The organism is Microbacterium sp. MYb62 (genome assembly GCF_002979475.1).
In the GTDB taxonomy this organism is placed as follows: Bacteria; Actinomycetota; Actinomycetes; order Actinomycetales; family Microbacteriaceae; genus Microbacterium.
On sequence record NZ_PCOY01000008.1, the window covers coordinates 111,752 to 167,020 of the forward strand.

The 55,269-nt window shown below is 69.6% G+C and carries 56 protein-coding genes (2 of these 56 only partly in view); 32 read left to right on the forward strand and 24 right to left on the reverse strand.

Annotated elements, in window-relative coordinates:
* The 3 genes in view from CQ042_RS10495 to CQ042_RS10505 are tightly spaced (each overlapping or abutting the next) and all read left to right on the forward strand, a layout consistent with a single transcriptional unit that may run on beyond the window.
* Positions 1 to 327, forward strand: partial view of an ABC transporter substrate-binding protein gene (locus CQ042_RS10495; RefSeq protein WP_105670424.1) — the 3' portion only. Its footprint begins 993 nt before the window's first position; the window shows 327 of its 1,320 coding nt (coding positions 994-1,320); its start codon lies beyond the left edge, outside the window; its stop codon occupies positions 325 to 327.
* Positions 324 to 1,217, forward strand: coding sequence for a carbohydrate ABC transporter permease (locus CQ042_RS10500; protein WP_105670425.1), 894 nt, complete (start codon positions 324 to 326; stop codon positions 1,215 to 1,217). Before CQ042_RS10495 ends, CQ042_RS10500 begins: the two co-directional genes overlap by 4 nt.
* Positions 1,214 to 2,110, forward strand: a complete 897-nt coding sequence (locus CQ042_RS10505; protein WP_105670426.1) for a carbohydrate ABC transporter permease — start codon at positions 1,214 to 1,216, stop codon at positions 2,108 to 2,110. Before CQ042_RS10500 ends, CQ042_RS10505 begins: the two co-directional genes overlap by 4 nt.
* A 39-nt stretch (positions 2,111 to 2,149) precedes the next feature.
* Here the strand turns inward: CQ042_RS10505 and CQ042_RS10510 are convergent, their stop codons facing one another.
* From CQ042_RS10510 to CQ042_RS10530, 5 genes are all read right to left on the reverse strand, one after another.
* Positions 2,150 to 2,422, reverse strand: a complete 273-nt coding sequence (locus CQ042_RS10510; protein WP_105670427.1) for a DUF6510 family protein — start codon at positions 2,420 to 2,422, stop codon at positions 2,150 to 2,152.
* On the reverse strand, positions 2,422 to 3,117 hold the full coding sequence (locus CQ042_RS10515; protein ID WP_258132222.1) for a ferredoxin reductase: 696 nt from the start codon (positions 3,115 to 3,117) through the stop codon (positions 2,422 to 2,424). Before CQ042_RS10515 ends, CQ042_RS10510 begins: the two co-directional genes overlap by 1 nt.
* Positions 3,118 to 3,143: 26 nt before the next feature.
* On the reverse strand, positions 3,144 to 3,737 hold the full coding sequence (locus CQ042_RS10520) for a sulfite oxidase-like oxidoreductase (protein WP_105670429.1): 594 nt from the start codon (positions 3,735 to 3,737) through the stop codon (positions 3,144 to 3,146).
* 35 nt (positions 3,738 to 3,772) lie between these two features.
* The gene (locus tag CQ042_RS10525) at positions 3,773 to 4,270 is read right to left on the reverse strand and encodes a carboxymuconolactone decarboxylase family protein (protein WP_105670430.1); all 498 of its coding nucleotides are present in this window, start codon (positions 4,268 to 4,270) and stop codon (positions 3,773 to 3,775) included.
* 127 nt (positions 4,271 to 4,397) lie between these two features.
* A complete protein-coding gene (locus CQ042_RS10530; RefSeq protein WP_105670431.1) occupies positions 4,398 to 5,072 on the reverse strand; it encodes a GntR family transcriptional regulator in 675 nt (224 codons plus the stop codon).
* Between the two features lie 133 nt (positions 5,073 to 5,205).
* Between CQ042_RS10530 and CQ042_RS10535 the strand changes: the two genes are divergently transcribed.
* The gene (locus tag CQ042_RS10535) at positions 5,206 to 6,294 is read left to right on the forward strand and encodes a mandelate racemase/muconate lactonizing enzyme family protein (protein WP_105670432.1); all 1,089 of its coding nucleotides are present in this window, start codon (positions 5,206 to 5,208) and stop codon (positions 6,292 to 6,294) included.
* A 71-nt stretch (positions 6,295 to 6,365) separates the two neighbouring features.
* A complete protein-coding gene (locus CQ042_RS10540; protein ID WP_105670433.1) occupies positions 6,366 to 7,739 on the forward strand; it encodes an MFS transporter in 1,374 nt (457 codons plus the stop codon).
* 69 nt (positions 7,740 to 7,808) lie between these two features.
* On the opposite strand, the gene CQ042_RS10545 is transcribed toward CQ042_RS10540, so the two are convergent.
* Together CQ042_RS10545 and CQ042_RS10550 are read right to left on the reverse strand one after the other, a co-directional pair.
* Positions 7,809 to 8,627 carry an NAD(P)H-binding protein gene (locus CQ042_RS10545; protein ID WP_105670483.1) on the reverse strand — a complete coding sequence of 273 codons (819 nt, stop codon included), beginning with the start codon at positions 8,625 to 8,627 and terminating at the stop codon, positions 7,809 to 7,811.
* Between the two features lie 236 nt (positions 8,628 to 8,863).
* Positions 8,864 to 9,520, reverse strand: coding sequence for a GntR family transcriptional regulator (locus tag CQ042_RS10550; protein WP_105670434.1), 657 nt, complete (start codon positions 9,518 to 9,520; stop codon positions 8,864 to 8,866).
* A 149-nt stretch (positions 9,521 to 9,669) separates the two neighbouring features.
* Between CQ042_RS10550 and CQ042_RS10555 the strand changes: the two genes are divergently transcribed.
* Genes CQ042_RS10555 through CQ042_RS10575 form a run of 5 tightly spaced genes read left to right on the forward strand, consistent with a single transcriptional unit; the run spans position 9,670 to position 16,959 of the window.
* Positions 9,670 to 11,769 (forward strand): beta-galactosidase, encoded by a 2,100-nt coding sequence (locus CQ042_RS10555; RefSeq protein WP_105670435.1) that lies wholly within the window; start codon positions 9,670 to 9,672, stop codon positions 11,767 to 11,769.
* Positions 11,766 to 13,193 carry an aminomethyl-transferring glycine dehydrogenase subunit GcvPA gene (gene gcvPA, locus CQ042_RS10560; protein WP_105670436.1) on the forward strand — a complete coding sequence of 476 codons (1,428 nt, stop codon included), beginning with the start codon at positions 11,766 to 11,768 and terminating at the stop codon, positions 13,191 to 13,193. Before CQ042_RS10555 ends, gcvPA begins: the two co-directional genes overlap by 4 nt.
* Positions 13,190 to 14,797 (forward strand): aminomethyl-transferring glycine dehydrogenase subunit GcvPB, encoded by a 1,608-nt coding sequence (gene gcvPB / locus CQ042_RS10565; protein ID WP_105670437.1) that lies wholly within the window; start codon positions 13,190 to 13,192, stop codon positions 14,795 to 14,797. The genes gcvPA and gcvPB overlap by 4 nt, the downstream gene beginning before the upstream one ends.
* Positions 14,794 to 16,167 (forward strand): ATP-NAD kinase family protein, encoded by a 1,374-nt coding sequence (locus CQ042_RS20450; protein ID WP_219844842.1) that lies wholly within the window; start codon positions 14,794 to 14,796, stop codon positions 16,165 to 16,167. The genes gcvPB and CQ042_RS20450 overlap by 4 nt, the downstream gene beginning before the upstream one ends.
* Before the next feature lie 33 nt (positions 16,168 to 16,200).
* On the forward strand, positions 16,201 to 16,959 hold the full coding sequence (locus CQ042_RS10575; RefSeq protein ID WP_105670438.1) for an SDR family NAD(P)-dependent oxidoreductase: 759 nt from the start codon (positions 16,201 to 16,203) through the stop codon (positions 16,957 to 16,959).
* A gap of 6 nt (positions 16,960 to 16,965) precedes the next feature.
* Here the strand turns inward: CQ042_RS10575 and CQ042_RS10580 are convergent, their stop codons facing one another.
* The gene (locus CQ042_RS10580; RefSeq protein ID WP_105670439.1) at positions 16,966 to 17,358 is read right to left on the reverse strand and encodes a VOC family protein; all 393 of its coding nucleotides are present in this window, start codon (positions 17,356 to 17,358) and stop codon (positions 16,966 to 16,968) included.
* The gene (locus CQ042_RS10585) at positions 17,355 to 17,636 is read right to left on the reverse strand and encodes a helix-turn-helix transcriptional regulator (RefSeq protein WP_181157532.1); all 282 of its coding nucleotides are present in this window, start codon (positions 17,634 to 17,636) and stop codon (positions 17,355 to 17,357) included. The genes CQ042_RS10580 and CQ042_RS10585 overlap by 4 nt, the downstream gene beginning before the upstream one ends.
* A 210-nt stretch (positions 17,637 to 17,846) precedes the next feature.
* On the opposite strand from CQ042_RS10585, the gene CQ042_RS10590 reads away from it, so the two are divergent.
* Positions 17,847 to 19,367, forward strand: coding sequence for an SDR family NAD(P)-dependent oxidoreductase (locus CQ042_RS10590; protein ID WP_105670440.1), 1,521 nt, complete (start codon positions 17,847 to 17,849; stop codon positions 19,365 to 19,367).
* A gap of 12 nt (positions 19,368 to 19,379) precedes the next feature.
* On the opposite strand, the gene CQ042_RS10595 is transcribed toward CQ042_RS10590, so the two are convergent.
* Positions 19,380 to 19,718, reverse strand: a complete 339-nt coding sequence (locus tag CQ042_RS10595) for a helix-turn-helix domain-containing protein (RefSeq protein WP_105670441.1) — start codon at positions 19,716 to 19,718, stop codon at positions 19,380 to 19,382.
* Positions 19,719 to 19,795: 77 nt separating this feature from the next.
* Here CQ042_RS10595 and CQ042_RS10600 point away from each other — a divergent pair, with 77 nt between their 5' ends.
* Positions 19,796 to 20,452 (forward strand): FMN-dependent NADH-azoreductase, encoded by a 657-nt coding sequence (locus CQ042_RS10600; protein WP_105670442.1) that lies wholly within the window; start codon positions 19,796 to 19,798, stop codon positions 20,450 to 20,452.
* 92 nt (positions 20,453 to 20,544) lie between these two features.
* On the opposite strand, the gene CQ042_RS10605 is transcribed toward CQ042_RS10600, so the two are convergent.
* Positions 20,545 to 21,612 (reverse strand): HAMP domain-containing sensor histidine kinase, encoded by a 1,068-nt coding sequence (locus CQ042_RS10605; protein ID WP_105670443.1) that lies wholly within the window; start codon positions 21,610 to 21,612, stop codon positions 20,545 to 20,547.
* A 10-nt stretch (positions 21,613 to 21,622) separates the two neighbouring features.
* A complete protein-coding gene (locus tag CQ042_RS10610; protein ID WP_105670444.1) occupies positions 21,623 to 22,294 on the reverse strand; it encodes a response regulator transcription factor in 672 nt (223 codons plus the stop codon).
* Positions 22,295 to 22,381: 87 nt separating this feature from the next.
* On the opposite strand from CQ042_RS10610, the gene CQ042_RS10615 reads away from it, so the two are divergent.
* From CQ042_RS10615 to CQ042_RS10635, 5 genes are read left to right on the forward strand one after another with little or no spacing between them, the layout of a single operon-like run.
* Positions 22,382 to 23,050 carry a M15 family metallopeptidase gene (locus tag CQ042_RS10615; RefSeq protein WP_105670445.1) on the forward strand — a complete coding sequence of 223 codons (669 nt, stop codon included), beginning with the start codon at positions 22,382 to 22,384 and terminating at the stop codon, positions 23,048 to 23,050.
* On the forward strand, positions 23,047 to 24,171 hold the full coding sequence (alr, locus tag CQ042_RS10620) for an alanine racemase (protein ID WP_105670446.1): 1,125 nt from the start codon (positions 23,047 to 23,049) through the stop codon (positions 24,169 to 24,171). The genes CQ042_RS10615 and alr overlap by 4 nt, the downstream gene beginning before the upstream one ends.
* A complete protein-coding gene (locus CQ042_RS10625; RefSeq protein ID WP_105670447.1) occupies positions 24,168 to 25,118 on the forward strand; it encodes a D-alanine--D-alanine ligase in 951 nt (316 codons plus the stop codon). Before alr ends, CQ042_RS10625 begins: the two co-directional genes overlap by 4 nt.
* Positions 25,115 to 26,158 carry an acyltransferase family protein gene (locus CQ042_RS10630; protein ID WP_105670448.1) on the forward strand — a complete coding sequence of 348 codons (1,044 nt, stop codon included), beginning with the start codon at positions 25,115 to 25,117 and terminating at the stop codon, positions 26,156 to 26,158. Before CQ042_RS10625 ends, CQ042_RS10630 begins: the two co-directional genes overlap by 4 nt.
* Before the next feature lie 40 nt (positions 26,159 to 26,198).
* On the forward strand, positions 26,199 to 26,588 hold the full coding sequence (locus CQ042_RS10635; RefSeq protein WP_105670449.1) for a VOC family protein: 390 nt from the start codon (positions 26,199 to 26,201) through the stop codon (positions 26,586 to 26,588).
* A 37-nt stretch (positions 26,589 to 26,625) separates the two neighbouring features.
* Here the strand turns inward: CQ042_RS10635 and CQ042_RS10640 are convergent, their stop codons facing one another.
* A complete protein-coding gene (locus tag CQ042_RS10640; RefSeq protein WP_219844844.1) occupies positions 26,626 to 28,263 on the reverse strand; it encodes an ABC transporter ATP-binding protein in 1,638 nt (545 codons plus the stop codon).
* 29 nt (positions 28,264 to 28,292) lie between these two features.
* Positions 28,293 to 29,939 carry an ATP-binding cassette domain-containing protein gene (locus CQ042_RS10645; protein ID WP_105670450.1) on the reverse strand — a complete coding sequence of 549 codons (1,647 nt, stop codon included), beginning with the start codon at positions 29,937 to 29,939 and terminating at the stop codon, positions 28,293 to 28,295.
* An 89-nt stretch (positions 29,940 to 30,028) separates the two neighbouring features.
* Here CQ042_RS10645 and CQ042_RS10650 point away from each other — a divergent pair, with 89 nt between their 5' ends.
* From CQ042_RS10650 to CQ042_RS10660, 3 genes are read left to right on the forward strand one after another with little or no spacing between them, the layout of a single operon-like run.
* Positions 30,029 to 31,168 (forward strand): iron ABC transporter permease, encoded by a 1,140-nt coding sequence (locus CQ042_RS10650; protein WP_105670451.1) that lies wholly within the window; start codon positions 30,029 to 30,031, stop codon positions 31,166 to 31,168.
* Positions 31,165 to 31,977 carry an ABC transporter ATP-binding protein gene (locus tag CQ042_RS10655; protein ID WP_105670452.1) on the forward strand — a complete coding sequence of 271 codons (813 nt, stop codon included), beginning with the start codon at positions 31,165 to 31,167 and terminating at the stop codon, positions 31,975 to 31,977. Before CQ042_RS10650 ends, CQ042_RS10655 begins: the two co-directional genes overlap by 4 nt.
* Positions 31,974 to 32,990, forward strand: coding sequence for an ABC transporter substrate-binding protein (locus CQ042_RS10660; RefSeq protein ID WP_105670453.1), 1,017 nt, complete (start codon positions 31,974 to 31,976; stop codon positions 32,988 to 32,990). Before CQ042_RS10655 ends, CQ042_RS10660 begins: the two co-directional genes overlap by 4 nt.
* A gap of 115 nt (positions 32,991 to 33,105) precedes the next feature.
* Here CQ042_RS10660 and CQ042_RS10665 read toward each other — a convergent pair whose 3' ends face one another.
* Positions 33,106 to 35,640 (reverse strand): RNA helicase, encoded by a 2,535-nt coding sequence (locus CQ042_RS10665; protein ID WP_105670454.1) that lies wholly within the window; start codon positions 35,638 to 35,640, stop codon positions 33,106 to 33,108.
* Between the two features lie 249 nt (positions 35,641 to 35,889).
* On the opposite strand from CQ042_RS10665, the gene putP reads away from it, so the two are divergent.
* Positions 35,890 to 37,401, forward strand: a complete 1,512-nt coding sequence (putP, locus tag CQ042_RS10670; protein ID WP_105670455.1) for a sodium/proline symporter PutP — start codon at positions 35,890 to 35,892, stop codon at positions 37,399 to 37,401.
* Between the two features lie 120 nt (positions 37,402 to 37,521).
* On the opposite strand, the gene deoD is transcribed toward putP, so the two are convergent.
* The 6 genes from deoD to CQ042_RS10700 form a co-directional block, all read right to left on the reverse strand.
* Complete coding sequence (gene deoD, locus CQ042_RS10675; RefSeq protein ID WP_105670456.1) at positions 37,522 to 38,235, reverse strand: purine-nucleoside phosphorylase; 714 nt, start codon at positions 38,233 to 38,235, stop codon at positions 37,522 to 37,524.
* A 19-nt stretch (positions 38,236 to 38,254) separates the two neighbouring features.
* A complete protein-coding gene (locus tag CQ042_RS10680) occupies positions 38,255 to 38,773 on the reverse strand; it encodes a hypothetical protein (protein WP_105670457.1) in 519 nt (172 codons plus the stop codon).
* Complete coding sequence (locus CQ042_RS10685) at positions 38,770 to 39,420, reverse strand: ATP/GTP-binding protein (RefSeq protein WP_105670458.1); 651 nt, start codon at positions 39,418 to 39,420, stop codon at positions 38,770 to 38,772. The genes CQ042_RS10680 and CQ042_RS10685 overlap by 4 nt, the downstream gene beginning before the upstream one ends.
* Positions 39,417 to 39,788, reverse strand: a complete 372-nt coding sequence (locus CQ042_RS10690; protein WP_105670459.1) for a hypothetical protein — start codon at positions 39,786 to 39,788, stop codon at positions 39,417 to 39,419. The genes CQ042_RS10685 and CQ042_RS10690 overlap by 4 nt, the downstream gene beginning before the upstream one ends.
* 262 nt (positions 39,789 to 40,050) lie before the next feature.
* Complete coding sequence (locus tag CQ042_RS10695) at positions 40,051 to 40,719, reverse strand: DNA alkylation repair protein (RefSeq protein ID WP_105670460.1); 669 nt, start codon at positions 40,717 to 40,719, stop codon at positions 40,051 to 40,053.
* A gap of 28 nt (positions 40,720 to 40,747) precedes the next feature.
* Positions 40,748 to 41,785 (reverse strand): aromatic acid exporter family protein, encoded by a 1,038-nt coding sequence (locus CQ042_RS10700; protein WP_105670461.1) that lies wholly within the window; start codon positions 41,783 to 41,785, stop codon positions 40,748 to 40,750.
* A 68-nt stretch (positions 41,786 to 41,853) separates the two neighbouring features.
* Here CQ042_RS10700 and CQ042_RS20455 point away from each other — a divergent pair, with 68 nt between their 5' ends.
* The 10 genes from CQ042_RS20455 (at position 41,854) to CQ042_RS10740 (ending at position 52,023) form a co-directional block, all read left to right on the forward strand.
* The gene (locus CQ042_RS20455) at positions 41,854 to 42,018 is read left to right on the forward strand and encodes a hypothetical protein (RefSeq protein WP_181157533.1); all 165 of its coding nucleotides are present in this window, start codon (positions 41,854 to 41,856) and stop codon (positions 42,016 to 42,018) included.
* 74 nt (positions 42,019 to 42,092) lie between these two features.
* Positions 42,093 to 43,151: a DUF998 domain-containing protein gene (locus tag CQ042_RS10705; RefSeq protein ID WP_258132224.1), complete on the forward strand. Its 1,059-nt coding sequence runs from the start codon at positions 42,093 to 42,095 to the stop codon at positions 43,149 to 43,151.
* Positions 43,152 to 43,397: 246 nt separating this feature from the next.
* Entirely contained in the window at positions 43,398 to 43,655 is a 258-nt protein-coding gene (locus tag CQ042_RS20460) for a hypothetical protein (protein WP_181157534.1), read from the forward strand.
* Positions 43,656 to 43,723: 68 nt separating this feature from the next.
* Complete coding sequence (locus CQ042_RS10710; protein ID WP_181157535.1) at positions 43,724 to 46,612, forward strand: LuxR family transcriptional regulator; 2,889 nt, start codon at positions 43,724 to 43,726, stop codon at positions 46,610 to 46,612.
* Positions 46,613 to 46,686: 74 nt separating this feature from the next.
* A complete protein-coding gene (locus tag CQ042_RS10715) occupies positions 46,687 to 46,890 on the forward strand; it encodes a cold-shock protein (RefSeq protein WP_017831237.1) in 204 nt (67 codons plus the stop codon).
* 193 nt (positions 46,891 to 47,083) lie between these two features.
* The gene (locus CQ042_RS10720) at positions 47,084 to 48,112 is read left to right on the forward strand and encodes an iron-siderophore ABC transporter substrate-binding protein (RefSeq protein ID WP_105670463.1); all 1,029 of its coding nucleotides are present in this window, start codon (positions 47,084 to 47,086) and stop codon (positions 48,110 to 48,112) included.
* A gap of 33 nt (positions 48,113 to 48,145) precedes the next feature.
* Complete coding sequence (locus CQ042_RS10725) at positions 48,146 to 49,195, forward strand: iron ABC transporter permease (RefSeq protein WP_105670464.1); 1,050 nt, start codon at positions 48,146 to 48,148, stop codon at positions 49,193 to 49,195.
* Entirely contained in the window at positions 49,192 to 50,274 is a 1,083-nt protein-coding gene (locus CQ042_RS10730; protein WP_105670465.1) for an iron chelate uptake ABC transporter family permease subunit, read from the forward strand. The genes CQ042_RS10725 and CQ042_RS10730 overlap by 4 nt, the downstream gene beginning before the upstream one ends.
* A complete protein-coding gene (locus CQ042_RS10735) occupies positions 50,271 to 51,071 on the forward strand; it encodes an ABC transporter ATP-binding protein (RefSeq protein ID WP_105670466.1) in 801 nt (266 codons plus the stop codon). The genes CQ042_RS10730 and CQ042_RS10735 overlap by 4 nt, the downstream gene beginning before the upstream one ends.
* On the forward strand, positions 51,061 to 52,023 hold the full coding sequence (locus CQ042_RS10740; protein ID WP_105670467.1) for a siderophore-interacting protein: 963 nt from the start codon (positions 51,061 to 51,063) through the stop codon (positions 52,021 to 52,023). The genes CQ042_RS10735 and CQ042_RS10740 overlap by 11 nt, the downstream gene beginning before the upstream one ends.
* A gap of 73 nt (positions 52,024 to 52,096) precedes the next feature.
* Here CQ042_RS10740 and CQ042_RS10745 read toward each other — a convergent pair whose 3' ends face one another.
* A complete protein-coding gene (locus CQ042_RS10745) occupies positions 52,097 to 52,939 on the reverse strand; it encodes an alpha/beta fold hydrolase (RefSeq protein ID WP_105670468.1) in 843 nt (280 codons plus the stop codon).
* Between the two features lie 150 nt (positions 52,940 to 53,089).
* On the opposite strand from CQ042_RS10745, the gene CQ042_RS10750 reads away from it, so the two are divergent.
* Complete coding sequence (locus tag CQ042_RS10750) at positions 53,090 to 53,893, forward strand: tryptophan-rich sensory protein (protein ID WP_105670469.1); 804 nt, start codon at positions 53,090 to 53,092, stop codon at positions 53,891 to 53,893.
* Here CQ042_RS10750 and CQ042_RS10755 read toward each other — a convergent pair.
* The gene (locus tag CQ042_RS10755) at positions 53,875 to 54,546 is read right to left on the reverse strand and encodes a response regulator (RefSeq protein WP_105670470.1); all 672 of its coding nucleotides are present in this window, start codon (positions 54,544 to 54,546) and stop codon (positions 53,875 to 53,877) included. The genes CQ042_RS10750 and CQ042_RS10755 overlap by 19 nt on opposite strands.
* Positions 54,543 to 55,269, reverse strand: the end of a protein-coding gene (locus CQ042_RS10760) for an ATP-binding protein (RefSeq protein ID WP_105670471.1). 1,832 nt of this gene lie beyond the right edge of the window; only the last 727 of its 2,559 coding nucleotides appear in the window; its start codon lies beyond the right edge, outside the window; the stop codon is at positions 54,543 to 54,545. The genes CQ042_RS10755 and CQ042_RS10760 overlap by 4 nt, the downstream gene beginning before the upstream one ends.

Consider the following 55,269-nt stretch of genomic DNA (forward strand, 5'->3'; position numbering starts at 1 on the left):
GACTTCGTGCTCGCGGATGCCGAGAACCAGGTGTCGATGATGACGAACGAGGGCCTGTTCCCCTCCTACCTGCCCGCCCTGGAGTCGGACTACTTCTCGAAGCCGGTCGAGTACTTCGGTGGTCAGCCGGTCTATGAGACCTTCGCAGAGCTCACGGGGCAGATCCCGCCGATCGTCTACACGTCCGACAGCGCGGAGGCGTCCGACATCGTCGCGAATGCCGTGTCCGCGGCCGTGCTGAACGGCGCCGACCCGGCCACCGTGCTCGCCGACGCCGCGAAGCAGCTCGCGACGTCGACCGGTCGAGAGGTCGCGACGCAGCCATGACCTCCGCCACCTCGTCCGGGTCCGGCCGACGGCGGCTGGACCCGGGCAGGGCCGGACGCTGGTTCGTGCTGCCCGCCGCCGCCCTGCTCCTGTTCTTCTTCGCCTACCCGCTGGGTGCCTCGCTCTGGCAGAGCCTGTTCCGCACCGAGGGCGGCGTCACGAGCTTCGTCGGGGTCGGGCAGTACGCGCGGCTGTTCTCCGACCCGCTGATCGCGAAGAGCCTGTTCAACGCGGGCCTCATCCTCGTCGTCCAGGTGCCACTGATGATGGTTCTCGCGGTGGGTCTCGCCTACCTGCTCAACCAGTCGTGGCTGCGGTGGCGGTCGGGATTCCGTCTGCTCACCTTCCTCCCCGCGGTCACCACGCTCGTCGCGTACGCCGTGGTGTTCCGTGTGCTGCTCGCCACGGACGGCGGCGCCGTGAACCAGATGATCGGCGTGATCGGCATCGCCCCGATCGACTGGCTGAACAACGAGTGGTGGGCGCGCGTCTCCGTGATCGCGGCGGTGACCTGGCGATGGACCGGCTACAACATGGTCATCATCCTCGCCGGCCTGCAGTCCATCCCGCCCGAGCTCTACGAGGCGGCCAAGGTCGACGGCGCCGGGCGCTGGCAGACGTTCTGGAGCGTCGTGCTGCCGCAGCTGCGACCGGTGCTGATCTTCACGGGGATCACCTCCACGATCGGCGCGCTGCAGCTGTTCGACGAGAACTTCATCCTCACCGGTGGCGGCCCCAACGACGCCACGCTCACCCCGGTGCTCTACCTCTACAAGGTCGGGTTCCGGCAGTTCGACTTCGGCTACGCATCCGCCATCGCCTGGATGCTGGTGCTGATCACCGCGATCATCGCCGTCGTGCAGTTCCGGGTCATGAGGGAGAAGCCATGACAGATCTCGCCACCCGCACCCTGGTCACCTCCGGCAGAGACACGCGCAGCCTCGGGGCGGGCGAGCGCGGTGCCCGTTCGCGGATGCTGCGGCTTCCGCTCTATCTCCTGCTCATCGTCGCCTCGGTGGTGTCGATCATCCCGTTCCTGTGGATGGTCATCGCATCGACGCATCCGAGTTCGGAACTGTTCGGCACGCCGCTGCCGGTGCTCCCCGGCGATGCGCTGTGGGAGAACCTCGCCCGCCTGGAGGAGAGCATCGGCTTCAGCCGCGTGATGCTCAACAGTCTGCTGATCGCGGTGATCTACACGGTGTTCAGCTCGATCGTCAGCATCATGTGCGGCTACGGGCTCGCCACCTACCGGTTCCGTGGGCGGGGTCTGCTGCTCGCCCTCGTGCTCGTCACGATGATGATCCCCATGCAGGTGCTGCTCGTCCCGCTGTTCCAGATCATGGCCGGCATGGGATGGATCGACACCTATCAGGCCGTCATCCTGCCGTTCCTGGCGAACGCGTTCGGGATCTTCCTCATGAGGCAGGGGTTCCTCGACTTCCCGCCGAGCCTGATCGAGGCGGCCAGGATCGACGGAGCCGGCGAGCTGCGGACGTTCTATCGGATCGTGCTGCCGGTCGCGAAGCCGCAGATCGCGGCGCTCGTGATCTACACGTTCATCAGTCAGTGGAATGCGTTCATCTGGCCGCTGCTCATGCTCAACACCGAGGCGAACTACACGGTGCCGGTCGCGCTGAACACCATGATCGGGATGAGCCGCGTGGACTACTCCGGCCTCATGCTGGGGTCGCTGCTGGCGACCCTGCCCCTGCTCCTGCTGTTCCTGATCTTCCAGAAGCAGTTCGTCGCGGGGCTGCTCGGGGGTGCGGTGAAGGGGTGACGGGCGGAGGACGAGGCGAAGGGGAGGAGAAGGCAGGGGCTAGCCGGAGGAGCGGACCGCATGCAGCAGTCCGACGCGCATCGACGTGCCGTCGGGGGACTGCAGCACGGTGAAGAGGGTGCGGGTGCAGGTGCGGCACCGCACGATCGCGGCGTGGCGATCCAGCTCGACGACGGCCTCCGCGAAGGCCGCGAGCGAGCCGCATCCACCGCAGGTGCCGACCAGTGCGGTGACGTCGGCGCCGAAGAGGTCCCAGAGCATGCCCGCGATCGCGTTTCCGTCGACGGTCTGAGCGGGGGCGGCAGCATCCATCACTTTCCTCCGAATCGTTCGGTGCGCACACGTTCCGGCGCGTGTCCGAGACCGACCAGCAGGTCGGCCACATGTTCGACGAACCCGGTGGGCCCGCACACGAAGACCAGGGGAGCGCGATCCGGCGGCCAGGTCGCATCCCGGAGCACCTCTTCGGTGACGCGTCCGACGGCCCCCGACCATCCGTCGGGAGCGGAACGGGTGAACGCCCATCGCACATCCGCTGCGGCACCTGCGGGTGCCGCATCGAGCTCGCTGCGGTAGAGGGCCTCGTGCGGGGTGCGCACCGAGTACAGCAGCCGCACCGAGTCGGTCGCCCCGGTGGACTGAGCTGCCCGCACCATCGACATCAGGGGCACGATGCCGGAACCGCCGGCGATGAGCTGCACGGGACCGGGCATCTCCGGACGCCACACGAAGAATCTCCCCAGGGGGCCTTTCACCTCGAGCTCGTCGCCGACACGGACGTCCCGCACCAGATAGGGGGAGACCTCGCCGTCGGGGATCTCGTCGACCGCGAGTTCGATCGTCTCGCTGTCCCCGAAGGAGGCGAGCGAGTAGGAGCGGACCGCCTGGTAGCCGTCTTCGGCGGTGAGCCGCACATCGACGTGCTGTCCCGGGTCGCTCCCCGGCCAGCCCGGCACGCTGAGCCGGATCGTGCGGGCCGAATCCGTCTCGGCGTGTGCGCCCGTCACCCGCGCTTCACGCCAGCCGCCCACCGTCACCAATAGCGTTCCTCCGTCCACGGATCGCCGTGCATGTTGTAGCCGTTCTGCTCCCAGAACCCCGGAGCATCCTCCTCCATCAGCGTGAGGGCCCTGAGCCACTTCGCGCTCTTCCAGAAGTAGAGGTGCGGCACGATCAGCCGCGCGGGTCCGCCGTGCTCCGGGTCGAGCGGTTCACCCTCGAACTCGAACGCGATCCACGACTGCCCGCCGAGGAGATCGTCGAGGGCGACGTTGGTGGTGTACCCGCCGTACGAGTGCGCCATCGCGAAGGAGGCGGCGGTGTCGACCCCCGCGAAGAGCGTGTCGAGAGACACCCCACGCCAGGAGGTGCCGAGCTTCGACCATCGCGTCACGCAGTGGATGTCGGTGTGCACGTCTTCGATGGGCAGCTCGTGCAGCTGATCCCACGTCCAGGAGACGACCTCGCCGACCTCGTTGCGGATGCCGAAGCTCCACTCCGACATGTGGATGTTCGGCGTCGGCCCGGCCGAGAGTACGGGGAAGTCTTCGGTGAGGTACTGCCCTGGCGGGAGTTCGGGGGTGCTCTCCCTGCGGCGAGCACCGAAACCTCGGGATATCACGGCCATGATGTTCCTCCTGTCGGTGGATGGGATCCTGCGTGTCAGGCGGTACTCCGCGGCGTGTGCCCCCGTGCGAGGAACAGCCGGGTCCAGACGTCCATGTTGATGATCACCATCGTCAGCGTCTCGATGGCGGCATCGTCGAAGTGCCGGCGAAGCTCGTCGTGCGCGGACTGGATGTCGCCCTGACGCAGGCCGGAGAGTGCCTCCGCGTACGCGAAGGCCGCCGTCTCGGTTTCGGCGAACTGCGACGATTCGCGCCAGGCCGAGATGACGTCGACCTTCACCGAAGGGATGCCGAGGCGCCGTGCCTCCTGCGCATGGAGGATCGTGCAGTATGCGCACCTGCTGTTCACGGCCACGAGGAGCCGGACGAGTTCGCCGAGCTGCGGGTCGAGGGGCAGCGATGCGCCGGCCGTTGTGCCGTACGCCGCCGCCATCGCGCGGGGGATCGCATCGAAGCCCGTCTCATCGTGGTCGATGCGGGTGTCGACGAACTCGATCCCCTCGAAGTGTCGGGCGGTGATCTCGGAGTCCATGATCCATCCCTCGCTTCGGGCCGACCGTGAAGCGGGCGGGCGCCCGTGCCCGAAACCATGAGTCCATCATGCATGCGACGGAAATGCACCCGGAAGGGCCGTGAAATATCGGTTGGTCCGCGATCGGCTATCCGCGGGTGCGTGATGCCAGCCGTTCCTGCGCTGTGCGCAGATGCTGGGCCATGGCGGCTTCGGCACCGTCGCCGTCGCCCGAGAGGATCGTCTCGACGATCCGCACGTGCTCCTCGAGCGTGGCCTCCCCGGTCTCGACGTCGTAGGCCAGTCGGAACGCATGGAGATGGAAATGCGTCCGCTCGAGCGCTCGGGCGACCGCGATGTTCCCCGACGCCCGGGCGATCAGCTGGTGCAGCAGCGCGTCGTGCTGGCTGAATCTGGCGTAGTCGGTCAGATCGGCCGATCGGGGGGCATGCGCGTACCGGTGCAGCTCGGCTGCCAGCGCTTCGCGCTCTGCAGCGGTCGCGCGTTCGGCGGCACGGCGTGCGGACACGGGTTCCAGCAGCAGGCGGAGATCGTAGAGGTCGGCCAGCTCGCGTGCGGTGAGCACCGGCGTGGTGCGATAGCCCTTGAGGTGCGTCTTGCGCACCAGCCCGGCATCTTCGAGTCGCGTCAGTGCTTCCCGGATGGGTGTCGGTGAGACGTCGAGACGCTTGCCGAGCGCATTGATGTTGACCCGGGCGTCGGCGGGCAACTCGTTGCTGAGGATGAGGGACACGAGTCCTTCGTAGACGTTCTCGGCGAGTGAGGGATCGTCGGGATCCCGCCTGTCGTCCACTCGCACCATGCCCGCAATCCTAGTGCGGAGGCCGCGCGTCGATCATGCGGGTGGGGCCGGCATTTGACAGGCGAACAGGGAAGCGCGTACGGTCGCAGAATCAAATTGAATTTGATTTTGACATCCTCGAGGAAGAGATACCGTGACCCTCATCACCGCCGCAACCGCCCGCCTGGTCGACATCGAGGTGGAGAAGGTCCGTACCGACGCCATGCAGTCCTTCCTCAAGCAGGAGACCATCGTCGTCACGATCGAGACCGCTGACGGGCTCACCGGTCGGGGCTACTCCTACACGATCGGCACGGGAGGCCGCGCGACGCTCTCGATGCTCAACGAGCACCTCCTGGCCGTGCTCGTCGGCGAGGACTCGCGCCTCGTCGAGCACCTGTGGCGGCGGCTCTACGACTCCACGCGGGCCACGTCGGTCGGCGTCATCACCGCCCTCGCCCTCGCCGCGGTCGACACCGCTCTGTGGGACATCCGGGCGCAGCGTGCCGCGCAGCCGCTGTGGATGATCGCCGGCGGGAACCGTCGCGACGTGCCGCTCTACGACACCGAAGGCGGGTGGCTGCACGTGTCCGTCGACGAGCTCGTGGAAGAGGCGCGCGCATCGGCGAGCAGGGGCTGGAAGGGCGTGAAGATCAAGGTCGGGAAACCGAGCATCGCCGAGGATGCGAGTCGCATCGCCGCCGTGCGCGACGCCGTCGGTCCGAACATCGAGATCATGGTCGACGCCAACCAGAGCATGACCTCGGCCGAGGCGGTGCGCCGGGCGCACGCGTTCGAGCCGTTCGACCTCAGCTGGTTCGAGGAGCCGCTTCCCGCCGACGACGTGACCGGCCACGTCCGCCTCGCCCAGTCGACCAGCATCCCGATCGCGGTCGGCGAGTCGATGTACTCGCTCGGTCACTTCCGCGAGTACCTGGAGCGGGGTGCGGCAGGGATCGTGCAGGTCGATGTCGCCCGGATCGGAGGCATCACCCCCTGGCTCAAGGTCGCCCACCTCGCGGAGGCGTTCAACGTGCAGGTGAGCCCGCACTTCCTCATGGAGCTGCACGTGAGCCTTGCCGCCGCGATCCCCAACGGTCGCTTCGTCGAGCACATCCCGCAACTGCGCGCCGTGACCGACAGTGAGATCAGGATCGAGGACGGGCACGCCCTCGCGCCGATGACCCCCGGACTCGGCATCGACTGGAACCTCGACGCGCTCGACGATCGCACCGTCGCCTGAACGCACGACCCGCATCACCCCACCCCGCTCATCGTTGAGCAGATGGCGCTCGCCATCACGAAAGGACGAAGATGTCATCCCCCACCCGCACACCCGCGCAGCAGCCGACGCCGTCGGGCGAGAAGAAGACCGGATCCCGCGGCGTCGCCGCCGCCGCGCTCGTCGGCTCCGCACTCGAGTGGTACGACTTCTACCTCTACGGCACGGCCGCGGCGCTGGTCTTCAACCGCATCATCTTCGTGAACGATGACCCGCTGGTGGGCACCATGGTGGCCTTCGCCGCGTTCGGGCTCGGATACATCATCCGCCCGCTCGGAGGGCTCATCTTCGGGCGCCTGGGCGATCACTTCGGGCGCAAGTACGTGCTCGTGCTGACGCTGATGATCATGGGCATCTCGACCGTGCTGATGGCGTTCATCCCCACCTATGCGCAGATCGGGCTCTGGGCGCCGGTCCTCCTGATCCTCCTGCGCCTCGTCCAGGGGATCGGCGCCGGCGCCGAGTTCGGCGGCGCGGCGATCTTCTCCGTCGAGCATGCCGACCCCCGACGTCGTGGCCTGCAGGGCGCATGGCCGGCCGTCGGTGTCTACCTCGGGCTCCTCCTCGCCTCCGGTGCTTTCGCGCTCGTCTCCTCGCTCCCCGAAGAGGACTTCCTGGCCTGGGGGTGGCGCATCCCGTTCGCCGGCAGCATCCTCGTCGTCGTCGTCGCACTGATCATCCGGCTGCGGCTGACCGAGACCCCCGCGTTCCAGCAGGCCGTCGAGCAGGACGAGGCCCCGGTGGCTCCGCTGCGCGAGGTGTTCACGAAGGAATGGCGCGGCATGCTCGTGCTCATCGGCACCCAGACGCCGCAGAACGTCATCGCCTACATCAACCTGACCTTCATCGCCGCCTACCTCACGAGCACGCTGATGCTGGCCAACAGTGTGGGGCCGATCGCGGTCACCATCGGGACCGCGGTCACGATGGTGACACTGCCCCTGTTCGGCGCGCTCTCGGATCGCATCGGGCGGAAGCCCGTCGTGCTCGCCGGCATCATCTTCTCGGCGGTGTTCGCCTACCCGTACTTCCTCATCATCGACGGCCTGCAGACGCCGTTCGCGGTCGCCGTCGCGGTGACGGCGAGCCTGAGCCTCGGGGTCGGCGCGATGTTCGGGCCTCAGGGCGCCTACTTCTCGGAGCTGTTCACGAGTCGCGCACGCTTCACGGGTCTCGCGTTCAGCCGCGAGGTCGCCGGTGCCATCTCCGGTGGATTCACACCGCTGATCGCGGTGGCGCTCGTGGCGGCGGCCGGCGGATCGTCCTGGCTGGTCGCGGTCTTCATCATCGGGGCCTGCATCATCGGCGCGGTGGCGACGTTCCTGGGGCCGGAGACGCGCGGACGCAGCCTCCGTGTCGCCACGGTCGACGAGCTCCGTGCCTCGACCGGGAGCATGCGCGACTAGGGGGACCTCCCGATCCCGGTGACGGGCCCCTCGTCGGAGAGGGGCCCGTCACTCGTGCATCCGGGATCGTCAGGCGCGGAACAGCTCGACGTTCTCACGCGCCCACTGGGCGAACGTGCGGCCGGGTCGACCCGTGAGGCGCGTCACCGTGTCCTGCACCGCCTGGCCGATCGCGGGAGGGTTCTTCGCGAGCTCGACGCCGAACTCGACGTATCCCTCGTCGTACCCGAAGGCGCGCAGTCGATCCCGCTCCTCGTCTTCGGTGAGCCGGATCCACGTGACCTGTTCGCCGAGGGCCTCGGCGATGCGCGTCGTGCGCTCGGCCGGGGTGAGCGCCTCCGGCCCGGTCAGATAGTACGTCCGACCGTCCGCGGGGGCGCCGAGCAGCACCTCCACGGCGACCGCCGCGATATCGGCCTCGTGGACCATCGCGCTCGGCCAATCCGCCAGCGTGCGCACGCGACGGTCGGACACGATCTCCGGAGCCCACTCCCGTGCGTTCGACATGAATTCGACCGGTGCCAGCAGAGCCCAATCGAGGCCACCGTCCCGCAGTGCCGGTTCGAGGGTGCTCTCGTCCCATCCGCCGAGCACGCTCACGCGCCGCACCCCTGCGGCCTGCGTCGCGGCGACGAGCTCGACACCGTTGGTGAGGGTCTCGCCGAATTCGCCGTTGAACGTGATGAAGTGCACGCCGCTGCAGCCGTCGACCGCCCGACCGAACGCCTCGACGTCGGTGAGGTCGCCGCGGACGACATCGACGCCCGCGGGGAGGTTCGCGCGCTGAGGATCGCGGGAGAGGGCGCGCACGCTCTCGCCGCGTTCCACCAGTTGGCTGACGATGTGGCGTCCGACCGTGCCCGTCGCGCCGCTGACCAGGATTGTCATGAGGAGTCCCTTCTTCGTGGTGACTCTCACCCTTCCGGGTCATGCGGACAGATTCGGTCCGCGATGCCTGACGGCGGCGAGAAAGCGCGAAGGCTCCTGGTGGAACGGCGAGCTAGGGGTGGTGAAACGGCGAGCAAGCACTGGTGAAACGGCGAGCAAGCACTGGTGAAACGGCGAGCAAGCACTGGTGAAACGGCGAGGAAGGAGTGTCTAGCCCTGCCCGAGCTCGCCGGGCACTACTCGGTGAAGTAGGAGCTCGTCGCGTTGTCGAGGATGCGCTGCATGCCGTGCATCCAGTTGAGCTTGAGGGCCTCGACGGCGGCCGGGATGTCGCCGGCGGCGAGGTGTCGGGCGATCTCGGCGTGCTCGGCGGCGACGCGCTCGACCTTGACGTCTTCGGGGACGAGCAGCGACTCGTAACGGTGGAACGAGCTGCGTACGCTGTCGATCACGGCCAGGAGTCGGGCGTTCGGGCAGGCCGACAGCATCACGCTGTGCCACTCGTCGTCCTTCGTGATGACGAGCTGATGCTCCACGAGCTCGTCGGCGAACGCGTCGGCCATCTCCTTGAGCTGGCCACCGATGCGGCGCAGCTCCTCGGGAGGGCTCAGCTCGAGCGCGAGGCTCTCGAGGGCGGCCATGACCGGCGCGAGATCGCGGAACTCCGAGGCGCTGAGCGGGACGAACCGGAAGCCCTTGCCGTTCTCGCTCTCGATCTGCCCTTCGGACTCGAGGGCGATCAGAGCTTCGCGCAGCGGTGTGCGGCTGACCCCGAGTTCGGTGGCGAGCTGCACCTCGTTGATGCCCTCGCCGGGCTGTACGAGTCCCGCTCGCATGCGGGTCAGCAGCTCTTGCCGAACCTGCGAGCGCAGGTTCTTGCGTTCGATCGCCATGCGTCCCCTCTTCTGCCGCCTGCCCGTCAGCCTATGGGTTGACGGGCCTCGGGCGACGTCCTAGTGTGTGTATACAGAATACAGCCGATCGCGGATTTGCACCAGCGCAACGCCGCGATCAGCCGGTGACGACTCAGAGAGGAGACTTCGTGCCCGCACCCGATGGCGAACAGCCCATCCGACGCGTCCGTCTCGATGCCCTCGCCTATGGTGGCGACTACAACCCCGACCAGTGGTCGGAGGAGACCTGGCACGAAGACATCCGCCTGATGCGCGAAGCCGGCGTGAACATGGTGAGCCTGCCGATCTTCAGCTGGCCGCAGCTGGAGCCCGAACCCGGCGTCTACGACTGGGCATGGCTCGACCGCATCATCGACCTGCTGTGGGAGGCGGGCATCGCGATCGACCTCGCGACCGCCACCGCGACCCCGCCGTCCTGGCTGCTGCGCGCGCACCCCGAGATGGCGCCGTGGGACGCCGACGGACACCGGCTCGAATTCGGATCCCGGCAGACCTACTGCCCCTCGTCGCCGATCTGGCGCGAGAACGTCGCCCGCATGACCCGGGCGATGGCCGAGCGCTACGGCGAGCATCCCGGGCTCGCGATGTGGCACATCTCGAACGAGTACGGCGACCACACGTCGCGCTGCTGGTGCCCCGAGTCGGCCCGGCACTTCCGACGCTGGCTGCAGGACCGTTACGGCGACCTCGACGGACTCAACGGAGCCTGGGGCGTGAACGTGTGGGGGCAGCGCTACACCTCCTGGGAGCACATCGAGACGCCGAAGAAGGCGCCGGGCCCCATCAACCCCACCAAACTGCTCGACTTCGAGCGCTTCTCCTCCGACGCACTGCTGGAGCTCTTCCAGGTGGAGATCGACGTCCTGCGCGAGGTCACCCCCGACATCGCGGTGACGACGAACTTCATGAGCATGTTCCGCGACCTGGACTACTGGGACTTCGCGGCGGTCGAAGACGTCGTGACCGACGACGCCTACCCCGAGCCCGCGGATCCGACGTCGCACGTCGGCGCCGCCCTCAACTACGGGCTCATGCGCTCGCTCAAGGGCGGACAGCCGTGGCTGCTGCTGGAGTCGTCGGCGAGTGCGACCAGCTGGCGTGACGTGAACGTGCCGAAGGCGCCGGGCAAGATCCGCATCGAGAGTCTGCAGGCCGTCGCGCACGGTTCCGACGCGGTGATGTTCTTCCAGTGGCGCCAGGCCAAGTACGGCCAGGAGAAGTTCCACTCCTCGATGCTCGGGCACCGCGGAGAGCGCTCGCGAAGCTTCCAGGAGACCAAGGCGCTGGGGTGGGAGCTGAAGAAACTCGAGCAGGTGCGCGGCACCCGCGTGCGCTCACGAGTCGCGCTGGTCGTGGACTGGGACTCGTGGTGGGGCACCAGCGCCGTCGAGTCGCTGCCCTCGCAGAGGCTGCAGTGGGCGCAGCAGGCGCGCGCCTGGCATCGAGCGCTCTACACGCTCGGCCAGCCGGTGGATACCGCTCGCGCCACCGGCCCCTTCGACGCGTACGACGTGGTCGTGGTGCCGAACCTCTACATCGTGGAGCAGCCGCAGGCCGAGGCGCTGCGTGCCTTCGTGGAGCGCGGAGGGCACCTCGTCGTCGGACCGTTCTCGGGAGTGGTGGATGCCACAGAGAAGGTGCACGACGGCGGAGCGCCCGGACTGCTGCGCGACCTGCTCGGCATCGAGGTCGACGAGCAGTGGCCGATCGCCGACGGTCTCACCGCGCGCATCGACTACGCCGGCGAGACCCTGACCGTGCCCTCGTGGAGCGAATGGCTCGAAGCCGACGACGACGTCGACGTGCGCGGGACCTATGCCGGCGGCGAGCTCGACGGACTGCCCGCGGTGACGCGTCGCACGGCGGGCGGCGGCTCGGCCTGGTATGTCAGCGCGATGGTCGACCCGGCGGGCCTGCTGCCGATCTTCCGCGACGTGCTGCGCGCCGCCGGCGTCCCCGCACGCGAACACACCGACGTCGAGGTGGAGGTCGTCACCCGCGCCGACGACACCACCGACTACACGTTCTACCTGAACCACGGGCGCACGCCCGTCGCGTTCGAGATCCCGTCCCCGGCCGTCGACCTGCTCACCGGCATCGGTCATGCGGGCCGACTGGAGCTCGACCGCTACGGCGTCGCCGTGCTCGCCGCGCCCCGCGCCGAGTCCATCCCCTTTGCCACCCTGATCGCGTCTGCGCGTGACAACGATGAGAAGGAGGACGCATGACCGCCCCGTTCGTGCATCCGTACATCCCCAACACCGCCCCGGAGTCGCGAGCGGCGATGCTCGCGGCCGTCGGTGCCGCGTCGGTCGACGAGTTCTACGCCGACATCCCGGAATCGCTTCGGCTCGGCCGGCCGCTCGACCTGCCCGCGCCGTTCCTCGCGGAGCAGGATCTCGCCCGTCATGTGCGCGGGCTGCTCGCCAAGAACCGCTCGACCGAGGAGCGGCTGAGCTTCCTCGGCGCGGGTACCTACAACCACTATGTGCCCGCGGTCGTCGACGAGGTCATCGGCCGTAGCGAGTTCCTGACCGCCTATGCCGGCGAACCCTACGAGGACCACGGCCGCTTCCAGGCGCTGTTCCAGTACCAGTCGCTGATGGCCGAGCTGCTCGAGATGGACGTCGTGAACGTGCCGACGTACGACGGCTACCAGGCGACGGCGACCGGCCTCGCGATGGCGGGGCGGCTCACCGGTCGCGGTCGCGTGCTGGTCGTCAGCGACGTGCTTCCGGCGAAGCTCGCGAAGGTGCACGACTACGTCCGCGCGCACCTGACGCTCGAGCTCCTGCCGACCGTCGGCGGCACGGCCGACGTGACCGCCGTTCGCGCGGCACTGGCCGGCGACGTGGCCGCGGTCTGGGTCGAGACGCCCAGCGCCACCGGCGCGGTCGAAGCGGCGCTGCAGGAGATCGCGGATGCCGCACACGCGGCAGGTGCCGTGCTCGTGGTCGGCACCGACCCCATCGGCTACGGCATCCTCACCCCGCCCTCGGTCTCGGGAGCCGACATCGTCACCGGCGACATCCAGTCCCTCGGCCTGCACCAGTGGTTCGGCGGCGCCCACGGCGGCTTCATCGCCGTGCATGACGACCCCGCTTTCGTGATGGAGATGCCGTCCCGGCTCTTCGGACTCGCGACCACCGACGTGCCCGGCGAGTACGGCTTCGGCGACGTGGCGTACGACCGCACCTCGTTCGCGCACCGCGAGGAGGGGAAGGAATGGGTCGGCACGGCCGCGGCCCTCTGGGGCATCGCCGCCGGGGTCTACCTCGCGCTGATGGGACCCGCCGGCATGGCCGAGCTCGGTGACGTGCTTCTCGCCCGCACCCGGTATGCCCAGCAGACGCTCGCCGCGGTGCCCGGCATCGCGCTCGACGACGACGCCGTGCACCTGCGCGAGTTCACGGTGACCTTCGCCGACGTCACGGCCGACGCGGTCGTCACGGCGCTCCGCGCCCAGGGCATCGAACCCGGCGTCGTCGTCGGAGAGCACCGCCTGCTCGTCTGCGTCACCGAACTCACCTCTCAGGCCGACATCGACACCCTGGCGGGCGCGCTCGCCGAGGTCACGGCATCCGATCTCAGCACGAAGGAGCAGAACCGATGCGACGTACTGAGCGACGACTGCAAGGAGGAGACGAAGTGAGTCTCCCCGTCGCCCCGAAGCCGGCGCTGCGCCGCTTCCAGCAGGCTCGCTGGGACGAGCCGATCATCTTCGAGCTGACCACGCCCGGCGAACGCGGCGTGCTGGTCTCGCAGGTCGAGCCCGGGGTGCGCGAAGCGGTGGGCGACGTGGTCGCCGCGCTGCCCGCCTCCCTGCGTCGTGCCGCGAAGCCGAAGCTGCCCGAGATGGGGCAGATGCGCGTGCTCAAGCACTACCTGCGCCTGTCGCAGGAGAACCTCGGCGCCGACTTCAACGTCGACATCGGCCAGGGCACCTGCACCATGAAGTACGCGCCGAAGATCAACGACCAGCTCGCGAACACCCCGCAGCTCACCGCGATGCACCCGCACCAGGATCCGGCCGATGCGCAGGGCGTGCTCGAGGTCGTCTGGCAGCTCGAGCGGATGCTCGCCGAGATCTCCGGCATGGACGAGGTCTCGCTGCACACGCAGGGCGGATCGGCGGCGATCTGGTCGAACGTCGCCATGATCCGCGCCTTCCACGAGGCCAACGGCGAGGGTGAGCAGCGCCGCGAGGTCATCACCACGATCTTCAGCCACCCCTCGAACGCGGCCGCCGCGAAGGCCGCGGGGTACGAGATCATCACGGTCTACCCCGACGTCGAGGGCTACCCGTCACTCGACGCGCTGAAGGCCGCGCTGTCGCCCCGCACCGCGGCGATCATGGTCACCAACCCCGAGGACACCGGCATCTACAACCCGGCGATCCGGGAGTGGGTGGATGCCGCGCACGCGGTGGGTGCTCTCGCCTCGTACGACCAGGCCAACGCGAACGGCATCCTCGGCGTCACGCGCGCCCGCGACGCCGGCTTCGACGTGTGCCACTTCAACCTGCACAAGACCTTCGGCACCCCGCACGGCAGCGGCGGACCGGGTTCGGGCGCGAACGCCGTGAGCGCGGCGCTGGCACCGTTCCTGCCGGGACCGCGGGTGGTGCGCGACGACGATGGGACCTTCGCGGTGGCCGAGGGTGGGGAGTTGTCGATCGGGGCGGTCGGCCCGTTCTTCGGCGTCATCCCCGCGCTCGTGAAGGCCTACTCGTGGATCATGGCGCTCGGGGCCGAGGGGCTGCTCGCCGCCGCCGAGACCGCCGTGCTGAACAACAACTATCTGATGGCGCGTGTCCTGGCGATTCCCGGAGCTTCGGCGCCGTACGCCACCGGGCGTCGCCGCATCGAGCAGGTGCGCTACTCGTGGGAGGAGCTGTACCAGGAGACCGGCATCTCGTCGGAGGAGATCGGCGTGCGCATGACCGACTTCGGCATGCACTACTGGACCAGTCACCACCCCTACGTGGTGCCGCAGCCGTTCACGCTCGAGCCGACCGAGTCGTACTCGATGGCCGAGCTCGACGAGTACGTGGCGACCCTCGCCGAAGTGGCGCGCGAGGCACGGGAGTCGCCCGAGGTGGTGCGCACCGCCCCGCACAACCAGACCGTGCACCACACGCACCACAACGATCTGGACGACCCGGACCGGTGGGCGATCACGTGGCGCGCGTATCAGCGGAAGTACCCTTCGGTGGGCTCCGTGCGCCGCTTCCCCGCGGAGTCCGTCGCGTCGTGATCGGACTCGTCGTCAACCCTGTCGCCGGTGTCGGCGGGCCCGCGGGCCTCGCCGGCTCCGACGGTGCGGACGTGCAGCGTCTCGCCCGCGCGCGCGGCGCCCGTTCGCGCGTGCAGGAGCGGGCGGCCCTCGCCCTGACGGCGCTCGCCCAGCGGCATCCCGGGCTCGTGGTGGCGACTGCCGCCGGTGCGATGGGCGCCGATGCCGTGCGCGCTGCGGGGCTGGTGCCGCGCGTGGTGTGGCCGGGGCCGCGTGTGGTGGGTGCGGGGTTGCCGAGTGCACGGCTTGCCGCCGAGTGCACCGCCTCTTCACGTCGAGATCCCGTGCACTCAGCGATAACCGGTGCACTCAGCGGGGATGAGCGGGCGCGGGCGGGGGAGCAGGCGGGGGCGACGGGTGCTGTGGACACGTCGCGTGCGGTGGCGGCGCTCGCGGCGTCCGGGGTCGAGCTGATCCTCGTGGTCGGCGGGGACGGGACATTGCGGGATGCTGTCGCGGGGCTCGGGACGGCGGAGCATCCGTCGGGCGGCGCGACGGATGTCGGAGGAAATGGCGGGGATTCCGTGGCTGCGGAGGGAACCTCCCGACAGGTGCTCCTGCACGAAGAGGATCCGGCGGCGGGGATACCGGCGGTGCTCGGAGTCCCGGCCGGAGTGAAGATGTACTCGCCCGTGTTCGCGGTCAGCCCGCGTGCAGCCGGAGCCATCGCCGCGGACTGGATCGATCACGGCGGACTGCCGACCGAGGAGCGCGAGGTGCTCGACATCGACGAGGCCGCGATGCGCCGCGCCCGCGTCGACCCGACGCTGTACGGCATGCTCCGGGTGCCCTATCGTGCCGGTCGCACCCAGGCGCGCAAGGCCCCGACACCCGCGACCGAGGCTGCGGCCGTCGAAGCCGCGGCCTGTGGTGCCGTCGCCCGCATGCTGCCGAGCGTCCGGTATCTGCTCGGGCCGGGCGGCACGACCGCCGAGATCGCCCGCCAACTGGGCATCGGAGGATCCCCGCTCGGCGTGGATGTCGTCCTCGACGGCAGCGTCATCATCCGCGGCGCGAGCGAGCAGGAACTCCTCGCCGAGATCGCTCGTGGCCCGGCGCAGGCCGTCATCACCGTGATCGGCGGGCAGGGATTCCTGCTCGGGCGCGGCAACCAGCAGCTCTCGGCATCCGTCCTGTGGGCCCTCGGCGACGACCCGCTCCTCGTGGTCGCGCCCGAGCAGAAGCTCATCGACCTGCACGGCCGTCCCCTCCTCGTCGACACCGGCGACGCGCAACTGGATGAGAGACTCGCCGGCCATGTCCGCATCGTCACCGGCGTCGGCATCACCAGCCTCTATGCCGTGAGCGCCCCCGAACTGACCACCATCTGACTCCCCCTCTGAACGAACCCGAAAGGACACCCCATGCGTCTCGAGAACAAGAAGGCCATCGTCACCGGCGGCGCCGGCGGGATCGGTCGTGCCACGTCACTCGCGCTCGCCGCGGAGGGCGCGGCGGTCGCCGTCGTCGATCTGAATGCGGATGCGGCCGACGCCGTCGCGGAGGAGATCCGCACCGCCGGCGGCACGGCCATCGCGATCGCGGCCGACGTGGCGAGCGAACCCGACATCGAACGGGTCATCGCCACCTCGCTCGCCGAGCTCGGCGGCGTGAACATCGTCTTCAACAACGCCGGCATCATCCGCCGCACCACCGCCGTCGAGACGACCGTGGAGGAGTGGGACCGCGTCTTCGGCGTGAACGTGCGCTCGATCTTCCTGATGTGCAAGCACATCGTCCCCGTGATGGAGGCGGCCGGAGGCGGCTCGATCATCAACACCGGATCGGGCTGGGGCCTCAAAGGCGGCGGCCAGGCGATCTCGTACTGCGCGTCGAAGGGCGCGGTCGTGAACATGACCCGTGCACTCGCGATCGACCATGGCCCCGCCGGTATCCGCGTGAACTCGGTCAACCCCGGAGATGTGAACACCGGGATGCTGCGTGACGAGGCCCGTCAGCTCGCGCAGGACACGAACGCCTTCCTCGCGGAGGCCGCCGACCGTCCGCTGCGCCGGATGGGGGAGCCGAGCGAGGTCGCTCAGGCCGTGGTCTGGCTGGCGAGCGACGACTCCTCGTACGTCACGGGGTCGGCGCTCGTCGTGGACGGCGGGGGCATCGCGTAGCCGCGGTCAGGTGCTCTTCATCTGGATCAGCTGGATGAGGTTGCCGCAGGTGTCGTCGAGCACAGCGACCCAGGCGTCGCCGATGTCGGTCGGCGGCTGCGTGAAGACGACGCCGAGCCCGCTCAGGCGCGTGTGCTCGGCGTCGAGGTCGTCGACCGTGAACTGCGCGAGCGGGATGCCGTCTTCGACGAGTGCGTCGCGGTAGGGCTTGACCGCCGGGTGGCCCGCGGGCTCGAGCAGGAGTTCCGGCCCCTCCGGCGCCTCGGGCGACTTCACCGTGAGCCAGGCGGCATCGCCGAGCGGGATGTCGTGGTGCTTCGTGAAGCCGAGCACGTCGGTGTAGAAGGTCAGGGCTTTGCGCTGGTCGTCGACGAAGATGCTGGTCAGTTCGATTCTCATGGGGTGCTCCGTGTGTTCGGCCACCGCTCGGCGATGCGGGCGAGGGGCTCGGGGTGGAAGTAGTGGAATTTGGAACGGCCACGCCGCTCCGTGGAGATCAGCCCGGCGGATTCGAGCACCGTGAGGTGCTGCGAGACCGCCTGACGGGTCAGAGTGAGGCCGTGCCGCATCGTCAACGTCGTGCAGATCTCGAAGAGCGTCTGCTCGTCGCGAACCGACAGCTCGTCGAGGATGAGGCGCCTCGTCTCGTCGTCGAGTGCACGGAACAGATCGGCCATGGCTTCCATGATAGGCAAGCCCATGCTTGCATATCAAGGTCGAGGTTCAGGCGTCCGCGTTCGGTCGCCGTCGAGTGCACGGGAATCTGCCGAGTGCACGGCTTCCCTGCGTCGATACGTCGTGCACTCGGCGACAAGCCGTGCACTCGGCGGCGGGGAGGCGCGTGCACGTCGGGCGTACCCCCAGGGCACTGGAGTAAAATCGGCACAATGACCGACGCCCCCTCCGACTCTGCACCCGACCTCGGACCGGGCGTCGACCCCGACGATCTCGCCACGACACTGCGCGTGCTGGCCGAGCTGCACAAGATCGACAACGAGCACCCGGACTTCGTCGCCGTGCGGCACGCGACCGCGGCGATGTTCAAGGCCGTCAAGCGCGTGCGCCGCAAGGAGATCCGCGACGCGATCGCCGAGGCCGACAAGGCCGTGGTCGCCCGCACCGCCACCGGAGCACCCGACCGCATCGACGACGAGACCCGCGGCAACGACCTCGCCACCAGCGTGGTGGACGCCCCCATCGCGGGGGAGCTGCTCAAGCCCCGCAACTGCTACATCTGCAAGCAGCCGTACACGCAGGTCGACGCGTTCTACCACCAGCTCTGCCCGGACTGCGCCCGCTTCAGCCACGGCAAGCGCAACGCCCGCACCGACCTCACCGGCAAGCGCGCCCTGCTCACGGGCGGCCGCGCGAAGATCGGCATGCACATCGCGCTGCGGCTGCTGCGCGACGGTGCGCACACCACCATCACCACCCGCTTCCCGCGCGACGCCGTGCGTCGCTTCTCGGCCCTGCCCGACTCGGCCGACTGGCTGCACCGCCTCCGCGTGGTCGGCATCGACCTGCGCGACCCCGCCCAGGTGATCGGCCTCGCCGACTCGGTCGCGGCGCAGGGGCCGCTCGACATCCTCATCAACAACGCCGCGCAGACCGTGCGGCGCTCGCCCGGCGCCTATTCGCTGCTCGCGGATGCCGAGCTGCAGCCGCTGCCCGACGGACCGCTGCCCGAGATGGAGACGTTCGGTCACACCGCCGATCCGCACCCGCAGGCGCTGCAGGCATCGGTCGACGCGCATCCGCTGCTGTCGGTCGCGGCCCTCGGCGGCACCGTCGCCGAGCAGGGCGGGCAGGCGCTCACGGCCGAAGATCTGGCACGTCTCGCGATGGCGCCGGGGTCGTCGTCGCTCGAGAAGCATGCCGACGGCACCGCGATCGACGCCGGTGGGCTCGTGCCCGACGTGAACCGGGTGAACAGCTGGGTGCAGTCGATCGAGCAGGTCGACCCGCTCGAGATGCTCGAGGTGCAGCTCGCCAACACGACCGCACCGTTCCTGCTGATCAGCCGCCTGCGCGCCTCGATGGCGGCATCCGATTCTCCACGCAAGTACGTCGTGAACGTGTCGGCGATGGAGGGGCAGTTCTCGCGCCGCTACAAGGGGCCGGGGCACCCGCACACGAACATGGCCAAGGCCGCGCTCAACATGCTCACGCGCACCAGCGCCGGCGAGATGCTCGAGACCGACGGCATCCTGATGACCGCCGTCGACACCGGATGGATCACCGACGAGCGCCCGCACTACACGAAGGTGCGCCTCGCGGAGGAGGGCTTCCACGCCCCGCTCGACCTGGTCGACGGCGCCGCCCGCGTGTACGACCCGATCGTGCGCGGCGAGGCCGGCGAAGACATCCACGGCGTCTTCCTGAAGGATTACGAACCCAGCCCCTGGTGAGCGCGGGCGGCGTCAGCGCGCGCGTTCGCCGAGGTTCGCCGAGGCCCAGCGGCCGAGCTGGTCGAGGATCGGCAGGAGCCCCTCGCCGCTGGGTGTGAGCGCGTAGGACACGGTGATCGGAGGGCCGGCGTCGACCGTGCGGACGACGAGTCCGGCATCGGCGAGCTCGGCCAGTCGGTCGGAGAGCACGGTGTCACTGATGCCCGCGACCGCGCGGCGCAATGCGACGAAGGTCGAGGGACCCCCGCCGAGTGACGACACGATCATGCCGTTCCATCGTTTTCCGAGCACGCTGAAGGCCAGTGTGACGGCGGCATCGCACACCTGCCGCACTTCGTCGACCTCGGTCATGGCCCCATCCTACCCGTGCTACGTTAACCGATGCCGCTAAGAAAAACCTAGCGACTGTGAAAACGAGAGGTAGGCCTATGTCCCTGTTCCGCCTGGATGCCAGCATCCTTCCCGCGTCGTCCGCCAGCCGTGCGCTCGCCGACCTCGTCGAGGCCGAGTGGACCGCGTCCCACCCCGACTCGACCGTCACCCGCCGCGACCTGGCGAGTGACCCGGTGCCCGCGACCGTCTGGGCGGATGCCGTGACCGGCGGTTTCATCGACGAAGCACAGCGCACCCCCGCCCAGAACGACGCCCGAGCTCTCGCCACGCGATTCGCCGACGAGCTGATCGGCGCCGACGCGCTGCTGTTCGCGGTGCCCCTGTACAACTACGGCGTCTCGCAGCACTTCAAGACCTGGTTCGACCTGGCGTACACCGACGGGCGCATCGACCCGACCGGCACCGCACTGAACGGCAAGCCCGCGACGCTGGTGACGGTGCTCGGCGGCAACTACGCGCCCGGCTCGCCCAAGGAGGGCTGGGACCATTCGACGGGCTGGCTGCGCCGCGTGCTCGAAGACGTCTGGGGCCTCGACCTGCGCGTCGTGCAGCGTCCGTTCACGCTCGTCGGCGTGAACCCGGCACTCGACGCCTTCGCCGACACCGCCCGTGAACTGAAGGAGAACGCCGAGGCCGAGGCCCGCATCTACGGCCGCGAGCTCGCCGCGACGCGTGACCCTCGGGTGGCCTGAGCCGAGGTTCCCTCGCATCGCGCACGAGGTCCCTTCCGGGCGCAGAACGGGACCACGTGCGCGATTCGCAAGCGGATGACGGCCGCGACGGATCAGGCGGGGAACGTCGCCGGGTACGGGTGCGGCAGCCACACCGTCACGATCAGACCGCCCTCGGCGCGCGGAGTCAGCACGAGGGCGCCGCCGTGGGCCCGGGTGATGCGGTCGACGATCGCGAGGCCGAGCCCCGCCCCGGCATGGTCGTCGCCGCGGGTGCGCTCGGCGCCGCGCTGGAACGGCTCGACGAGGGTCGCCACGCGATGCGCCGGCAGCGGCTCACCGGTGTTCTCGACGACCAGCGCGACCGCGTTCGGCATCGCATGCGTGCGCACGGCGACGGATCCCCCGGATGACAGGTTGTGCACGATCGCATTGAGCACGAGATTGGTGATCAGCTGCGGCAGGAGTGCCGATGACCCGAGCACCGGTGCGGCGGCACCGCCCACCTCCACCGCGACGCCGCGACGGTCGGCGAGCGGCACCAGCGCCTCCACCGCTCCTTCGGCGAGGAGGGAGAGGTCGACGATCTCCCGCGGGAACGCCCGCTGGTCTGCGCGACTGAGCAGCAGCAGCGCTTCGGTCAGGTCGATCGCACGGGTGTTGACCTCCTGCAGGCGCCGGATCAGCGCATCGACATCGCGATCGGGGTCGTCGCGGGCGACTTCGAGCAGAGTCTGCGAGATCGCGAGCGGTGTGCGCAGCTCATGCGAGGCGTTCGCGGCGAACCGCTGCTGCTCGGACACATGAGCCTCGAGCTGCTCGAGCATCGAGTCGAACACATCGGCCAGGTCGCGGAACTCGTCCCCCGCTCCGGGGAGTGCGATCCGGTGCGAGAGCGAGCCCTGCGCGGCGAGTCGGGCCGCGTCGCCGATGCGCTCGAGCGGTGCCAGCATCCGTCCGGCGAGCAGCCACCCGCCGCCGAGGCCGAGTGCCAGCAGAACCACCATGACCGCCGAGGCGACGGGCACGAAAACCTTGCTCAGGTCGCCCCGGTTGGGATAGAAGTCGACGGAGTCGGGTACATACCGCAACAGGAAGAACGCGACGGCCGCCATCAGCAGGATGCCGGAGACCACGACGATACCCGCATAGCTGAGCGTGAGCTTGAGGCGGGCGCTCATCCCCCGGCGCCTACGCATCCGCATCCGCCCCGATCCGATATCCGACACCGGGCACGGTGAGGATCAGCCACGGCTCGCCGAGTCGTTTGCGCAGCGACGACACCGTGATGCGCACGGCGTTCGTGAACGGATCGGCGTTCTCGTCCCACGCACGCTCGAGCAGCTCCTCGGCGCTGACCACCCCGCCCTCGGCATCGACGAGCACCTCCAGCACGGCGAACTGCTTGCGGGTCAGGGCCACGTAGCGGTCCTCGCGGTACACCTCGCGGCGGAACGGGTCGAGGCGGAGCCCCGCCATCTCCAGCACGGGCGGTCGGCTGCGCTGCCTGCGGCGATCGAGCGCGCGCAGGCGCAGCACCAGCTCCCGCAGCTCGAAGGGCTTGGTCAGGTAGTCGTCCGCCCCGATCTCGAACCCGGTCGCCTTGTCGTCGAGGCGGTCGGCGGCGGTGAGCATCAGGATCGGGATGCCGCTGCCCGAGGTCACGATCCACCGGGCGATGTCGTCGCCGGAGGGGCCTGGCACGTCGCGGTCGAGCACGGCGATGTCGTAGGAGTTGATGTGCAGAAGCTCCAGTGCGGTGTCGCCGTCTCCTGCGATGTCGGCCGCGATCGCCTCCAGGCGCAGGCCATCGCGTACCGCCTCGGCGAGGTAGGGCTCGTCCTCGACGATCAGTACGCGCATGGCTGCGATCCTACGCACTGCGGTATATCGCGAGCATATGGAAAAGCGCATACGCCCTCGCAACCGGCCCCCTTCTTCACTGGGAACATGAACACCAGCACCACCTCCCTCCCGCCGCGAGTGCGCCGCCGCCGCCGGCTCATCGGCACGCTGGCCGCGCTCGCCGCCGCCGTGATCCTCGCCTTCGCGGTGCAGCAGTCGTTGTCCGTGGCTTTCGCGGATGCGACGAACGTCGGACCGGCGCCCGCCCCGACGCCCGTGCCGACCGAGGACATCACCGGCTCGGTCATCGCTCCGAGCGAGGCCGACGGGGTGATCCGCGACGGCGATCAGCCGACCGTCTTCGACGTGGACAGGGCCGCCGTCGGCAACCTCGACCCCGCCCTGCTCGCGGCGCTGCAGCGTGCCGCGTCGGATGCGGAGGGCGAGGGCATCACCTTCCGCGTCAACAGCGGATGGCGCACCCCGGCGCTGCAGGCGCGGATGCTGCAGGATGCGATCGCCCAGTACGGCTCGGAAGACGAGGCCCGGCGCTGGGTGGCCACCCCGGAGACCTCCGAGCACGTGACGGGCGACGCCGTCGACCTCGGACCGTGGTCCGCCCTCGACTGGCTCGCGCAGCGCGGATCGCGCTACGGGCTGTGTCAGATCTACGCCAACGAGGCGTGGCACTACGAGCTGCGGCCGGATGCCGTCGACGAGGGATGCCCCGAGATGATGGCCGACCCCACCGAGGACCCGAGGACGCAGCGATGACCACTCTTCTCGCGCCGGAACGCGCGTCGCTCTCCCGCCTGCACGCGCCGACGCTGTGCACCCTCACCGATGCGGTCGCCGAGAACCTGCATCGCGTCCGAGCCGTGACCACCGTCCCGATCATGGCCGTGGTGAAGGCCGACGGGTACGGGCACGGTGCCGTCACCGTCGCTCGGGCCGCCGTCGCCGCCGGAGCCGAGTGGCTCGGCGTCACCGATGTCGCCGAAGCCGTGATGCTCCGCGAGGCCGGGCTCACGGTGCCGATCCTCTCGTGGCTCAACCCCTCGGGCATCGACGCGGAGGCAGCGGCCGTCCACCGTGTGGACATCGCCGTCGGCTCCGTGGAGGAGCTGGGGCAGCTGATCGCCGATGCCGCGGATCCGCTGCGCGTGCATCTGCAGCTGGACACCGGGATGACGCGCGGCGGGTGCCCGCTCGACGAGTGGCCGGAACTGTTCCGGCGGGCTCGCCTCGGTCGCGGCAGGATCGAGGTCGTCGGAGTGATGGGGCATCTGCCGCGGGCGGACGAGGGTGATCCGGCGGCCAACGCGGCGGCGGTGCTGCGCATGAGACAGGGGAGGGATGCCGTGCTGCGTGCGGGCCTCGGGCCGGTGCTCGTGCACCTCGCCGCGACGTCAGGGGCACTGACCGATCCCGCGACGCACTTCGGCATGGTGCGGATCGGGGCGGGACTGGTCGGCATCGACCCTTCCGAGACCACCGCACTGGTCGGGGCTTCGCGGTGGACCGCGCCCGTCGTGCACAGTGCGCTCGTGCCCGCGGGGACGGCCGTCGGGTACGGCGCCGCACACCTCACCGACCGGGAGACGCATCTGAGCGTCGTCGGAGTCGGATACGCCGACGGCATCCCTCGGGAGCTCGCATCCGGCGCCGGCGTGGAGATCGACGGCGTCCGGCATCCGATCGTCGGTCGGGTGTCGATGGACCAGATCGTGGTCGACACCGGGTCGGCGCATCTCCCGCGCGGTGCGGTCGCGACCGTGTTCGGGCCGGGAGGGGGAGCGGTGCCCTCGGTGCAGGAGTGGGCGCGATGGGCGGGCACGATTCCGCACACCGTCGTCACGGGCATCGGGACGCGAGTGCAGAGGAGCGTGGCATGACGACGAAGGTCCTGGTCATCGGCGGCGGGCAGAACGCCGAGCACGAGGTGTCGCTGGCCTCCGCCGCAGCGGTCGCCGCGGCCCTGCGGATGGGCGACCACGAGGTCACGACGGTGACGATCGACCGTGACGGCATCTGGCGCGTCGACGGTCGCCCGCACGGGGGCTCGGTCGCCGAGTCGCTGGCGCTCGCGGTCCCGCTGCTCACCCGCGCCGACGTGGTCTTCCCCGCGGTGCACGGCGCCCTCGGGGAGGACGGCGCCCTCGCGGCGCTGTGCGCGCTCGCCGGGGTGCGCGTGGTCGGTTCGGGGCTGCGGGCCGGCGCCGTCGGCATGGACAAGTGGACCACCAAGCTGGTGGCGGATGCGGTGGGCGTGCGCACCGCCCGCGGACGACTGGTCGCGGCGGACGACATCGGCGATGTGGAGTTCGAGGGCGAGGTGGTGGTGAAGCCGGTGTCGTCCGGATCGAGCCACGGCGTGGGCCTCGTGACACAGGAGGGACAGCTGCTCGCGGCGCTGCGCGAGGCGGCGCGCTTCGACCGGCGGATCCTGGTGGAAGAGGTCGTGCGGGGACGCGAGATCGACGTGGCCGTGCTGCGCGAGAAGGGCGGCATCCGCTGGGCCGGGCCACCTCTTGAGATCCACGCCACCGGGCTCTTCGACACGGCGACGAAGTACGACGGCAGCGCGCGGTTCACGGTGCCGGCGTCGCTGGAGGCGGCCGAGGTCACCGCGCTCAAACGGGCGGCGATCGCCGTGTTCGACGCCCTCGGGTGCGACGGCGTCGCGCGGATGGACTTCTTCCTCACCGACCGGGGGCCGGTGCTGAACGAGGTGAACACGATGCCGGGTCTGACGGCCGCGTCCCAGGTTCCGCGGATGTTCGCGGCGGTCGGCGTGACCTATGTCGACCTCGTGGCGCGGCTCGTGCGTGCGGCGTCATGACGGCCCCCGGGCCGGTACGCGTCGGGTGGCCCGACGTCGCGAAGGGGATCTGCATCATCCTCGTCGTGCTCTGGCATGTGGTCACCAAGCATGCGGTCGACCTCGCCGGCGCCGGAGCGGTGACCGACCTCTGGGTGACGCTGAACGCCCAGCTGCTGCCGCTGCGGATCCCGCTGTTCTTCCTCGTCTCCGGAGTCTTCGCCGCTCGGGCGGTGCTCGACCGGGAGTCGATCTCCTGGCGGCGGCGGGCCGCACGGCTCGCACTGCTCTACGTGGTGTGGGTGCTCATCCAGACCTTCGTGCTCGCCCTGACACCGGACTTCGACACCGCGCGGGCGACCAGCGGGTGGGAGCTGATCGCGCAGCTCACGATCAGCCCGACGAACCTCTGGTATCTGCTCGCGCTCGCCGTGTACCTCGCGATCGGGCGCCTGACCCGCGCGCTCCCGACCGTCGTCGTGCTGCCGGTCGCGTTCGTGATCGCGGCGGTCGCCGGCACGGGGCTGATCCCCGACCTCGGAAACCTCTGGCAGCTGGTGCAGAACCTGTTCTTCTTCCTCGTCGGGCTTCGTCTGCGCGCGGTGGTGGAGCGCTTCGCGAAGGACATCCGGGCGGTCGGCGCACTCGCGCTGGCGGTCGTATACGTCGGTGCGCTCGCGATCGTGGCGGTGCTCGGCATCCGGCTCTGGCTCGGGGTGTGGCCGGCACTCGCCCTGCTCGCGGTGGCCCTCGGGGTGGCGTCGAGCGTGCTCCTCGACCGCCACGTCGGGGCGGTCGCTCGTCCGCTGCGCTGGATCGGTCGGCGGACCCTTCCGATCTACGTGCTGCACATGATGCCGCTCGCGTTCATCGATGCGGGGCTCCGCGCTGCCGGATGGCGGACGTCGCCGGTGCTCGAGGCGGTCGGTCCGGTGCTGCTGACCGGGGTCGTGATCGCGACCTGTCTCGGCGTGCAGGCGCTCCTCGTGCGCGTCGGGCTCGGGGCGCTGTTCGATCCGCTGCAGGTGACCGATCGTCTGGCCCCTCGACTCGTGCGGTGAAGGCCTCGACAATCGGCGGGGGACGGCGGACCATGGAGACATGGCGGCCTTCACAGCGGACAACGCGTTCAGCGGTTTCAGCGTCGACGACATCGACGCCGCGAAAGAGTTCTACGGCACGACTCTCGGACTCGACGTCGAGGTGAATGCGATGGGCTTCCTCGACCTGCGACTGCCGAGCGGCGGATCGATCCTCGTGTACTCGAAGCCGAACCACACGCCGGCGAGCTTCACGATCCTGAACTTCCCGGTGGCGGATGTCGATGCCGCGGTCGACGAGCTCATCGAGCGTGGGGTGCAGACCAAGATCTACGGTGACGACGAGTTCCCCTCCGACGCCCGTGGGATCGTGCGCGGCAACGGACAGGGGCCCGACATCGCGTGGTTCCGCGACCCCGCGGGCAACGTGCTCGCGGTCATGCAGGCCTGAGCCGACGCACGGCGGCCGGATGCCGGCCGCGGGGCTCTCAGCCGGAGAGTCGGATGACGCGGGGCAGGCGCTCCAGCGTCTCCCTCCGGTGCGAGGCGACCAGTACCGTGCCCTCGAACGCGGCGAGGACGTCGGAGATCCGTCGTTCGGTCGCGGGGTCCAGGCTCGCGGTGACCTCGTCGACGATCAGCACCCGCGGCTCACGGACGAGCGCCCTGGCCAGCGCGAGGCGTGCACGCTGACCGCCGGAGAGCCGGACGCCGTGCTCCCCGATCCGATCGTCGAGGCTGATCCCGTCGAGGGGACCCACCCGGGCGAGGACGTCGCGGAGGGTGGAATCGCCGCGGTGCCGGGTGCCGCGCAACAGGTTCTCCCGCACCGTGCCGTGGAACAGCACAGGATCCTGCTCCACCACCGTGACCGCGCGTCGCAGATCGTCGTCCGCGATACGGCTCAGCGGATACCGGCGTCCTGCGGCGTCGACGAGGGACACGACGCCGTCTGTCGGATCCCAGAGGCGCGCCGCGAGGGTGATGACGGTGCTCTTCCCGGCGCCGGAAGACCCCGCGATGCCGACGTGCGCGGCCGGGGGGATGTGCATCGACCAGGCGCGCAGCACCGGGGTGCGGTCGTCGTACGAGAAGGCGACGTCGTCGAAACGGAGACCGAGCGGCTCATCCGGCAGCGCGATCGGATCGACGACGTCCGCCACCACGGCGGATCGTGAGAGCGCTTCGCCCACCCGCCGGGCGCTCGCCGTGAGGGGGTGGAGCTCCGTGAGGGTGCGGGCTGCTTCGCCGAGGGCCGCCACACCGGTCACGGCGAGCGCGACGAGGGCGGGGAGCACGGCGGCGGTGTCCGCTCCTGCGGGAATCACCCCGCTGCCGCCGGTCGCGAGTGCCACGAGCATGATGCCGATGATGACGACGGTGAGCACCAGCTCGCGGGTCGCGTCGATCGCTGCGGTCACGACCGTCCGTCGGCCTGCGAGTCGGGTCGCCCGTCGCGTCCCCTGCGAGATCTCGTGCACGACGCGTTCCCGCAGTCCGTACGCGAGGATCTCGCGCATCGCGCCGAGGGCGTCGACGAGCGTCTGGGACTGCCGCTCGCGTTCCTGCTGCTCGCGTGCACCGAGCCGCCGCGCCGGGGCAGCCCCCAGGAGGGCGGTGAGCGCGACGACCGTGCCTCCGAGAAGCACGACGCCGGCCGCGGCGGGGAGGATGATCGCGGCGCCGGCCAGTGAGAGCAGGAAGAGGGTGACGGCGGTGCCGATCTGGGCGAGCGTGTGCGCGTAGAAGAACTCGAGCTTCTCGATGTCGGTCATGACCACCGCGGCGGCACGACCCGAATGCTCGCGGCGTCGGCCGGGGATGCTCCGGGAATAGGTGTCGAACAGTGCCATCCGCAGCCGGGCCAGCACGCGGTAGGCGAGGGCGTGCGAGACATCCATCTCCCGCCAGGTGAGGACCGCGCGCAGCGCCACCAGCACGGCGAGGGTGACCCACCACGTGGCCGACGGCCAGGTCCCGTGGACGACGGCGCCCCCGACGCCGAGTGCTGCGAGCACGACGATCGCGGTCAGCGCGAGAGCGCTCGTCGTCCCGATCGCATAGCTTCCCGCGATCCGTCGCCATTCCGGACGCAGCGGCGGGAGCAGACGGGCGAACACCGTCACGGGCTCGGAGCCTCCCTCGCCTGGATCCTTCACGCGGGGGCCTTTCGCAGCGTTCCCTCGTGCAGCACGCGCACCTCGGTCACGCGGTCCAGTGCCTCGGGGCGGTGGCTGATCATGACGACGATGCGGTCGGCGGCCACACGCTCGAGCGTCTCGGCGACGGTCAGCGCACCGCGGTCGTCGAGGGCGCTCGTCGGCTCGTCGACGAGGAGGACGGGCCTGCGTGCCAGGAGGGCGCGAGCGAGAGCCAGCCGCTGCCGCTGCCCGCCCGAGAGGCTCGCTCCGGCCTCCGCGACCGGGGTGTCGAAGCCTCCGGGGAGTGCTCTGATCTCGTCGAGGATCCCGGCGGCGGCGCACGCGGCGTCGAGTTCGGCGTCGTCGGCGCCGAAGAGGTCGACGTTCTCGCGGATGGTGCCGGCGAACAGCACGGGACGCTGGGAGACCACGGCGACATCGGCCGGACGGAGCGGGCGTCCGTCGAGGTCGATCGTGCCGGACGACGGGGTGAGGAATCCGAGGAGTAGATCGAACAGCGTCGACTTGCCAGACCCGGAGGCGCCGACGATCGCGTGAACGGCTCCGCGCTCGACGCGCAGGTCGACGTCGTGGAGGACGTCGTACGCCGCATCCGGGTAGCGGAAGGACAGCCCCGACACCTGCAGCACGTCCGCGCGCCCCGGGGGAGTCCCCGTGTTCTCCGCCCGGGGAGCCGACTCGGTGCGCGCGGGAGAGGAGTCGAACGCCCCGAGCGCGGCGAGGCCCGGCACGGCGGTCAGTCCGAGGAATCCGGCGTGCCAGCTGCGGGAGAGGTCGCGCACCGGGCGGAAGGCCTCGGATGCGAGGAGGAGGATGAGGTACACCTCGACGGCCGTCGAACTCCCGGTCATGACGTCGATCACGGCCACGAAGACGGCGGCGACATATCCGGCCTGCACGGCGAAGTCGGTCACGGCGGTTTCCGCGAGGGAGGAGCGCATCACCCGCTCCGTGGCGCGCCGCAGTGCCTCCGAGCGGTCGTGCAGCAGGGTGCGGGTGCCGGCGACGTCGCCCAGCATGCGCAGCGTCGCCATCGCGCGGAGCGTCTCCAGCATGTCGCTGCTGAGCGCCTCGTACCCGTCCCAGTGCTCGCCGCTGCGGCGGGCCAGCATCCGCTTCCACGCCATCGGGCCGAAGACGGCCAGGAGAACGCCGGCCGACGCGCACACCGCCGCCGCCGGCGAGACGACGGCGAGGAGCGTGACCGCGATCAGGCTGCCGATCGCCAGCTGCGCCACGGCCGGGATGTACCTCGACACGTACGCGTCGGTGCCGTCGACCCCGTCTCCGAGTGTGGCCTGGATCGAGCCGTCGCGTCGTGCGGAGTCGTGCAGATGGCGGGGGACGAGGGCGGCGGTGACGGCCCGACGCCGCAGGCGTTCGCGCACGCGGCCTCCGAGCGCGGCGGCCGCGGCAGCCTGCGCGGGGGCCAGGAGGAGGTGCAGGAGGCCCGCGCCGAGGATCGCCGCACCACCCAGGAGCGCCCCGCGCAGGTCTCCGCCGATGAAAGCTGCCAATGACAGCGCGAGGGCTCCGGCCTGGACGAGGTGGGTCGCGAACACGAGGAGGAGCAGGAGCACGCTCACCGACAGTGCGCGGGGAAAAGCGCGGGCCTCCCGCCAGAGAGCGGGCACGATCATCACGGGGCGGCCTCCGGGCGGGTGCGAGGGATGACGGACGAATCGAGCCTAGATGATAATGATTCTCAATATCTACTATGGTGCTGGATATGCCTCCTTCGACATCCGCCCCGATCGTCGGCGCCCCCGACCGTGCGTCACGAGCGGCACCCGCCCGACGCCGCCCCGCCTTCCGCTCCGTCTGGCGCACGTTCGCGCCGGCGACGCTGATCGTCGCGCTGGCCGCGACGATCCTGGTCGTGCTGGTCGTCTCCGCGGCGACCGGCCAGGTGGAGGTGAGCGTCGTCGACGCGGCTCGCATCGTGATCGGGCACCTCGTCCCCGACATGCCGTGGATGTCCGACGGCAGCCTGTCGACCCTGCAGGACCAGGCGGTGTGGCAGTTCCGCCTGCCCAGGGCCCTCCTCGCCGGGCTCGCCGGCGCAGGCCTCGCGCTCGCGGGGGCGATCATGCAGGTCGTCGTCCGCAACCCGCTCGCCGAGCCCTACATCCTCGGCGTCTCCTCCGGGGCGAGCGTCGGTGCGGTGCTCGTCATCGTCTCCGGTGGGGCGGCGTTCGCCGGGCTCACCATGAGCGGCGCCGCCTTCGCCGGAGCGGTCGTCGCCTGCATCCTCGTCGCACTCCTGGCCCGGCGGCGCGGCGAGCTGTCGCCGACCAGGATGATCCTCGCCGGCGTCGCCCTCGGATCCCTCCTGAGCGCGGTGACGAGCTACCTCACCATCACCACCGACGCGCAGAACGTCGTGAGCGTGATGTTCTTCCTGCTCGGAAGCGTGTCGGCCGCGACCATGTCGTCACTGCTGATCCCCGCGATCGCGCTCGTCATCGCCTGCGTGGCCGTGCTCGGCCTCACGCGGCAGATGAACGCGCTGCTCGCCGGCGACGAGTCGGCCCTCGCCGTCGGGGTGCGCACGACGCGGCTGCGCGGACTGCTCCTCGTCATCGCCTCGCTGCTGACCGGGGCGATCGTGGCGGTGAGCGGGGGGATCGGCTTCGTCGGACTCGTGGTGCCGCATGTCGCACGTATCCTCGTCGGCTCGGACCACCGGCGCATGCTCCCGATCACGGTGCTCGCGGGAATGCTGTTCCTGATGATCGCCGATCTGCTGGCGCGGACGGTGGCCGCGCCCTCCGAGATCCCGCTCGGCATCCTCACCGCGTTCGTGGGCGCCCCATTCTTCCTGTGGTTGATGCGGCGCGGCGGCGAGAAGGCGGGGATCGACCGATGACCATCGCCTTCCACGGAGTCGACGTCGCCCGTGGCGATCGCACGGTGCTCCACGGGATCGACCTGACGATCGACTCCGGACGGATCGTCGGGCTGATCGGGCCCAACGGCAGCGGCAAGTCGACCCTGCTGCGCACCTTGTTCAGCGGCAGGCGGCCGCTCCGAGGACGTGTCACCGTCGACGGGGCGGACGTGGCGGACTTCGCCCCGCGGGCGCTCGCGAGGACGGTCTCGGTGATGCTCCAGGACGCCCCGTCCGAGTTCGACCTCACCGTGCGCGAGACGGTGCTCGTCGGCCGCGCGCCGCACCGCGCACCGTTCACCCGCGACTCCCCGGACGACCATCGGATCGTCGACGAATCCCTCCGGGCGGCAGATGTCGCCGATCTCGGGGAGCGGCTGATGCGACAGCTCTCCGGGGGGCAGCGGCAGCGCGTGATGCTCGCGCGCGCTCTCGCCCAGGACGGTGAGATCCTCATCCTCGACGAACCGACCAACCACCTCGACATCTCGCACCAGCTCGACCTGATGCGCGTGGTCTCGGGCCTCGGCAAGACCGTGGTCGCCGCTCTGCACGACCTGAACATCGCCGCCTCCTTCTGCGACGACATCGCCGTGCTCGACGAGGGGCGCCTCGTCGCCTTCGGGCACCCGGCGGCTGTGCTCACCCCGGAGCTCGTGAGCGACGTGTTCCAGGTGACGGCCCGCGTCGCCTTCGAAGAGGGCACGGGCGCCCGTGCGATGACCTTCCACCCCCGACCCCCTGTCGACGGGACCCGCTCGTCGACACCAGCAAGGAGAACCGAATGACATACCGAACGCGATCCGCCCGCATCCTCGTGGCGGCCCTGGGAGGGCTGAGCGTGCTCGGTCTGACCGCCTGCGGCGCGAGCGTCACCTCGAACGCGCCCGCGGAATCGACCGGTGGGGCACGCACGATCGAGAACTGCGGACGCACCGTCGTGGTGCCGGAGACGCCCGGCGCCGCGGTGGGCCTGCATCCCTCTCAGACCGAGCTGCTGTTGCGCCTCGGTCTGGCCGACAGCCTCGTCGGACAGGCGCAGGCGACCGTGCAGGCGCTGCCCGATGATGTGGCCGGTCTCGCGGAGGGGGTTCCGGTGCTCGGTGCGGACACTCCGCCCAACCGCGAAGCGCTCCTCGCGGTCGAGCCCGACTTCGTCTACTCGCCGACGACGTACGAGTTCACGGCCGAGCAGGGATTCGCCAGCATCGAGCAGCTGGAGGAGGCCGGGGTCGCCGCCTATGTCGCCACCGGCGGATGCTTCGATCGGCGCATGGAGGGCACCGTCGACGATCTGTTCATCGACCTCGACAACCTCGGCACGATCTTCGACGTCGAGGAGGAGGCTGCCGCTCTCGTGGCGGAGGCGGAGGCCGAGCTCGCGGTCGTGGACACCGCGGTGGCGCCGGTCGACGACCGGCTGCGGGTGGCGCAGGTCTACGTCGACGGGACGACCCTGACGGCGGTCGGCGCCGGCATCGAGTACGACATCCTGCGGCGTGCGGGCGCGGACACCGTGTTCACCCCCGAGGATCCGGCATTCGCCGACTTCTTCGCGGCGGAGATCAGCCCGGAGGCCCTCGCGACCGAGGCTCCGGAAGCACTCGTCTTCGCGGTGACCGACCCCGAGCACGAGGCGGCGACCCGGGCATACCTGACCGCGACGTTCCCCGACATGCCCGCGGTGAAGGACGGTCGACTGATCGCCATCTCCACGTCCGACACGTTCCCCGGCACTCTCGGCAACATCTCGGTCGTCCATCGGATCGCGGAGGCGCTGTACCCCGACGCGTTCGCCTGATCCCGGCGCCTGTCCGGGCGACGCGTGCGACACACGTCGTCCGGACGATGTCCGCCGTGCGGCAAATACTCGGGGGCTGCGCCCTCGACGTCGGTGCGCGAGTGAGGACGGAAAGCTACAGCCGGTCGACGTCGGTGACCGTGACGACCGCCTGGCCGGCTTCGTCGGAGGCGGCGAGGTCGATCGTCGCGGAGATGCCCCAGTCGTGGTCGCCGGCGGGGTCGTCGAGGATCTGGCGGGCGGTCCAGGCGGTGGCGCCTTCGGTGAGGATCAGCAGCTTCGAGCTGCGGGCGTCCCCTCCGGTGAGGATCTCGTCGTGGTCGGCGAAGTATCCGTCGAGAGCGTCGGACCAGGCGTCGGCACCGAAGCCCGGATCGAGCTCGGCCAGTGCGTCCACGTCTTCCCTCGCCGCCAGCTGCACCCGGCGGAAGAGCTCGTTGCGCACCAGGATGCGGAAGGCGCGGATGTTGCTCGTGAGGCGCTTGGGTGCGGGCGGGATGATCGGCTCGTCGGGCGCGTGCGGGTCGAAGCGTCCGTTGTCGACGCCGGCGATCAGCTCCTCCCACTCGTCGAGCAGGCTCGAGTCGACCTGGCGGACGAGCTCGCCGAGCCATTCGATGAGGTCGCGGAGATCTTCGTCCTTGAGTTCTTCGGGGATGGTCTGCGAGGCCGCACGGTAGGCATCGGAGAGGTAACGCAGCACCACGCCCTCGGAGCGTGCGATCTTGTAATAGGCGACATATTCCCCGAACGACATGGCGCGTTCATACATGTCGCGGACGACCGCCTTGGGGCGCAGCTCGAAGTCCCGGATCCAGGGCTGCGCAGCGCTGAACATCTCGAAGGCGGCGCTGAGCAGCTCGTCGAGGGGCTTCGGGTAGGTGATCTGCTCGAGCAGCTCCATGCGCTCGTCGTACTCGATGCCCTCGGACTTCATGACGGCGACCGCTTCGCCACGGGCGAGGAACTCCTGCTGGCTCAACACGGCCCGCGGGTCGTCGAGCGTCGACTCCACGATCGAGATCATGTCCAGTGCATAGGAGCCGGTTCCCGTGCCGGCCGCGGGATCGGGGTCGAGCAGCTCGAACGCGGCGAGGGCGAACGGGGACAGCGGCTGGTTGAGCGCGAAGTTCGGCTGCAGGTCGACCGTGAGGCGGATATCGCCCGCCGCCGTCTTCTCGACGATGCCGGATTCGCGGAGCGTGCGGTAGATGCCGATCGCCCGCAGCGCGAGCTCGCGCTGCCGCTTCCGCGGCTCATGGTTGTCATATACCAGCGCACGCATGTTCGCGAACACGTCGCCGCCGCGGGCGATCACGTTGAGCATCATGGCGCTCGTGATCTGCATGTGCGAGGTCAGGGTCTCCGGGACCGCGTCGATGAGCTTGCGGAACGATGGCTCGCCCCACGACACGAAGCCGCCCGGCGCCTTCTTGCGCACGATCTTGCGCTTCTTCTTCGGGTCGTCGCCGGCCTTCTTCACCGCCGCGACGTTCTCGCTCTCGTGCTCCGGAGCCTGGGCGACAACGGTGCCGGCGGTGTCGTAGCCCGCACGGCCGGCTCGTCCCGCGATCTGATGGAACTCGCGGGCGTTCAGCTGCCGCATCCTGGTGCCGTCGAACTTCGTGAGCGCGGTGAGCAGCACGGTGCGGATCGGCACGTTGATGCCCACGCCGAGAGTGTCGGTGCCGCAGATCACGCGCAGCAGCCCGCGCTGGGCGAGCTGTTCGACCAGGCGGCGGTACTTCGGCAGCATCCCGGCGTGATGCACGCCGATCCCTGCACGCAGGAAGCGCGAGAGCGTCTTGCCGAACGCGGTCGTGAATCGGAATTCGGCGATCAGCGCGGCGATCTCGTCCCGCTGCTCACGGGTGGCGACCTTCGTGCTCGACAGTGCTTGAGCCCGCTCCATGGCCGCGGCCTGGGAGAAGTGCACGACGTAGATCGGCGCCTGTCCGGTGCTCAGTAGGTCGTCGATGGTCTCGTGGATCGGCGTCGTCTCATAGAAGAAGTGCAGGGGGACGGGACGCTCGACTCCGGTGACGGTGGCCGTCTCGCGCCCGGTGCGGCGGGTGAGGTCGGCTGCGAGCTCGGTGACGTCGCCGAGAGTCGCCGACATCAGGATGAACTGTGCCTGCGGCAGCTCGAGCAGCGGCACCTGCCACGCCCATCCGCGGTCGGGGTCGGCGTAGAAGTGGAACTCGTCCATCACGACCTGGCCGACGTCGGCATCGGTGCCCTGACGCAGGGAGAGGTTCGCGAGGATCTCTGCCGTGCAGCAGATGATCGGCGCGTCGGGGTTCACCGAGGAATCGCCCGTGACCATGCCGACGTTCTCGGCGCCGAACACGTCGACCAGGGCGAAGAACTTCTCGCTCACGAGGGCTTTGATCGGTGCGGTGTAGTAGGTGCGGCGCCCGGCCACGAGGGCGGTGAAGTGTGCGCCGATCGCGACGAGCGACTTCCCGGTGCCGGTGGGAGTGGAGAGGATCAGGTTGTTGCCGGAGACGATCTCGATGACCGCCTCGTCCTGCGCGGGGTACAGGCTGATGCCCGTCGATTCCGCCCATTCGACGAAGGCGAGGTAGACGGCATCCGGATCCGCGGCGTCCGGAACGAGGGCGGGGTCGAGCCGCGGAGTGGAGTTCATGGTCCCTCGATCATCCCATCCGAGAGTGCCTGCGACTTTTCGGCCCGTCCGTCCGCCGCCCGCCAGATCAGGCGAACACGCGAGATCAGGCAGATTCACGGTTCGATCGCCTGATGCGACAGGAGTGCCTGATCTCACCGATCGGGCCGAAGTGCCGCCGCGCCGAGGAGGCTCTGGGCACAGGCACCCTCCCTTGGCATCATCGAACGACGACCGGATGCGGTGACCTCACCGCGAGGGGGGACGACGATGCCCGACCAGATCTTCACTTTCGCAGCACTGGGTGTGTACTTCGCGGCGATGCTGCTCATCGGCTGGATCGCGTTCCGACGAACCGGCGATCATGAGGACTACATGCTCGGCGGACGGAATCTTCCGCCGTGGGTGGCCGCGCTCAGCGCCGGTGCCTCCGACATGTCCGGGTGGCTGGTGATGGGGCTCCCCGGCGCGATCTACGTCTCCGGTCTCATCGAGGCGTGGATCGCGATCGGCCTGACCATCGGCGCCTACCTGAACTGGCTGCTCGTCGCTCCGCGGCTGCGCGCCTACACGCAGGTGTCGCGCAACTCCATCACGGTCCCGAGCTTCTTCGAGAACCGGCTCCGCGACACGACGCGACTGCTGCGCGTGGTCTCCGGTGTCGTCATCCTCGTGTTCTTCACCCTCTACATCTCCTCGGGAATGGTCGCCGGCGGTGTCTTCTTCGAGAGCTCGTTCAACGGCGACTATCTGACGGGGATGCTGCTGGTGACGGGTGTCACCCTCGCGTACACGCTCTTCGGCGGGTTCCTCGGGGCCTCGCTGACCGACGTCGTGCAGGGGCTCATGATGGTGATCGCGCTGATCGTGATCCCCGTCGCCGCGATCGTCGCCATCGGCGGCCTGGCCGAGACCGGAGAGCTCATCAACGAGGTCGCGCCGGATCACCTCTCGATGCTCTCCGGAACAGCGCTCACGGGCGGCACCATCCTCGCGATCGTCTCGTCGCTCGCCTGGGGTCTCGGATACTTCGGGCAGCCGCACATCATCGTGCGGTTCATGGCGCTGCGTTCGCCGCAGGAGGCGAAGAGCGCGCGACGCATCGGCATCTCCTGGATGATCGTCTCCCTCGGCGGCGCGGTGCTGTCGGGTCTCGTCGGCATCGCCTACATCGCCAAGACGGGTGTCGATCTCGCCAACCCGGAGACCGTGGTGCTGCTGATGTCGCAGACGCTGCTGCATCCGTTCGTCGCCGGTCTCGTGCTGGCGGCGGTGCTCGCGGCGATCATGAGCACGATCTCCAGTCAGCTGATCGTGTGCTCCTCGGCTCTCGTCGAGGACCTGTACGGGGTCTTCCGGCGCACGCCGCCGTCGCAGAAGACGCTCATGCTGATGGGGCGTCTCGGCGTGCTCGGTGTCGCGGTCGTCGCCGCGGTGCTGGCGATCACCCCGAACGACACGATCCTCGGACTCGTCTCGTTCGCGTGGGCGGGATTCGGCGCCGCGTTCGGACCGGTCATCCTGCTCAGCCTCTACTGGCGCAAGCTCACCAACTGGGGCGCATTGGCGGGGATGTTCGTCGGTGCTGCGACGGTGTTCATCTGGAAGGCCCTCGACACCGGGCTCTACGAACTGCTTCCCGCCTTCGTGTTCGCTCTGATCGCGGCGGTCGGCGTGAGCCTGGTCACGTACAAGCACGACGACGAGATCCAGCAGGAGTTCACGGACACCGGCACGATGCTGGCGCTGCCGCGTCCGCACGCCGTCGGTGACACCCCGTAGCGATCCGCTGCTTCGAGGGCCGACGGACCCACGGCGAGATCAGGCATCCGCGTCGTATCAGGCGATTTCTTCCAGAACCCGCCTGATGCGGCACGTCTGCCTGATCGCGCGCGCGGTGGATCAGACCGCGGTCGCGGCGCGCAGGGCGATGCGGATCATGTCGCCGAACGTCTGCTCGCGCTCCTGAGCGCTCGTCGCCTCGCCCGTGACGATGTGGTCGCTGACGGTGCAGATCGCGAGGGCGCGTCGTCCGTAGGAGGCCGCGAGCGTGTACAGCCCGGCCGCCTCCATCTCGACGCCGAGGATGCCGTGCTGCACGAACGGCTCCATGAGCTCGGGGCGTGTGCTGTAGAACTGGTCGCTCGAGAAGAGCGGGCCCACGTGCACGGTCGACTCCAGAGGTTCGGCCTCGCTCGCCTCCACTGCGGCGCGCAGCAGTCCGAAGTCGGCGACCGGTGCGTAGTCGAGACCGTGGAAGCGCACCCGGTTGATGCCGGAATCGGTGCTGGCGCCGTTCGCGATGATGATGTCGCGCACCTTGACCCGTTCGGTCAGAGCTCCGCACGACCCCACCCGCACGATCGTCTGCACGTCGTAGGAGTCGAAGAGCTCGTTCGCATAGATCGCCATCGACGGCTGTCCCATGCCCGAGCCCTGCACCGAGATGCGGTGTCCTTCCCAGGTGCCGGTGAACCCCAGCATCCCGCGGGTCTCGGAGTACAGCTCGGCGTCGTCGAGGAAGGTCTCGGCGATCCACTTCGCCCGCAGCGGATCACCCGGGAACAAGACGATGGGGGCGATCTGACCGGGCGCTGCAGCGATGTGGGTGCTCATGGCCTCAGCGTAGCCAGCCTCACGCCGGTGCACCGGCGAGTCCGAGCGCGGTGATGAGCTCGTACGCGGCGGAGCGCGCCTGCACGATCACGGTTCCCAGCTGCACCCCGCTCGCGGACACCGAGAGCAGCAGCTGACCGTACGGCGCGAGGAGGAAGCTGAGCAGCGACAGCTGACTCTGCCCGATCGATACCGAGACCACGGCGGAGAGACTCGGCTCGGTTCCTCCGGAGATGATCTCGGCCTCCGCTCTGGCGACGCCGAACAGCGAGCCGTTCATCGCGGCCAGGCGCTCTCCGGTCTCGTCGTCGACGCCGACCGAGGCGATGTGCTGACCGTCGGCGGTCGACAGGACGGCCGTCGTCAGCTCGGGAAAGCGTTCGTCGAGCCGGCGCAGACGGGCGAGCGCGGCGTGGCTCACGACCCCCGACCAGAGCGCCCAGTCCGCCGCGAGCGCGGGGTGCATGAGCATCGCGTCGTCGACGTGTGACGGGCCGTCCGCGGGCGCAGCGTCGTCGGGGCTGGTGGGGGTCGTCATGACTCTTCCTCCGGAAGGTCGAGTGCGGCGCTGGCCGCGCGGATGACGCTTTCGCGGTCGCGCGCGTCAGCGGCGACCACCCGCGTCGCGGGGAGCCCGTGCACATCGAGGAGCTCGGCGAGCGACCGGCGCACCGCGTCGAGCGTCCCGTCCGCGCAGTGGCTGACCGCGATCACCAGACGATCGTGGTCGCCGGCGAACCGCGGGAGCCAGGAGGCGGCATCGTCGACGAGACCTCCTCGATCGGCGCGCAACCAGAGGAGGACGCGGGTGTTCGGCGAGGTGGACCTCTGTCGGGCCGACGCGAAGCGGTCCTGGCCGGGGACGCCGACAAGGGCGACCGAGATCTCTGCGGTGGGTTTCCACACGCCGTAGTCGAGGCCGACCGTGGTGGTGGTCTTGTCGCCGTCACCGTACTCGGCGGACGCCGCGGAGATCGGGACATCGGTGTCGACCGGGAGCACATCGCTCAACACGCGGACGGCCGTGGTCTTGCCCGCGCCGACGGGCCCGGCGAAGACGAGTCGATAGCGCGTCGGGAGATCGACGCGCCGCCGACGCTCGCGTCTCTCCGTCCTGTCCGACACCGTGGCGTGCACCGACGAGCCGTTCCCGAGACCGCTGTCTCGGACGGCCGTGCCGATCAAGTGTTCAGAGCCGCCACGTGGCGGTTCACGGAGGAGCGGAGGAGCGCGATGTTCGTCGCCTGGCGGTCGGCCGCGAGGTAGATGAACGTGTCGTCGTCGACCATCTTGAGCAGGTGGAGCTGCGTGTCGAGCGTGAGCAGCATGTCTTCGAGGTGGGCATCGAGGCGGAGAGCATCGATCGTCTTCCTCTTGTTCTTCACCATCTCGCTGTTGTAGGCGCTGGCGACATCGAGGTCGAAGTCGGGACGGACCGAGTTCGAGGCGAGCGGGAGGCCGGATTCGACATCCACGACGGATGCTCCGATGAAGCCGTTGATGTCGTTCGCGACAGCGGTGATGAGCGCGTTCAATTCGTCTTGCGTTGCCATGGTGGTGATCCCCAGATTCGATCGCAGGTGCCGGAGACCACCCATTGCGGTCACCGCCGTGCGCCTGCGAGTGAATAAAGTGTATAACGTTACCGACTGTGCGAGGAGACCCGTGCGGGACACGCCACGGGAGCCTCCTCCCCCGAGGGTCGCCGGACGAGTCGCTCGCCGCCTCAGGCTGACGCGCGTGAACAGGCCGATCGGCGCGGAACTCGCCTGATGCGGCGTGATCGCCTGATGCGGTCGGAGGCTGAGTGACCGCTCAGCCCTCGCGGCGCCGCACGATCTCGTCGATCCAGCTCGGTGCGAAGGGCGAGGTGCAGCCGGGCGCGGTGGGGTAGTCGGCGAGGACCTGCAGACGCTCGCCGATCTCCCGCGCCCTCGCCCGGTGTTCGGGGTGGAAGATGCCGATGTTCGCGAGCGTCTCGTTCATGGCCCACTGCGGGCGTGCAGGCGCATCCTTCATGTCGCGTTCGATCAGATCGAGCAGGTGGGGCAGGTCGAGGCCGTCGGCATCTTTCATCACCCGCACGGTCGTGAGCGACCACGCGGCAGCGGCGACGGTCGGGTCGGGGTCGGCGAACCAGCGCAGCCGCATCTCCTCGGCGAGGGGCGACTTCTTGGCGACGTAGTTGACGAACCAGTCGTTGACCTTCGGCGGGCGGGTCTCGCGCAGCATGGCGTCGAGCTCGTCGGCCGTGAAGTCACGGGGGCGGCAGATCAGCAGGGCCAGCAGGCGCGCGGGCGTCTCGCCGGTCGCCCACAGCTCCTGCGCGAGGGGCTGGTCGGTCTTGATCCGCTTCGCCAGCGCGCGCATCCGGCTGAGATTGATGCCGTGGTCGTCGCCGCGCTTCTCGTTGGCGGCGCGCATCTTCGGATCTTCGAGCGCCGCGAGCTCGCCCAATGCCTCAGGGACGGTCATGTCGGACATGCTTCCAGCGTAGGCGTGGGCGTCGCGATCAGTCCTCGTCGACGAGTTCGCCCCGGATACGGCGCAGGTCCTCCATGAGCGATCCGATCAGGATCCAGTGCTGCGACGACGGCGGACGGTTCACGAGGGGCGCGGTGAGCGCGGGGATCGCCGAGGTCATGTCGTCGGGCTCCGGCGATGCCTCGGCGATCTGCACGGCGAGCCGCACGTCGTGCCCTGCCCGCCGCAGCTGCTCGGCGATCGCGACGACAGCGGGCTCTTCGCCGATCGTGTCGTCGTAGTGATCGAAGTACGCGCGGGTCATGCCGATCGTCTGCGTGACGATGGGGGACAGGCGGTCGAGGAGCGCCCGCATCTCGCGCAGGTCGGCGCGATGGGTCGAACGCCGCGGGTTCAGGGTGAGCGACTCCTCGCCCGCCGCGATGGAGGCGTCGGCGGCATCCTTCATCGGGCGCAGCAGCCGAACCTCCAGCATGAGCTCCTGCAGCCGCGCCGGGGTCTGCGGCTCGGGCAGCGCGTCGGCGAGACGATCGAGGCTGGCGGCGAGCTCGCGCCCGAGCAGTCCCACGTCGCGCCGCGCCGGCTCGACCAGCACCGGGGGCACGATCGACGCGTTCACGACGATCCCGATCACGACCCCGATCAGGGTCTCGACGATGCGCGCGAAGGCGTACTCCGGGCTCGACGACCCCAGCGCCAGCACGAGCATCGCCGAGATCGCGACCTGGTTGCCGGTGCCGGGAGAGGCCCGGAAGATCCAGGCGACCAGCATCGCCACGACGATCGCGAGCAGTACGATCCAGCTCGGCGATCCGAGCAGCAGCCCGAGGGCGACGGCGATCACCACGCCGGCGATCACCCCGATGCTGCGTTCGAGCGCCTTCGACAGCGACTGGTTGACGCTGGGCTGCACCACCAGCAGCGCGGCGATGGCGGCGAAGACCGGGAGCTGTGCGGGGAACACCCATCCGGCGATGAGCCACGCGGCGATCGTCGCCGCGGCCGACTTCACGACCTGCAGCAGCGGAGAGCGCTGGGAGGCGCGGATCGCGGCGGGGATGCGCATGACCTCCACGGTAGTCCCGCGGCCGGCGGCGACGCGGCTTCGAGTGCCCCCCGCTGCACGATCGCGCCATGACGAAGACGAGATTCCGACCGGGCGACGAAGTCGTCACCCCTCGCTCACGCGGAACGGTCATCGACATCTGCGCGACGCCGTCCGGACAGTTCATCTTCGGCGTCGAGGATGAAACCGGCGAAGTCGGCTACTTCACCCCCAAGGCGCTGCAGCACGCGTGACGGCCGCGAACCGACGCGGTCGCTGCGACGGCTGATCGCCGCATCCGGGGCTTCCCGAGGTCCCAGGTGCGTGCTTGCATGAGCAGATGGAGCGGGAGGCGAAGCTGCGCGGCGAGACGCGAGCGGTCTGGGCGACCGTGCTCTGCTTCGTCGTCGGCACGCTCGCCGGGATGCTGTTCCTCGGACGAGACGCGCGCCCCCTCACCGGCGAGGACTCGCTCGCGATGCCGGTCGCGGCGATCGCGGGAGTGGTCGCCGCCGCCGCCTTCCTCACGAGCACCCTCCTGCACCGCCGCGGGGAGACGGCGGCGATGCCGCGCTGGCAGGCGGTGGTGTCCGATCTCTCGTCGATCGCCCTGACCGTCGCGTTCGGAGCGGTCACGGTGATGGGGGTCCTCCTCACCGCCGAGATCCTCGCCGCGGGTCTCCAGGGGCTGCGGCTCGCGGCGATCGGTGGAGGCCTGCTCACGGGCGTGGCCTCGGCGGTCGGTGGGCGGTTCGCCTTCGGGGCCGGCGTCGACCTGCGCACAGCCGATCTCGCCGCACTCCTGTTCGGCTTCCTCGTGATCGGCACCCTGTTCGCGATGGTCACGGCGACCGACCCGCGCTGGTGGGAGGAGAATTTCTCGCAGCTGGGCTCGGGATCGTGGGCGTTCAACGGCACGCTCGTCGTCGCCGGTCTCCTGGTCGCGACGGTCGGCTCGTACATCGGCCGCGACCTGCACCGGATGCTCGGAGACGCCGCACTCGCGCGCATCGCGGTGGTCGTGGTGCTGTGGGCGGCCACCGGCGTCGCGCTCGCGGCGGTCGGACTGCTCCCTCTGCACCGCGTGCCGCTTCCGCACGACATCGCAGCGTTCGCGACGCTCGTGCTGTTCGCCCTCGCCGCCGGGCGCACCACGTCGGTGATCCCCGGTACCCCGCGTGCGCTCCTGATCACGTCGGTCGGCGTCGGCACGCTCGTCGTGATCGCCGTCGTGCTGTGGGTCCCGTTCGGGCTGTACTCGGCCACGGTCGTCGAGGCGGTCGTCGTCGGTCTCGGGCTGCTGTGGATGGCGACCCTCGTCCGCGTGCTCGCGATCCTCGTGCCCGCGGGGTCCCGTCCGTCGGCGCGCCCGTCGCTGCTCCCGTGAGCGCGCGTCGCGGAGCGCGCTGCCCTCGCGGGACGGTTCGCGCCGCCCTCGCGGGATCAGGCGAACGCGCGGGATCAGGCCGTTCTCGCGCGAATCGGCCTGATCCCGCCGGAAGGCCTGTTTCGGCATCCCTCCTCGTCGGGGTGCGAAAGATGTCGGGGTGCGAAAGATAGGGCATCTGTCCGATGTCGCGGGGGTGCCTCAGAGCGGAGTGTAGGGATACAGCGAACCGTCGAGGAGAACCCCATGTACGAGCACCCGTATCTCAGCCGCCAGATCACCCTGTTCGAGCAGGAGCAGATCGAGCGCGCCGCCGCCCGGCGCCGCTTCCTCATCGAGCACACGGATCAGATCGTCCCCCGTCCGGAGGGAGTGCTCCGACGGATGCTGCGCCGAGTACTCGGCGCAGCATCGGAGCGGGCCACCGCGAAGGTCGCCACGGCACGCACCGCCACGGCGCGCACGGCCACGGTGTGCGATCAGGCGGCGGCTCCGGCGAGGTGAGCGTCGTCGCCGCTCAGAGCGGATCACGGACCGCCCCGAATGTCGGTGGGGAGTGGCACGATGAATCCATGCCTCCTTCCGCGCCGAATGCCGCGATGGTCGGCCGCGTGGCCGAGCTCGACGAGGTGCGCCGGTCGTTCGCCGGGGTGCGCGACGGCGTGCCAGCGGCCCTGCTCGTCGAGGGCGAGGCCGGGATCGGCAAGTCGCGGCTGCTGCGCGAGTTCGCCGCCGAGATCGCCCAGACCGCCGACGTGCACGTGGGCTGGTGCCTCGATCTCGGCGCTTCGCGCACGCCGTACGGTCCGCTCACCGGCATCCTCCGCTCGATCGTCACGCACATGGGCGTCGAACGGGTGCGCGAATCGGTCGGGGTTGGCGCCGAGGCGCTCGGCATGCTGCTCCCCGAACTCGTCGACTCCCCGACCGACCGCGATCGCACGAGTCCGGAGCGCCTCCGCGACGCGATCGCCTCCCTCATCGAGGCGGCGGCCGAACGCGCCCCCCAGGTCCTCGTGGTCGAAGACCTGCACTGGGCGGATGAGTCGACCCTCGCCATCCTCTCCTTCCTGTTGCGCGCGCTCGGGCGCGGCCGCATCCTGCTGCTCATCACCTGCCGCACCGACGACGTGCGCCGCGGCGATGCCGTGAGCCGTTTCATCGGCGAGGCCACCAGGGCCCGTCTGCTCGAGCGCCTCACCCTCGCCAGACTCGATGAAGACGCGGTGCGCGAGATGGCCGAGCAGATCATCGGCCATCCCCTCACCGAGACCGCGCTCGGTCGCATGCAGGAGAGGGCGGAAGGCGTCCCCTTCTTCATCGAGGAGATCGCGGGGTGCGCGAGCGGCCCCCTCCCCGACGGGCTGCGCGACCTTCTGCTCGCTCGGTTCGACCGGCTCGGCGACGACGCGCGTCACGTCGTGCAGGTCGTCTCCGGCGCCGAACGCCCGCTGACCCATCCCCTGATCACGCGCCTCGGCGACCTTCCGGAACAGCGGCTCGACGAGGCGATCCGCGAGGCGACGCGCAGCGGCATCCTCGTGGTGGTCGACGACGACTACCGGTTCCGGCACGCCCTCCTGCGCGAAGCCGTGCACGACGATCTGCTTCCGGGTGAGCGGGCGCGCCTGCACCGCGCCTACGCCGAGACGCTCGAGGCGCAGTGCGCGGGTTCCGACAGCGGTGATGCCGCTGCGCTCGCGTACCACTGGCAGCTCGCGCAAGACGATCGGAAGGCCCTGATCGCCGCCGCCGACGCGATGCGCCACGCGAAGGCGCAGTATGCGTTCGCGAGCGCTGCCCGCTTCGGTGAACTGGTGCTCGAACTGTGGCCGCTCGTGCCCGATGCGGCGGCGGCGGCGCGGGTCGAACGCATCGATCTGCTTCTCGTGCTCGGCTCGATCCTGCGCAATGCGGGTGACGGCGAGCGTGCGCTGACCGTCACGAACGTCGCTCTCGCAGAGGTCGATCCCGAGACGGTCGAGCCGAGACTGCATGCGCGACTGCTGCGCAACAAGGCGCTCTACCTCGTCAATCTCGGCCGTCTCGGGGCGATCCCGCTGCTGCAGCAGGCGCTCGACATCGCCGAGGAGCATGTCGACGATGAGGTCTTCCGCGCCGAGCTGCTCAACCGGCTCGCGAGTCGCCACATGATCGCCGGTGATCGGCAGGAGGCCATCCGGCTCGCCGATGAAGCGGAGCGCGGAGCGGCCGAGGCGGAGTCCACGGACCAGCTGTCGATCGCGGCCAATGTGCGCGGGGGATCGTTGGCGCACCTGGGCGAGGTCGAGGCGGGCGTTCGGGAGTACGAACGAGCCCACCTGCTCGCGACCGGATCCGATGCCGAGATGAGATACCGGGTGAACTACTCGGATCTGCTCACGCTGCTCGGCCGCTACCGCGAGGCGGTCGAGGTTGCGGAGCAAGGCCTGCGGCGGGCACGAGAGCTCCGTGTCGAACGCACCTCCGGCTCGATCATGGCGCAGAACATGGTCGTGCCGCTGCTCGAACTCGGCGAGATCGACCGGGTCGAGGAGATGCTGTCGCGCGACTTCGTGCAGGGGACGCTCCGTGTCTTCCGCATGTACATGAGCATGACACGCGTGCGTGTACTCGCGTGGCGTGGTCGCTCGGCCGAGGCCGCGGAGATGTTGAAGGAGTGGCTGCCGGCGTTCGAGGAGACGGGCGTCTCGGAGCGACAGATCTGGTACGACCGGGTGATGATGACGGTCGCGGTGGCGGAGAGCGCGGGAGACCTTCGCGGGGCGCTCGACGCGATCCTCGAGATGCTGCGAGACGACAAGCCCGCACTGCTGCACCAGCGTCGCCTGCTGCTGGAGGCCGGGGCGATCATCGCTGAGCTGCGCGCCGAGGGGGCCGACGTCACGACCGCATCCGTCGCGATCCGCGCCTCCTGGATCGCACAGCCGGAGCAGTTGCAGCAGGACGCCTGGTCGACGATCCTCGATGCGCTGCTCGACCCGCGACCGCACGCTCTCGACGACGCACTGCACCGCGCCGACGGCGACGACGTGCCGGTCACGTTCCGTGTCGTCCTCCGGCTCGAACGAGCGCGGATGCAGGTGCACGAGGGCGATCGTGTCGCGGCGTCGACCATGCTCGCCGAGGCGGCCGAGATCGCCGAGAGGCTGGGGCACGCGCAGCTGCAGGCTGCTGTCGCGCGGTTCGCCACCGACGCCGGACTCGGGTTCCGCGCACCTGCCGTGTCCTCGGCCGGCGCCGACCTGCTCACCGCGAGGGAGCAGCAGGTGCTCGATCTCATCGCCGAGGGCCTGAGCAACAGGCAGATCGGCGAGCGCCTGTTCATCAGCGTCAAGACCGTGAGCGTCCATGTCTCGGCCGTGCTGCGCAAACTCGGTGTCAGCACACGCACCGAGGCAGCGCTTCTGCAGAAGAATCCGACGTTCAGTGCTACTCGTCAGCCTGTCGTGGTAGCGTGACAGAGCGCGCGTGTCGGATGTTCCGATTCGGCGTAGGCCGTGTAAACGGCTAAGTCAACAGAAAGTAGAAACACATGGCCACTGGCACTGTGAAATGGTTCAACGCGGAAAAGGGCTTCGGCTTCATCGCTCCCGATGACGGCTCGGACGACCTCTTCGCCCACTACTCGGCTATCGCCGGCTCCGGTTTCAAGGAGCTCCGCGAGAACCAGAAGGTCGAATTCGACGCTGAGCGTGGCCCCAAGGGCATGCAGGCGGCGAACATCCGCGCTCTCTGAGCGCGCGCTGACTTCCTGAAACCGGTCGGATCCTCACGGATCCGGCCGGTTTTTCGTGTACCCGTGGTGGGTATCACGGTCGCGATCCCGGAGTGAGGTGCCCCTAACCTCCGTGTTAGATTAGGCCAGGCTTACCAAAGACACGACGCATCTCACGCGTCGATGCCCCACCCCGAACCCGAAGGGAACGCCTGTGCGCACCTCTCGAATCCTCGCCATCGGCGCGGCTGCTGCACTCGCCGTCGGCCTGTCCGCTTGCGCGTCCTCCACCCCGGAGTCGACTTCGACGGTCGGCGGCAACCCCGCCTCCGCAGATGCCTTCCCCGTCACGGTGGAGCACGCCTATGGCGAGACCACCATCTCCGAGAAGCCCGAGCGCATCGCGACGGTCGCCTGGGCGAACCACGAGGTGCCGCTGGCGCTCGGCATCGTCCCGGTCGGCATGAGCAAGGCCAGCTGGGGCGATGACGACGACAACGGTGTGCTGCCCTGGGTCGAAGAGAAGCTCGACGAGCTGGGCGCCGAGACGCCGGTCCTCTTCGACGAGACGGACGGCATCGACTACGAGGCCGTGGCAGACACCGAGCCCGACGTGATCCTGGCCGCCTACTCCGGTCTCACCCAGGAGGAGTACGACACCCTCTCCAAGATCGCGCCGGTCATCGCCTATCCCGAGGTCGCCTGGGGCACCTCGGTCGACGACATGATCGAGATGAACTCGAAGGCACTCGGCCTCGAGGATGAGGGCGAAGCACTGATCGACGACCTGCACGCCGATGCCGAGAAGGCGCTCGAGGCGAACAGCGTGCTGAAGGACAAGAAGGTCCTGTTCGCATACCTCGACCCGGCCGACCTGAGCCAGATCGGCTACTACACGGCGATCGACACGCGTCCCGGATACCTCCACGACAACCTCGGTCTGCCGTTCCCGTCGATCGTCGAAGACACCGCAGACACCGAGAAGTTCGACCTGACGGTCAGCGCGGAAGAGGTCGCGAAGTTCGCCGACGTGGACCTGTTCGTCACCTACGGCGACGACTCGCTCATCCCTCAGCTCCAGGCCGACCCGCTGCTGTCGAAGATCCCGGCCATCGCCGAGGGCCGCATCGCGATCCTCCCCAACGCGACGCCGGTCGCCGCGTCCGCGAACCCGTCGCCGCTGTCCATCCCGTGGGGCCTCAGCGACTACCTCGCACTCCTGGCTGCACCGCTCGCTCCGTAGCCGTTCGATCCGCGTCCGCGGAGTGAATCCTCAGTGACCTCAGCAACAGCCATCGCCCCCGCGCCGGGTGCCGCAGACCTGCGGCGCCCGGTGCTGGTGCGAACCATCTGGCTCCTCGTCGGAGTCGTGGTGCTCGTCGTCCTCAGCATCCTGTCGATCTCGTTCGGCGTGCGCGCGGTCTCGTTCGACGACATCGTCGCGGCCCTCACCGGCCACACCGACACGATCTCCCAGGCCGCGATCGTCAAGCGCATCCCGCGCACCGTGCTCGCCCTCCTCGTCGGTGCCGCGCTCGCTCTCTCCGGTGCGACCATGCAGGCCGTGACACGCAACCCCATCGCCGACCCCGGCATCCTCGGCGTCTCGAACGGGGCCTCGCTGGCCGTCGTGTGCGGCATCGCCTTCTTCGGGCTCAGCAACCCCTACGGGCAGATGGGGTTCGCGATCGCCGGAGCCGGGATCGCCGCCGTGTTCGTCTACGCGGTCGGATCACTCGGACGTGGTGGCGCGACGCCGCTCAAGCTCGCTCTCGCCGGAGCCGCGACCTCCGCCGCCTTCGCCTCGCTGATCAGCGCCGTCATGCTGCCCCGCGTCGACCTGCTGCAGACGTTCCAGTCCTGGCAGATCGGCGGTGTCGGCGGTGCGGAGTGGCCGCGTATCGCCCTCACTGCGCCGGTCCTCGCGGTCGGCGCTCTCATCTGCTTCCTCTGTTCCCGCGGCATGAACTCCCTCGCCCTCGGCGACGAGATGGCCAAGGGCCTCGGGGAGAACGTGTTCCGCACGCGCATGATCTCCGCCCTGGGTGCGGTGATCCTCGCGGGTGCGGCGACGGCGATCGCCGGGCCCATCGGCTTCGTCGGCCTCATCGTCCCGCACATGTGCCGGATGCTGGTGGGCACCGATCACCGTTGGCTGCTGCCGTTCTCGGCCATCGCCGGCGCGGCGCTGCTGACCGCGAGCGACATCGTCGGCCGTGTGATCGCCCCGTCGTCGGAAGAGATCCAGGTCGGCATCATCACCGCCATCATCGGCGCCCCCTTCTTCATCTGGATCGTCCGTCGGCAGAAGGTGCGTGAGCTATGAGCACGACCGAGCGCACCGAGCACACCCTCGACCGCGCCGACGAGCCGGCATCCGCCCGGGTCGCGCGCATCGTCGCGGGCCGTCGCGCGCGCCACCGCCGCCACGCGATCGCGACCGTCGTGCTCGGCATCCTGCTGCTGGTGCTGTTCACGGTCGCCCTCATGGTGGGCAACACGTTCTACTCGCTCGACGAGGTGATCCGCGTGATCCTCGGGGAGACCGTTCCCGGCGCCTCGTTCACGGTCGGCGACCTGCGCCTGCCGCGGGCGGTGCTCGCGGTCCTCACCGGGATCGCGTTCGGCATGGCGGGTGTGTGCTTCCAGACGATGCTGCGCAACCCGCTCGCCTCGCCCGACATCATCGGCATCTCGAACGGCGCCGGGGCTGCTGCGGTCTTCGGCATCGTCGTGCTCTCGGCGAACGGGCCGGTCGTATCGCTGCTCGCCCTCGGCGGTGCCGTCGTCACCGCCTTCGCGATCTACCTGCTCTCGATCAAGGGCGGCTTCGCCGGCACCCGCCTGATCCTGATCGGCATCGGTGTCGCCGCGATGCTGCAGAGCGTCATCTCGTACATGCTGTCGCGCGCCGCGAACTGGGACATCCAGACCGCGATGCAGTGGCTGACCGGAAGCCTCAACAACGCCTCTTGGGAGCGTGTGCTGCCGATGGCGATCGCCGCGGTGATCATCGTGCCGCTGATGCTGTCGCAGGGTCGCGCACTCGGCGCTCTCCAGCTCGGCGACGACTCCGCGGCCGGTCTCGGCATCCGGGTGAACGCCACGCGCCTGCTGCTCATCCTCGGCGCGGTCGCCCTGCTCGCGTTCGCGACGGCAGCGACCGGTCCGATCGCGTTCGTCGCGTTCATGGCCGGTCCCATCGCCGCCCGCATCACGGGTCCCGGGGCCAACCTGCTCCTGCCCTCGGCGTTCGTCGGCGCCGTGCTCGTTCTCGGCGGCGACCTGATCGGCCAGTTCGCCTTCGGCACCCGCTACCCCGTCGGCGTCATCACCGGCGTGGTCGGCGCGCCGTACCTGATCTACCTGCTCATCCGCACCAACCGCTCCGGGGGTTCGCTATGACCGTCTCGCACAGCCTGTCCGCCGAAGGGGTGACGCTCGCCTACGGCGACCGCACGATCATCGACGGCCTCGACCTGCAGATCGCCCCCGGGCGGATCACGACCATCGTGGGAGCGAACGGATGCGGCAAGTCGACGCTGCTGCGCTCGCTGGCCCGTCTGCTGTCGCCGAGCGACGGACAGATCGTGCTCGACGGCAAGTCGGTGCACGCCCGCCCCACCAAGGAGGTCGCACGCATCCTCGGCCTGCTCCCGCAGTCTCCCGTCGCACCGGAAGGCATCGCTGTCGCCGATCTGGTCGGCCGTGGACGGCACCCGCATCAGAAGATGCTCGCCCGGTGGAGCACGCACGACTACGAGGTGGTGGCGGACGCCCTCGACGCGACCGGCATCTCCGACCTCGCCGACCGCAGCGTCGATGAGCTCTCGGGGGGCCAGCGGCAGCGCGTCTGGATCGCGATGGCCCTCGCGCAGGAGACCGACATCCTGCTGCTGGACGAGCCGACCACGTTCCTCGACGTCGCGCACCAGGTCGAGGTGCTCGACCTGCTCACAGACTTGAGCGTCTCGCGCGGGACGACCATCGTCATGGTGCTGCACGATCTCAACCTCGCAGCCCGCTACGCCGACGAGTTGGTCGCCATGAAAGACGGTCGGGTGCACGCGACGGGCGTCCCGCAGGACGTCGTCACCGCCCAGCTCGTCGAAGAGGTCTTCGGCCTCGCCAATCAGATCACCATCGACCCGGTCTCCGGCAAGCCGATGGTCACACCCATCGGGAGGCATCATGTCCGTTGAGACGACCACGACCGAGCGTCCGACCTACATCCTCACCCGTGCCGAGGTGCGAGCCGTCGTGCGCGTCTCGCCCTCGTTCGTGCGGGTGACCTTCGGCGGAGACGAGCTGTTCGAGTTCTGCACACCAGGTGAGGTGTTCGACAGCCGGATCAAGCTGGTCTTCCCTCCGGCCTCCGGCCTGCTCCCGGCGCTCGACCGGTCATCGGACGACTGGTGGCAGTCGTTCCTCGCGGTACCAGAGGAGGAGCGCGGATCCATGCGCACGTACTCGGTGCGGGACGTGCGCGACGACCCCGACGCCGGCACCGAGGTGGACGTCGACTTCGTCCTGCACCTCGAGCCGGGTCTGACGGGGCCCGCGTCGCTGTGGGCGAGCCAGGCCGCGGTCGGGCAGGAGCTCTACCTGGTCGGACCGCGCCGCGGCGTGGACGTCGAGGCTCATGGAGGCGCCGAGTTCGCCCCCGGCACCGCGTCTTCGGTCGTGCTCGCGGGTGATGAGACGGCAGCTCCGGCGATCGCCCGCATCCTCGAGGACGCCCCCCGCGACCTGCGCGGCGTCGCGTTCATCGAGGTGCCCTCTCCCGCCGACATCCTGCGCATCGACGTGCCCTCCGGTGTCGAGGTGCACTGGCTGCCGCGCGACGCCGGTGAGCCGCACGGGCTCCGACTGATCCCCGCTGTGCTCGGATACCTCGGCGATGCCGACGCCGCGGACGAGATCCGCGTGAAGGACATCGACGGCGAGGACCTGCTGTGGGAGACGCCGGACTACTCCGGACTCGGCGAGGACATCGCCGCAGCGGAGGCCCCGGCCGAACGCTACTTCTGGATCGCGGGGGAGAGCGGCGTGGTCACCACTCTGCGCCGCCACCTGGTCAAGGACCTCGGCATCGACCGTGGGCAGGTGGCCTTCATGGGCTACTGGCGCCGCGGTGTCGCGATGCGCGGCTGAGTGCGGCTTCACGCGGGGGTTCTCGCAGGTCCACTCCGTGGCGGATGCGGGTGGGGGACGCCGCGACGCAGGACTACTTCGCGAGGAAGGCCTTCAGTGCGGCGTTGACCTCGTCGGCGTGGGTCCAGAGCAGGCCGTGCGGGGCGCCCTCGACCTCGACGTAGTCGGCATCCGGTACCGCCTGGTGGAAGCGGCGTGCTGTCGCGTCGATCGGGAGGATGTTGTCCTTCGTGCCGTGCAGGATCAACGTGGGCTTGCCCGCCGCGCGGACGGCTTCGACGTCGGAGCGGAAGTCCTCGATCCACGCCGAGACGACCGCGTACGCGGCCACGGGGGCGCTGCCGATCGCCACGTTCCAGCTGCCGGACACGGCCTGCTCGCTGATGCGTGCGCCGAGGTTCTCGTCGAGGTTGTAGAAGTTCGAGAAGAAGTCGGTGAACCACGCGAAGCGGTCGCCCTTCGCCGCGGCTTCGATGCCGTCGAAGACCTCCTGCGGCACACCCTCCGGGTTGTCGTCACGCTGCACGAGGAACGGCTCGAGCGAGGCGAGGAAGGCGAGCTTCGCGACGCGCTCATGGCCGTAGCGGGCGACGTAGCGGGCGAGCTCTCCGGTGCCCATCGAGAAGCCGACGAGCACGACGTCGCGCAGGTCGAGGGTCTCGAGCACGGTGTTCAGGTCGGCGGCGAAGGTGTCGTAGTCGTACCCGGCGTTCACCTTGGAGGACTGGCCGAACCCGCGGCGGTCGTAGGTGATGACGCGGTAGCCCTGAGTGAGGAGTTCGCGCGTCTGGCGCTCCCAGCTGTGACCGTTCAGCGGGTAGCCGTGGATCAGGACGACGGGCTGACCGGCCCCCTGGTCTTCGTAGTAGAGCTCGATCGGGGTGCTGTTCTCGTTGCCGACGGTGATGTATGCCATGCGCCGATCCTCCCCAGTCTCATCGTGGGGCGCAAGACGGTTGCGCTCCCGCGAGCGGGATGCTCGGCATTTGTCTCACCTGGTTACCGAAACCGTTCGGGAGTGTCAACCCCGATGCGTCCGGAACCCGTCACACGTAGCGTGCGAGCCATGGAATCACGCACGAACGGCATAGGTCGTCAGTCGCTGGTCATCGCAGCAGCGACATTCATGGTGATCGCGGCCGCCATCGGCGCGGGAGCCTTCGGCGGAGCATCCGTCGACGACCTGCAAGACGGCGCGCTCTCCGCTCAGGGGTCGTACCTCGCGCCGGCGGGTCCGGCGTTCTCGATCTGGTCGCTCATCTACCTCGGCCTGATCGCGTACACCGTGTGGCAGGCGTTCCCGGCGCAGCGGCAGGACCCCCGTCAGCAGGCCGTCGGTGGGTGGATCGCGGCATCGATGGTGCTGAACGGCCTGTGGCTGGTGACCGCACGATATCTGACGCTGTGGCTCACCGTCGTCGGGATCGCGCTGCTACTGGCCGTGCTCGCGCGGGTGATCGTGGTGCTGGGCCGGTTCCCCGCCCGCACTCTCGCGGATCGCATCCTCACCGATGGTGCGAACGGGCTGCACTTCGGCTGGGTCACGATCGCGACGGTGGCGAACACGGCCGCGTGGCTGACGCAGATCGCCCCGGAGAGTTGGGCGCAGGCGGCGGATGCCTGGGCCGTCGCCGTGCTCGCCGTCGTCCTGGTGATCGGAGCAGCCACCGCGTGGATCACCGGACGCATCGCCCCCGCCCTCGCGACGGCCTGGGGCTTGGCCTGGCTCGCCGTCGGACGCCTCACCGGAGAGCCCGAGAGCGTCCCGACCGCCATCACCGCGATCGTCGTCGCCGTCGTGCTGGTGCTGGTCGCGGTCGTCGCATCGCTGCGCCGCCGTCGTGCCGCACCTCAGAGCACGAGCCGGTAGCCCATCCCCGCTTCGGTGAGCAGGTGCGCGGGCGCACCCGGCTCCTGCTCGAGCTTCTTGCGCAGCTGCGACATGTACAGCCGTAGGTAGCCGGAGTCGGACACCTGCTCGCTGCCCCAGATCTCCTTCAGCAGATCCTGCCGGGTGACGAGGGCGCCCGGATGCCGGGACAGATGCTCCAGCATCCGCCACTCGGTCGGAGTCAGATGCACGCGCGCCCCGCCGCGGGTCACGGTCTTGGTCGCGAGGTCGACCACGACTTCGCCGAACGACACGGTCGACTCGCCGCTCGCCGGGAGGGAGCGGCGCGAGAGGGCACGCAGACGGGCCAGCAGCTCATCGACCTGGAAGGGCTTGGTCACGAAGTCGTCCGCGCCGGCATCGAGCGCCTCGACCTTGTCGGCCGAGCCCGTGCGACCGGACACCACGATGATCGGCACGTTCGTCCAACCGCGCAGGGCCTGGATCACCTCGATGCCGTCGAGGCGCGGCATGCCCAGGTCGAGCATGATGAGGTCGGGGTGGGTCTGCGCGGCGGCGGCGATGGCTGCAGCTCCGTCGGGGGCCACCACCACCTCGTAGCCGTGCGCGGCGAGCGTGATCCGCAGCGCCCGCACCATCTGCGGGTCGTCATCGGCGATGAGGAGCTTCACTCCGTGCCCTCCGTGTCGGCGAGTCCTGCCGCCAGCGGCAGGGAGATGACCATGGTGAGGCCTCCGCCAGGGGTGTCCTCGGGTGTCAGGGTACCGCCCATGCCCTCGGTGAATCCGCGCGACAGGGCGAGTCCGAGGCCGAGTCCCGTCGTGTTGTCGGTGTCGCCGAAGCGCTGGAACGGCTGGAAGATGCGGTCGCGCCGCTCGGGCGAGACGCCTTCGCCGCGGTCGATGATGCGGATCTCGGCGCGATCGCCGAGCGCGCTCGTGGAGACGATGACCCGTGTGTCGTCGGGGGAGTGCCGGTGCGCGTTGGCGATCACGTTCACCAGCACGCGCAGCAGCAGCACGGGGTCGGCGTGCAGCGGGGGCAGGTCGGGGTCGAGGGCCAGCTCGACGTCGCCCGGTCCCAGGCCCAGTTCGTCGACGGCGGCGAGCACACTGCCGGCGGCATCCATCCGGGAGGAGGACACAGCGAGCACGCCCGCCTGCACGCGGCTCACATCGAGGAGGTCGGTGACCAGGGTCGACAGCGTCGCGAGGCTCTCGTCGGCGGTGGCGAGCAGCTCGGCGCGATCGGACGCCGAGAGCCCGTGCGCGCCGCGCAGACCGCCGATCGCCGCGACCGCCGAGGCGAGCGGGCGGCGCAGGTCGTGGCTGACCGCCGACAGCAGCGCGCTGCGCACCTGATCGGTCTCGGCCAGGGCTTCGGCCTCACTCGCC

Excerpts from the sequence above, each read along its gene's own strand:
- CQ042_RS10500 (WP_105670425.1), top strand. The coding sequence starts at position 324 with ATGACCTCCGCCACCTCGTCCGGGTCCGGCCGACGGCGGCTGGACCCG.
- CQ042_RS10505 (WP_105670426.1), top strand. The coding sequence starts at position 1,214 with ATGACAGATCTCGCCACCCGCACCCTGGTCACCTCCGGCAGAGACACG.
- CQ042_RS10510 (WP_105670427.1), bottom strand. The coding sequence starts at position 2,422 with ATGGATGCTGCCGCCCCCGCTCAGACCGTCGACGGAAACGCGATCGCG.
- CQ042_RS10520 (WP_105670429.1), bottom strand. The coding sequence starts at position 3,737 with ATGGCCGTGATATCCCGAGGTTTCGGTGCTCGCCGCAGGGAGAGCACC.
- CQ042_RS10525 (WP_105670430.1), bottom strand. The coding sequence starts at position 4,270 with ATGGACTCCGAGATCACCGCCCGACACTTCGAGGGGATCGAGTTCGTC.
- CQ042_RS10530 (WP_105670431.1), bottom strand. The coding sequence starts at position 5,072 with ATGGTGCGAGTGGACGACAGGCGGGATCCCGACGATCCCTCACTCGCC.
- CQ042_RS10540 (WP_105670433.1), top strand. The coding sequence starts at position 6,366 with ATGTCATCCCCCACCCGCACACCCGCGCAGCAGCCGACGCCGTCGGGC.
- CQ042_RS10545 (WP_105670483.1), bottom strand. The coding sequence starts at position 8,627 with ATGACAATCCTGGTCAGCGGCGCGACGGGCACGGTCGGACGCCACATC.
- CQ042_RS10550 (WP_105670434.1), bottom strand. The coding sequence starts at position 9,520 with ATGGCGATCGAACGCAAGAACCTGCGCTCGCAGGTTCGGCAAGAGCTG.
- gcvPA (WP_105670436.1), top strand. The coding sequence starts at position 11,766 with ATGACCGCCCCGTTCGTGCATCCGTACATCCCCAACACCGCCCCGGAG.
- CQ042_RS10575 (WP_105670438.1), top strand. The coding sequence starts at position 16,201 with ATGCGTCTCGAGAACAAGAAGGCCATCGTCACCGGCGGCGCCGGCGGG.
- CQ042_RS10580 (WP_105670439.1), bottom strand. The coding sequence starts at position 17,358 with ATGAGAATCGAACTGACCAGCATCTTCGTCGACGACCAGCGCAAAGCC.
- CQ042_RS10585 (WP_181157532.1), bottom strand. The coding sequence starts at position 17,636 with ATGGCCGATCTGTTCCGTGCACTCGACGACGAGACGAGGCGCCTCATC.
- CQ042_RS10590 (WP_105670440.1), top strand. The coding sequence starts at position 17,847 with ATGACCGACGCCCCCTCCGACTCTGCACCCGACCTCGGACCGGGCGTC.
- CQ042_RS10595 (WP_105670441.1), bottom strand. The coding sequence starts at position 19,718 with ATGACCGAGGTCGACGAAGTGCGGCAGGTGTGCGATGCCGCCGTCACA.
- CQ042_RS10600 (WP_105670442.1), top strand. The coding sequence starts at position 19,796 with ATGTCCCTGTTCCGCCTGGATGCCAGCATCCTTCCCGCGTCGTCCGCC.
- CQ042_RS10605 (WP_105670443.1), bottom strand. The coding sequence starts at position 21,612 with ATGAGCGCCCGCCTCAAGCTCACGCTCAGCTATGCGGGTATCGTCGTG.
- CQ042_RS10610 (WP_105670444.1), bottom strand. The coding sequence starts at position 22,294 with ATGCGCGTACTGATCGTCGAGGACGAGCCCTACCTCGCCGAGGCGGTA.
- CQ042_RS10615 (WP_105670445.1), top strand. The coding sequence starts at position 22,382 with ATGAACACCAGCACCACCTCCCTCCCGCCGCGAGTGCGCCGCCGCCGC.
- alr (WP_105670446.1), top strand. The coding sequence starts at position 23,047 with ATGACCACTCTTCTCGCGCCGGAACGCGCGTCGCTCTCCCGCCTGCAC.
- CQ042_RS10625 (WP_105670447.1), top strand. The coding sequence starts at position 24,168 with ATGACGACGAAGGTCCTGGTCATCGGCGGCGGGCAGAACGCCGAGCAC.
- CQ042_RS10630 (WP_105670448.1), top strand. The coding sequence starts at position 25,115 with ATGACGGCCCCCGGGCCGGTACGCGTCGGGTGGCCCGACGTCGCGAAG.
- CQ042_RS10635 (WP_105670449.1), top strand. The coding sequence starts at position 26,199 with ATGGCGGCCTTCACAGCGGACAACGCGTTCAGCGGTTTCAGCGTCGAC.
- CQ042_RS10645 (WP_105670450.1), bottom strand. The coding sequence starts at position 29,939 with ATGATCGTGCCCGCTCTCTGGCGGGAGGCCCGCGCTTTTCCCCGCGCA.
- CQ042_RS10650 (WP_105670451.1), top strand. The coding sequence starts at position 30,029 with ATGCCTCCTTCGACATCCGCCCCGATCGTCGGCGCCCCCGACCGTGCG.
- CQ042_RS10655 (WP_105670452.1), top strand. The coding sequence starts at position 31,165 with ATGACCATCGCCTTCCACGGAGTCGACGTCGCCCGTGGCGATCGCACG.
- CQ042_RS10660 (WP_105670453.1), top strand. The coding sequence starts at position 31,974 with ATGACATACCGAACGCGATCCGCCCGCATCCTCGTGGCGGCCCTGGGA.
- CQ042_RS10665 (WP_105670454.1), bottom strand. The coding sequence starts at position 35,640 with ATGAACTCCACTCCGCGGCTCGACCCCGCCCTCGTTCCGGACGCCGCG.
- putP (WP_105670455.1), top strand. The coding sequence starts at position 35,890 with ATGCCCGACCAGATCTTCACTTTCGCAGCACTGGGTGTGTACTTCGCG.
- deoD (WP_105670456.1), bottom strand. The coding sequence starts at position 38,235 with ATGAGCACCCACATCGCTGCAGCGCCCGGTCAGATCGCCCCCATCGTC.
- CQ042_RS10680 (WP_105670457.1), bottom strand. The coding sequence starts at position 38,773 with ATGACGACCCCCACCAGCCCCGACGACGCTGCGCCCGCGGACGGCCCG.
- CQ042_RS10690 (WP_105670459.1), bottom strand. The coding sequence starts at position 39,788 with ATGGCAACGCAAGACGAATTGAACGCGCTCATCACCGCTGTCGCGAAC.
- CQ042_RS10695 (WP_105670460.1), bottom strand. The coding sequence starts at position 40,719 with ATGTCCGACATGACCGTCCCTGAGGCATTGGGCGAGCTCGCGGCGCTC.
- CQ042_RS10700 (WP_105670461.1), bottom strand. The coding sequence starts at position 41,785 with ATGCGCATCCCCGCCGCGATCCGCGCCTCCCAGCGCTCTCCGCTGCTG.
- CQ042_RS20455 (WP_181157533.1), top strand. The coding sequence starts at position 41,854 with ATGACGAAGACGAGATTCCGACCGGGCGACGAAGTCGTCACCCCTCGC.
- CQ042_RS20460 (WP_181157534.1), top strand. The coding sequence starts at position 43,398 with ATGTACGAGCACCCGTATCTCAGCCGCCAGATCACCCTGTTCGAGCAG.
- CQ042_RS10710 (WP_181157535.1), top strand. The coding sequence starts at position 43,724 with ATGCCTCCTTCCGCGCCGAATGCCGCGATGGTCGGCCGCGTGGCCGAG.
- CQ042_RS10715 (WP_017831237.1), top strand. The coding sequence starts at position 46,687 with ATGGCCACTGGCACTGTGAAATGGTTCAACGCGGAAAAGGGCTTCGGC.
- CQ042_RS10730 (WP_105670465.1), top strand. The coding sequence starts at position 49,192 with ATGAGCACGACCGAGCGCACCGAGCACACCCTCGACCGCGCCGACGAG.
- CQ042_RS10735 (WP_105670466.1), top strand. The coding sequence starts at position 50,271 with ATGACCGTCTCGCACAGCCTGTCCGCCGAAGGGGTGACGCTCGCCTAC.
- CQ042_RS10740 (WP_105670467.1), top strand. The coding sequence starts at position 51,061 with ATGTCCGTTGAGACGACCACGACCGAGCGTCCGACCTACATCCTCACC.
- CQ042_RS10745 (WP_105670468.1), bottom strand. The coding sequence starts at position 52,939 with ATGGCATACATCACCGTCGGCAACGAGAACAGCACCCCGATCGAGCTC.
- CQ042_RS10750 (WP_105670469.1), top strand. The coding sequence starts at position 53,090 with ATGGAATCACGCACGAACGGCATAGGTCGTCAGTCGCTGGTCATCGCA.